Raw genomic sequence first — 54,868 nt, 5'->3', positions numbered from 1 at the left:
CCGGTCCATGGCGCGCAGGATCCGCTCGGTCTGCTTTTCTTGAGGAAGCGAGAAATGGCTGTGCACGGCGCCGATGACCAGATCCAGCCGGCCCAGGACCTCGTCGGGGAGGTCGAGGCGGCCGTCCTCCAGGATGTCCACCTCGATGCCCTTGAGCAACGTGAGACCCTTGAGCTCCCCGTTGAGCCGGTCGATCTCGTCGAGCTGCGCCAGCAGGTGCTTCTGGTCGAGCCCGTGGGTCATGGCCAGGCGCTGGGAATGGTCGGTGATGGCCAGGTACTCGAAGCCGCGGGTTCGGGCGGCGAGCGCCATCTCCTTGAGGCTGCTCCGGCCGTCCGTCGCCTTCGTGTGGGCGTGGAGGTCGCCCTTCAGGTCGCGCAACTCGACCAGCTTGGGGAGCCGCCCCTCCCTGGCTGCCTCGAACTCGCCCCGGTTCTCCCGAAGCTCCGGCGGTACCCAGGGCAGGCCGACGGCGGCATAGACGGATTCCTCGGTTTCGCCGGCCAGGCGCCGGTCGTTTCGAAAGACCCCATACTCGTTGATCTTGAGGCCGCGCTGCTGCGCGAGCTGCCGGAGGACGATGTTGTGGGCCTTGCTGCCGGTGAAATACTGCAGTGCCGCGCCGTAGCTCTCCTCGGCCACGACCCGCAGGTCCACCTGGAGCTTGCAGGCCAGTCGCACCGTGGCGCGGGTGCCGCCGTGGGCCAGTACCTCCTCGACCTCGCCGTAGGCGACGAACCGGTCCATGACCGGACTCCCTCGGCTGGCCGTCGCCAGAATGTCCAGGTCGCCGATCGTCTCTCTGGCGCGCCGATAGCTGCCCGCGACCGTGACCTGTTTGACGCCCGGCGCGGCCTTGAGGTAGGCCACGAGGGCCTCGGCATACTGGGTCGCAATAGCCAGCTTGAGCCGCGCCTCGGTGCCGGCCCTGGCGGCCAGCCGCTCCAGGATCTGCCGCTCGGTCTTCTCCCCGAAGCCCGGCAACGACCGGATGCGGCCCTCCTTGGCGGCCAGCCGGAGCGCGTCGAGGGTCTGGATGCCCAGGTGCCGATGGAGGGCCTGGACCCGCTTGGGACCCAGGCCGGGAATCTTGAGCAGCTCGGCGAGCGTGGGCGGCAGGGCCTGCCGGTGCTCTTCGAGGACGGGAGTGGTGCCCGTCTCGACGATTTCCCGGATCTTGCCGGCCAGGTCCTCGCCGATCCCGGGCAGCTCGGTCAGGTCGGCGCCTTCCTTCAGCATCTCCGCCACTTCCCGGCTCAAGTCGCGGAGGGTCCGGGCCGCATTGCGGTAGGCGCGCACGCGGAAGCGGTTCGCCCCCTCGATCTCCAGCAGGTCGGCGACCTCGTCCAGCTTCGCGGCGACGTCGGCGTTATGCACCGGCATGGATCAAGAGCTCCGTGGCCTTGATCGCCTGAGCAGCTCGCGCGCGAGCATCCGCTCGACACGCTGTCTGGTGGCGGCGCGTCTCAGCCGGGCGAATTTCTTCGCCTGCCGCTTCGGCATGTTCTTGAAAGGCGCCTTCTTCATCGCGTCGTCCCCCCGGACCTATTATGGACGGGGGAACATCGGACGACAAGGACGAACCGGAGTGGACAGACGGGTGCATGGGACCGGGGCTTGTCCCGAAGAGGCAGCAAAAAAACGGGAGCGCGTCGTTCGCGGAGGGAGGTCTCTCTCTGTCAGTTCAGCGACGCGGCGGCGGAGAACAGCTTTTCGGCCTCGGCGCGAGCCGCTCTCTGGCGCCGGTGGGCCAGGATCACCGGGTCCACCCGCTCCCCGCAGATCACACACCGCCGTTCCACGCAGTTCGTCTCACCGACCAACTCGGACACCATCAGGCCGCTACAGCGGTGACAGGGATCCAGGTTGATCATCTGGTCGTTCAACACGACATTGAACATCGAATCTCCTCCTGTGTGCAAAACGAGAACAGGGCAGGGGCGTAGCGCTGACGAGATGGTCAGATCCGCGCCCCGGCCCTCGATGATTTAGGCAGCTTTCTTGGCAACCGGCCGGTTCTCGCTGAAAGCCGGCGCGCCCGCGGTCCCGGCCTCCTCCCCGGCCTTGATCGCCCAGACGAACGTCACCAGTCCGGCGAACAAACCGAACAGGGCGATGGCCCCGTCTACGATCGAGCTCAGATTGTTCATATCCCCGTCACCTCCTTCTGGTCTTCCTGGTCATTTTAGAGGCACGGTCGGGGGAAAGGATTCGCCGACGGGCGGGGCCGTCTGCGGCCAGGGACGTGCCGGTCCGCCCCTCCAGGGCGTCCACCGCCTTCTCCGGCCTGGTGACGATGAAGCGCCGGCCCCCGTGATCGAGGAACCGGAGCGCTGCCTCGATCTTGGAGCCCATGCTGCCCGGGGCGAAGTGGCCCTGGGCCAGGTAGGTTCTGGCCTCTGCAACCGTCAAGGTGGGGAGGTCGCGCTCGTCGGGCCCGCCAAAGTTGAGCTTGACGTGCTCCACCGCCGTGAGGTTGAGGATCGTCTCGATCCCGATGGCCTCGGCCAGGACCGACGAGGCCAGGTCCTTGTCCACCACGGCTTCGATTCCGGCCAGGGTTCCGTCTTCCGCGACCCGGACCGGCACCCCGCCGCCGCCGCAGGCGATCACGACGGTCCCCTGGTCGCACAGCCGCCCGATGACGTCGGCCTCGACGATCCGCACCGGCATGGGCGAAGGGACCACCCGCCGGTACCCCCGGTGCGCGTCCTCGATCATCGTCCAGCCCGACTCCCGCAGCCGGTCCGCCTGGTCCTTCGTGTAGAAGGGGCCGATGGGCTTGGTCGGGTGGCCCATCCGGGGGTCCGCTTCGTCCACGACGGCCCTGGTGATCACCGTCGCGACTGGGCGGTGACCGAGCCCGTTCCGGAGGAGCAGGTTCTGGAGGGTCTGCTGGATCAGGTAGCCGATCTCCCCCTGGGACTGGGCCACGCAGACGTCCAAGGGCAGGTCGTAGGCCCGGCCGCGCGCCGCCTCCGCCCGCAGCAGGATGTGCCCGACCTGCGGGCCGTTGCCGTGGGTGAAGACGACCTTGTACCCGCGCCGGATCAGCTCCACGACCCCGGCCAGGGCCTCGCGCAGGGTCTCGACTTGGTCGGCGATCGTGTCACGCTGGCCGCCCTGCACGAGCGCGTTGCCGCCCAGGGCGATCAGGAGCGTCTCAGACATGGTCGTTCGCCTTCGTGATCGTGCGCCGGAGCACGTCGCGGAGGGTCGGCCGGCCGATTTCTTCGACCTCGTACGTCACCCGGCAGGTCGGCTGCTCGATCCGGATCACGCGCCGCAGGTCCACCGGCGTGCCGATCAGCACGAGGTCGCAGGGGATGCGGCGGATGGTCTCTTCGAGTTCGTGGATCTGCTGCGTCCCGTACCCCATGGCCGGGAGCGCCGGGCCGATGTGGGGATAGTCGGCGAAGGTCTGCTTGAGGCTCCCGACGGCAAAGGGACGGGGGTCCGCAAGCTCGCCGGCGCCGAACTTCCGCGCCGCCAGCGCTCCGGCCCCCAAGTCCATGCCCCCGTGAGTGAGCGTGGGTCCATCCTCGACGACGAGCACGCGCTTGCCCTTGATCTTCTCCGGCTCCGCAACCGAGACCGGCATGGCGGTCTGGATCACGATCGCCCCGGGGTTCCAGCCCCGGATGTTCTCGCGCACGGCTTCCACCTGTTCGGCCTCGGCCGTGTCCAGCTTGGTCAGGACCAGGACGTCGGCGCGGAGGAAGTTGGTTTCGCCGGGGAAGTAGCGACGCTCGTGGCCGGCCCGGAGCGGGTCCACGAGCACGATTTCGAGATCGGGCGCGAAGAAGGGCAGGTCGTTGTTGCCGCCGTCCCAAAGAATGACGTCGCACTCCCGCTCCGCCTGGCCCAGGATGAGCTGGTAATCGACGCCTGCGTATACGACATCCCCGTTCGCGAGGTGCGGCTCGTACTCCTCCATTTCCTCGATCGTGCAGTCGGCGAGGCGCAGGTCCTCGAGGGTCGCGAACCGCTGGACCTGCTGTCTGGCGAGATCGCCGTAGGGCATCGGATGGCGGACGACCCCGACCTTCAGGCCTTCGGCCCGCAGGAGACGGGCGATCTTGCGGGCCACCGGGCTCTTCCCGCACCCCGTCCGGACCGCGCAGACGGAGACGACCGGCTTGCCGGCCGGCAGCATCGTGGCCCGTGGCCCCAGCAGCCGGAAGTCCGCGCCGCGGGCGAGGACCAGCGAGGCCTTGTGCATCACGTCCTCATGCGAGACGTCGCTGTAGGAGAAGACGACCTGGTCGATCCCGTGCCGGGCGATCAGCGCCTCCAGATCGGCTTCGGCGAGAATCGGGATGCCGTCGGGATAGAGCGGGCCGGCCAGCTCCGGAGGATAGCATCGGCCTTCGATGTTGGGAATCTGCGCGGCGGTGAAGGCGATGACCTCGTACAGCGAGTTGTCGCGGAAGACCACATTGAAGTTGTGGAAGTCGCGTCCCGCCGCCCCCATGATCAGGAGCTTCGTGCGTGCCATGGCTCCTCCTTGGCCTCTCGAAGCGGTCGCAAGAACCATGCTTGGAGCGGCCCTTCCGGCGAACCCGCTTGGAGCCGGATTCCGCACCCGTACCGCCGGGCTTGGCGCGATTCTCCCCCGGCCGCAAGGGCGGATTGGCGAATATTGCTACAGCCTCAGTCCACTTCCTCCTTCAAGAAGAGGATTTCAGGCCCTTTTCCCGAAAACCGGCCCTGGTCTGGCCATTGCACAGTGACGGGGCTGAAACGTGGGCGGTCATCGCGTTGCTGCGAATGGGAGAGCCAAGGTGCCCGGAGAACCGATCATCAAGTCGCGGCGGGATTGGACGATCGTGCCCCACCTCTCCGATTACTGGAAGGACCGTGCGGCCTTTTCCTGGGAGAAGGCCCGGCGCGAGCTGGACGGCCTGCCCGGCGGCCTCGGCCTCAACATCGCCCATGAGGCGGTGGACCGCCACGCCGCCGGGTCGCGGCGCGATCATCTGGCCATCCGCTGGCTCGGGAAAAACGGCGAAGAGCGAGAGTACACCTACGGGCGGCTGCAGGAGCAGACCAACCGGTTCGCCAACGTGCTGCAGAGACTGGGAGTGGGCAAGGGGGACCGGGTCTATGCTCTGGCCGGGCGGATCCCGGAACTGTACATCGCCGCGCTCGGCACGCTGAAGAACCGGAGCGTCTTCTGCCCGCTCTTCTCGGCATTCGGCCCGGAGCCGCTCCGCGCGCGTCTGGCGATCGGACAGGCGAGGGTGCTCGTCACGACCGAAGCCCTCTATCAACGGAAGGTGGCCGGGATTCGCGCCTCGCTGCCGCACCTCGAACACGTGCTCCTGGTCGGGGAGGAGCACAGGCCGACCGATGTGCCGGAAACCCAGGACTATTACTGGCTGATGGCGGAGGTCGGCGATCGGTTCGTGATCGAGCCGACCGACCCGGAGGATCTGGCGCTCCTGCACTTCACCAGCGGGACGACCGGCACGCCGAAGGGGGCGGTGCACGTGCACGGGGCGGTGGTCGCCCACCACGCGACCGGCAAGCTCGCCCTGGATTTCCACAAAGAGGATGTGTTCTGGTGCACGGCCGACCCCGGCTGGGTCACCGGCACCTCCTACGGCATTATCGCCCCGCTGACGAACGGAATCACGAGCATCGTGGACGAGGCGGAGTTCGACGCCGAACGGTGGTATCGCATCCTCCAGGAGCAGCGCGTCACGGTCTGGTACACGGCGCCGACCGCGATCCGCATGATGATGAAGACGGGCGTCGAGCCGATCCGCAAGCACGACCTCCGCGCCCTCCGCTTTCTCGCCAGCGTCGGGGAGCCGCTCAATCCCGAAGCGGTCCTCTGGGGCCGGGAGGCCTTCGGCCTGCCCTTCCACGACAATTGGTGGCAGACCGAGACGGGCGGCATCATGATCGCCAACTATGCGTCCATGGACATCCGGCCCGGGTCCATGGGACGGCCCCTGCCGGGGATCGAGGCCGCGATCGTTCGCAAGACCGAGGACGGCGGGATCGAAGTGGTCGAAGAGCCGGGCGTGCAGGGCGAGCTGGCGCTGCGTCCCGGCTGGCCCTCCATGTTCCGTGGTTATTGGAACGAGCCGGAGCGGTACAAGAAGTGTTTCGCCGGCGGGTTCTATCTGACCGGCGACCTGGCCAGACGGGACAAGGACGGGTACTTCTGGTTCGTGGGGCGGGCCGACGACGTGATCAAGACCTCCGGCCACCTGATCGGGCCGTTCGAGGTGGAGAGCGTGTTGATCGAGCACAAGGCGGTGGCCGAGGCGGGGGTGATCGGGAAACCGGACCCGGTCGCGATGGAGGTCGTGAAAGCCTTCGTGTCGCTCAAGGACGGCTATCAGCCGAGCCACGAGCTGCAACGGGAGATTCTCGGGTTTGCGCGGGCGCGGCTCGGCGCCGTGGTCGCGCCGAAGGAGATCGAGTTCCTCCCCTCGCTCCCCAAGACCCGGAGCGGCAAGATCATGCGCCGGCTGCTCAAGGCCCGGGAGCTGGGGCTGCCGGAGGGAGATACGTCGACGCTGGAAGCGTAAACACGTGAGACGTAAGGCGTGAGACGTCGGAGCAGCGATCAGCACGAGATGCTCATGGGGGCGGATTTGCCTTTCCCGTCTGACGTCCTGCGTCTCACGTTTCACCTCTCACGTCTCACGGGTGCACGATGACCGAGCCCGTTGACCGAGATCACGCATTGCACCTGCTGCGGGAGATGCTCCGCATCCGCCGCTTCGAGGAGAAGGCCGCGGAGCTGTACAGCGCCGGAAAGATCCGCGGCTTCCTCCACCTCTACATCGGCGAAGAGGCGGTGGCGGTGGGATCCCTGCAGGCGCTCACGCCGGACGACGGGATCGTCGCCACCTACCGCGAACACGGCCATGCGCTCGTGCGCGGCACGCCGGCCGGCCCCCTGATGGCGGAGCTCTACGGCAAGGCGACCGGGTGCGCCCGCGGGCGGGGCGGCTCCATGCACTTCTTCGACGCCTCCCGCCGGTTCTACGGCGGGCTCGCGATCGTCGGGGGCGGGCTCCCGGTCGCGGTCGGGCTCGCGCTGGCCGACAAGATGCAGGCGAAGGCCCGCGTGACCGCCTGTTTCTTCGGCGACGGCGCCGTGGCCGAGGGAGAGTTCCACGAGTCGCTCAACCTGGCGGCCCTCTGGAAGCTGCCGGTGCTGTTCTGCTGCGAGAACAACCTCTACGCGATGGGCACCGCGCTGGCCCGCCACCAGGCCCAGACCGACGTCGTCCTCAAGGCGAAGGGCCAGGGTGTCCCGGGTGAGGCCGTGGACGGCATGGACGTGCTGGCTTGTGAAGAGGCCGCGCGCCACGCCGCCGACCGCGTCCGGCGGGGTGAAGGGCCCTACCTTTTGGAGTTCCGGACCTATCGGTTCCGGGCCCATTCGATGTACGACGCAGAGCTCTACCGGACGAAAGAGGAAGTCGAGCGGTGGAAGGAACGGGACCCGATCGCGGGATTCCTCGGGCTTCTCCGGGAGTGGAAATGCCTCACGGCGGAGGATCTCGCGAAGATCGAGGCGGAGGTGGCGGCGGAGATCGCCGAAGCTGTGGCCTTCGCCGAAGCCGGCCCCTGGGAGCCGGTCGAGGATCTGGCGAAGGACGTCTACACGCCGCCGCAGGCGGCAGGTTAGGGGCACGAGGCGCGGGGCCAGAGGTCGGAACTAGAATCTTCCCTCTCGCCACTAGCCCCTTGCCTCTCGCCAATGCTTTTTCTATGAAGATCACGTACCGAGAAGCCGTCAGAGCCGGGCTGCGGGAGGCCTTGCGGAGCGACCCGCGCGTGTTCCTCATGGGGGAGGACGTGGGGAAGTACGGCGGCACCTACGCCTGCAGCAAGGGCTTCCTGGAGGAGTTCGGGCCGGAGCGCATCCGCGATACGCCCCTCTCGGAGTCCACCTTCGTCGGAGCGGGCATCGGGGCGGCGCTGGGGGGGATGAGGCCGATCGTGGAGGTCATGACGGTCAACTTCAGCCTGCTGGCCCTGGATCAGATCGTCAACAACGCCGCCACCATCCGGCACATGTCGGGCGGGCAGTTCAGCGTCCCGCTGATCGTCCGGATGGCCACGGGCGGGGGCCGTCAGGTGGCCGCACAGCATTCGCACAGCCTGGAGGGCTGGTACGCCCACATCCCGGGCATCAAGGTTCTCACGCCCGCGACGGTGACCGATGCGAAGGGGATGCTGCTGGCGGCGCTCCGCGAGCCGGATCCGGTCTTCATCTTCGAACATGCCTACCTCTACCCGATGGAGGGAGGATTGGACGAGCAGGCTGGGCCGGTGGATCTCAGCAAGGCGGCCGTCCGCCGGCCTGGCCGGGACCTGTCCCTCATCACGTTCGGCGGCTCCCTGTGGAAGGCGATGGAGGCGGCTGAGCGGTTGGCGGCGAACGGCATCGAGGCCGAGGTGGTTGATCTGCGCTTGCTCCGGCCGCTGGACCGGGCTACGATCCTCGAATCGGTCCGCAGGACCCATCGCGCCCTGGTCGTGGATGAGGCGTGGCGCACGGGGAGCTTCGCCGCCGAGGTCAGCGCGCAGATCATGGAAGGGGGCTTCTACGACCTTGACGGCCCGGTTCAGCGGGTCTGCAGCGCCGAGGTCCCCGTTCCCTACCCGAAGCACCTGGAGGACGCGGCTCTGCCGAACGTTGAGACGATCGTAAGGGCCGTTCATCGTTTACTGGGTAAGTGATGACAGGGAACAGGACCGCTTTCGTCTCACGTCTTACGTCTCACGGTTCACGCTGGGTCGGCCGTGGCTGAATTCGTAATGCCCACGCTCGGGGCGGACATGAGCGCCGGCACGCTGGTGGCCTGGAGGAAGCGGCCGGGGGATCGCGTGGCCAAGGGGGAGATCATCGCGGAGGTGGAGACCGACAAGGCGGTGATCGAGGTCGAGGTCTTCACGACCGGCGTGATCGAAAAGCTGATCGTGCAGCCGGGAGAAAAGGTCCCGGTCGGGACCGTGCTGGCGATCATCAGAGAAGAAGGGGGACCCCGAGGCGCGGGGCCCGAGGCGCGAGGGGGAGAGGCGGCTGCCGAGCCGGGCCGTCTGCGGATCTCTCCTTCGGCCAGGCAATTGGCGACCGAGCTCGGCATTGACCCCTCGGCGGTTCAGGGCACCGGGCCGGACGGGGCGGTCACGCGGCGCGACATCGAGGTCGCTGCCGCGCGGGCACGGGGCGCGAGGCCCGAGGCCCGAGGGGAGGCACGGGGTGAAGAACCTCTCGCCTCTCGCCCCTTGCCCCTCGCCCCCGCCGCCGAAGCGGCGGCCGATAGGCTGCTTCGCATGAGGCAGGCCATCGCCGCCGCCATGGCCCGCTCCAAGCGGGAGATTCCCCACTATTACCTCGGCACGACGATCGACCTGGGCAAAGCCATGGCATGGCTGGCCGAGGAGAACCGCAAACGGCCGGTTCCGGATCGGCTGCTCTACGGGGTCCTGCTGATCAAGGCCGTGGCCTTGGCGTTGCGCGAGGTCCCGGAGCTGAACGCGCTCTGGAGGGAGGGGCAGGCCGTCCCGGCTCAGGCAGTCCACGTGGGAGTCGCGATCTCGCTCCGGCAGGGCGGGCTGGTGGCCCCGGCCCTGCACGACGCGGACAAGCAGAGTCTGGACGACCTGATGCGCAACTTCCGCGATCTCGTGAAGCGGGCCCGCGCCGGCACCCTCCGCAGCTCGGAGCTCGCCGATCCCACGATCACGGTCACGAGCCTGGGCGAGCAGGGGGTCGAGACCGTGTTCGGCGTCATCTACCCGCCGCAGACCGCGCTGGTCGGGTTCGGCAAGATCGTGGAACGACCCTGGGTGGCTGGAGGCCAGGTGGTTTCCCGGCCGGTCATGACCGCGACCCTCTCGGCCGATCACCGGGTCACCGACGGCCACCGAGGCGGCCTCTTCCTGGCGGCCGTGGATCGCCTGCTGCAGGAGCCCCAGCGCCTATGAGGCCCGAGCCGACGGCCGAGGGGATCAAGAGCACGGTTTTACGCGTCCTGGGGGAGATCGCGCCGGAGGCCGATCTCTCCTCGCTCAAGCCCGACGTGAGCTTCCGCGACCAGTTGGACATCGATTCGATGGACTTCCTGAATTTCGTGATCGCGCTGCACGAGACGCTGCGCGTCGAGATTCCCGAGGCGGACTACCCCAAGCTCGCCACGCTCAACGGCTGCGTCGAGTACCTCCTCTCGCCCGGCAAAGCCGAGGGGAAACCAACCTCGTAGGAGCCGGAGCCCAAGCCGGAGAGCCCATGCTGGAGACCGTCGACCTGACCCGCTCGCTGACCAAGGAGGCGTACAAGAAGCAGATCCCCGCGCTGCGCGAGCAGCTCAGGCTGTTGCAGTACCGGTGCAAGGAGGCGGAGATCCCCGCCGTCATCGTGTTCGAAGGGTGGGATGCGGCCGGGAAGGGGCTGATGATCTCCCGGCTGCTGGAGCGGATCGATCCGCGCGGATTCAAGGTCCATCCGGCCCGGCCGCCCACGGGCGAGGAGGAGGCCAAGCCGTTTCTCTGGCGGTACTGGGTCCGGCTGCCGCAGGACGGGGAGATCGCCCTCTTCGACCGGTCCTGGTACGGCCGCGTGCTCGTCGAGCGCGTGGCCAAGTTGGTCCCCAAGAAGGTCTGGCGGAGGGCCTTCGAAGAGATCAGCCAGTTCGAGCGGCAACTGGCCGAGGATGGCACGGTGCTCGTCAAGTTCTTCCTGCACATCTCGAAGAAGGAGCAGCGCCGCCGGCTGGAAAAGCTGGAAGGGGACAAGTACGAGCGCTGGCGGGTGACCAAGTGGGACTGGCAGCACCACAAGGACTATGACAAGTACGTGGCCGCGATCGAAGAGATGCTGGCCAAGACCGACACCCCGTACGCGCCCTGGACGATCGTCGAGGCGACCGACCGGCGATGGGCCGAGGTCAAGGTCTTCGAGACCCTGGTCAAGGCGATGGACGAGGCGCTGGCCTGGCGCAGGGCACACGGCGCGGAGATCGGCCGGAGCCAGCAAGCGCGCGAAGCTCGCCGCGCGCGGGCGTCGGCGTCGAGGAGCCAATCCGGGAGGAAGGGCGATGCTCGAAAAGGTGGACCTCGGCAAATCGTTGCCTGAGAAGCAGTACTGGAAGGAGATCAAGAAATGGCAGGTGCGGCTCCGCGCCGAGTCCATGCGGCTCTACAGCGAGAAGCGGACCGCCCTGGTCGTCTTCGAAGGGTGGGACGCGGCGGGGAAGGGCGGCAGCATCAAGCGGGTCACCGAGACGCTCGATCCCCGGGGATTCAACGTCCAGACCTTCGCGGCTCCCACCGGAGCGGAGGCCCGGCACCACTACCTCTGGCGGTTCTGGCGTGCGCTGCCCCAGGAGGGCCAGTTGATGATCTTCGACCGGTCGCACTACGGCCGCGTGATGGTCGAGCGGGTGGAAGGGTTCTGCCGGGAACAGGAGTGGAAGCGGGCCTATCGCGAGATCAACGAGTTCGAATGGCAGCTCACCAACTTCGGGACCGTCATCGTCAAGTTCTGGCTGCACATCGATCAGGACGAACAGTTGCGCCGGTTCCGGGAACGCGAGTTGGACCCCTTCCGGTCCTACAAGCTGACCGAGGAGGACTGGCGGAACCGAGCCAAGTGGGGCCAGTATCTGGAAGCCGTCGAGGAGATGCTCGAAAAAACCAGCACGACTTGGGCGCCCTGGACGGTGATCGAAGCCAACGACAAGTTCCACGCGCGGGTCAAGATCGTCCAGACCCTCACGAAGGCCCTGGAGGCGGGGACCTGAAGACGAACCGACCCGCCCTCATGTGGACATCGGGCCTGTCGACTGGCCGGGACCGATCCGACGACCCAGCAGGTCCCTGACTGGCTGGCCGTCCCGCACCCCTCTTCATCCGGCCCCCACGGCGGGGCGTGCCTCTCCTGGCACCGAGAAGGTGGCGCGTCTGGCGGATCACGATCCCGCGACTGGCGCAGGAGCGATGCCCTCTGCACGCTGGCGGCATGAGGGCGGATCCCCACTGCAAGGCTGCCGACCTGTTACGGCCTGACATCACCTCCCGGTTTCTCAAGTAACCACGGCCTTGCGTAAATCAACGGCGGTGCGCGGTCTCGGTGCAGCGGTCATCGCTTCCGACCTCGCGCCGGGGGCAGCAGATCAGCCATGGTCAGGAGCCGGCGGCGGAGCGCCGCCCGGAGGAGCTGCGCCACGTTCTTGGTGTCGAGTTTGGTCATGATGTGGTACCGGTGCACTTCGGTCGTCCGCACGCTGATGTTCAGACGCGCGGCGATCTCCCGATTCGAGTAGCCCCTGGCGATTTCCCGCAGCACCTGTTGCTCTCGTCCCGTCAACCGTGCTGCTCGGCTCATTCGCCGCCTCCTGGGGCTCTGCGCCTCGCGTGCTGGGATCGAACGACGGCGGAACATGGCGGCGCAGGATACCCAAACCGGCCGCACGCGGGTATCAGGGTTTGTCCTACAGGCGATCCCAGAGCCGTAGATCCCGACGAGGGACGGCACCCCCGCTCCCCGAATCGTCCACCGAACCGATATGCGCTACTTTTCGGAACCGATGTCAGACAGGGAACGGCGCTCCGTGGAATACACCGTCAGGAGGCGTAGCCGGCGGCTTCCTCGTGCGGCCTGGGGCATTTGGCAACAAACGTTCATTTCTGCTCAGGCCTGAAAGTCCCCACCCTCGACATGCTTCAAACGAGATCAGGGGAAATGGAGCGCAAGTGGTTGATTGTCAAAGCTGTTTTTGTGAGGCCGCTTTGCGATCCCGTGGCACTCTCCGTGCAATTCCTCCAAGGCGTCCCCGCCGGTTTCGGGGTCGAAGAAAAGGAGAGCAGGCCATGGACGGGAAATCCTCGGTCATTGAGCGGATCCTGGGGGTGATCAACCAGAACCCCTGGTGCTCGCTGGAAGATGTCATGCGTGCGTGCGAGGACCTGAGTTGGAGCCAGGTCTTTCTCGAAGTGGACCGGTTGAGCCGGGCCGGGGAGATCCGGCTGGTGCTGGACGGCCCCGGCGTCTATCGGGCCCGACGGACGAACGGCCATCGAACGTTGGCCCTGCGGTGAGAATGGGAGGACGCCATGAAGGGCGCGATGGTCGAAGTCAAGCAGCTCTGCCCGGGTCGTTGCGACCGGTGCGGCTACATGATGGTCCTGGTCCGGCTGGATGATCGGGTACGGGAGAGCGCGCGGGACCGGTTCGGATGGCGCTGCCTCGTCTGCGAGCAGGTCGTGAGCCTCGATGCCCCGCCCGTGCCGGTGCCGGGGGGCGTTTGCGGACAGGAGCGGCAGCCTTTGCACAGGGGAGCGATCCTCCAACATGGGTAGAGTACGGGCGGAGACCCCGGGCGAGCCCCGCGTGGAGGTCAGGCCGAAGTGGACGACGATCGCGGTCTCCCCGTTGTTGTACGGGATGATCGTCCCGCTGGTCGTGTTGGACCTCTGCCTGGAGCTCTATCACCGGCTGGTCTTTCCGCTGCTCGGGGTCCCGCTGGTTCCGCGGAACGAGTACATACGGATTGACCGACACAAGCTTCCATACTTGCCGACGGTCCTGAAGATCGCCTGCGCCTACTGCGGCTATGCGAACGGCCTGCTCCAGTATGCGGTGAAAATCGCGGGTGAGACGGAGGCCTACTTCTGCCCGATCAAGCACCAGGCTGCGGCCGGGTTTCATCAACCGGCGCATCACGAGGATTTTGTCGAGTACGGCGACGCAGGAGGCTTCCGGCGCCGCTGGGAAGAAAGCGGACAGCCGCCGCGGTAACTCGCCGAGGCGGCCCGCACAACGCGTTCGATCCATTCAATCAAGGAGGAGCAACGATGGGCGCCATTACACGTTGGGATCCATTCCGGGAGACTCGTTGGGACCTGTTCAAGGATCTGGAGGACATGCAGCGCCGGCTGTCCTCCGTCTTCGGCCGGGCTCCGGTCCGCAAGGACGGAGGGAAGGAAGAGTTGACGGTGGCCGAATGGGCCCCGCTCGTGGACATCTCCGAAGACGAGAAGGAGTACCTCATCAAGGCCGAGCTGCCGGAGGTGAAGAAGGAGGAGGTCAAGGTGACGGTGCAGGACGACGTGCTCACGATCTCCGGGGAGCGGAAATACGAGAAGGAGGAGAAGGGCAAGAAGTACCATCGGGTGGAGCGGGCCTACGGGAGCTTCGCGCGCAGCTTCACGTTGCCGGAGGACGCGGATGCGACCAAGGTCTCGGCCGAGTTCAAGGACGGGGTGTTGAAGGTGCACCTGCCGAAGTCAGAGAAGGCGAAGCCCAAGAGCGTCGAGGTGAAGGTCGGCTGAGCATCGAGCTGCGTGCGAAGCTGCCGCGCGGGCGAAGGTCGGATACAATGGGGCGCGCACCGAGGTCGTGGGGACTTGATCGGCTGATGAGCGGATGGGCACCGTGGCGGGAGGCGCTCTTCGCGGACCGCGAGGAGGCCGGCCGGCTCCTGGCCGACCGGCTGCGCGCGTACCGGGGGGCCTCCGACGGGCTCATTCTGGCCCTGCCCCGCGGGGGCGTGGCCGTGGGATATACGTTGAGCCTGGCGCTGCGCCTGCCGCTGGACGTCTTCCTGGTGCGCAAACTCGGCGCGCCGGGAAATCCGGAGTTCGCGATCGGAGCGATGACCGAGACGGGGTCGGTTCATCTGAATCCGGGCGCGCCGGAGGTCCTGGAGACGCTCTCCGCCCCGGCCGGGTATCTGGAGCATGCCGTGCGCATTCAGAAGGAAGAGATCGCCCGCCGGCAGGCTCTGTACCGGAAGGGCCGCCCCCTGCCCTCGCTCGCGGATCGGACGGTCTTGCTGGTAGACGACGGGATCGCCACCGGCGCCACCTTTCTGGCCTCGGTCGAGGCGCTGAAAGGGCTGGGCGTGAAACGGCTGGTCGCGGCCATTCCGGTCGGACCGGCGGACACCTTGCGGGAAGTCGGCCGGCGGGTGGACGAGCTGGTGGTCCTGATGGCTCCAGAACCGTTCTTCGCGGTCGGCAACCACTATGCGGATTTCAGCCAAGTCGAGGACGAGAAAGTCATCCGATACATGGCCGAGGCGGCGGCCGCCTTGCGGGAAGGGGGGGCCGCGCCGGAGCGGAAAGGAGAAGCGTCATGAAAGTCAGGGACGTGATGACGAGCCCCGTCCAGTACTGCGCCCCCGAGACGAATCCGGCCGAAGCGGCGACGAAAATGTGGGACAGCGACTGCGGAATCCTGCCGGTGGTCGATTCCACGGGCAGGGTCGTCGGCCTGATCACCGACCGCGACATTTGCATGGCGGCGGCCACGAGGCGCAAACCCGTCTCTGCATGAACGATCTCGTGCTGCAAGCCGAGGAGACCGGGGGCAAGCGGGTCCCGGACCTCTCCTGCGAAGACGTCATGCGTGCGCTGAAGGCGATCAGCGCCCACCGGGCTCTCGTCTCGGCCTGAGGTCGGCCCGCAGGTCCCGTCGGCGCGACGGGGCGGTCGCTCTTCCGGGGATAGGAGGCGGGCGTGTATCGCCGAGTGATGGCATTCGATTTCGACGGGACGCTCGCGGAGGACGGGACCATCCCCCCGGAGCTGGAATCCGCGCTCGATCAATGTCGCGCGTCCGGCCACTCGCTGTTCCTCGTCACCGGCCGGCGCTTCGAGACGGTGTCCCTGGGCCGGGCCGGCAGGCTGTTCTCCGGCATCGTCTGGGAAAACGGGGCGGTCCTGGCGCACCCGGCGAGCGGGGAAGTTTACCTTCCGTTCGGCCAGCTCAGCGGGCGGTTGTTGAAGGCGCTGGAGGAGACGGAGATCCCGTTTGAGCGGGGGCTGGCGATCGCCGCGACCTGGACGCCCTACAACCAGCAGGTCTGGCAGGTGGTCGGCTCGCACGGAGGCAGCGCCTCGATCGAGTACAACAAGGGGAACGTGATGATCATCCCGCCGGGAGCCGCCAAGGGGGCGGGCCTGGAACGGCTGCTCACGATCTGCGGGTTCTCGGCCAGGAATCTGGCTGCGTTCGGCGATGCGGAGAACGATCTCTCGATGATGACGCTGGCGGAAGTCGGGGTCGCGGTCGGCGACGCGGTCCCAGCCGTCCGTGACGCCGCGGACGTGGTGGCGAACGAGCCGGGCCCGGCCGGCGTGCTGGAGGTGTTGCGTCGCTATCCGCTGGCCGGCCAGTTCCTGGACATCCCGTTGAAGCGCGAGCGGCCGGTTCTGCTGGGACAGGATGAGGCCGGCCGGCCGGTGTCCCTGCCGGCTTCTCGTCTGGCCGGTCGGAACCTGGGCGTGTTCGGGGACTCGGGGACTGGCAAGTCCTGGATGGTCGGGTTGCTGGCCGAGGGCCTGCACCACGAGGAGTATCAGGTGCTGCTCATTGATCCGGAGGGGGATTTCCGGGGCCTCCGGATCCTGCCGCGCTTTCTGGCGCTGGAGGGCGACCGAGACTCCATGCCGTCGCCCTCCGCGGTGGCGGCTTTGCTGGAATCCGCCGGGGTGTCGGTGGTCCTGGACCTCAGCCGCTATCCCGTTGCGCTGCGGGGCGCCTATCTGGCCGATCTGGTCCGCGTGCTGCACCCGCTGCGGGGACGCAAGTACCGGCCGCACTGGATCGTCCTGGAGGAAGCTCAGCAATTTTTGGGGGAGGGGAGCGAGATCACCGACCTGGTCGCTCCGCTGCTCGGGGAGGGCGGGTGGGCGTTCGTCTCCTACCGGCCGGACCGGCTGGCTCCCGCGGTTCTGCACGCGCTGCACCATTGCCTGTTCACCCGGCTGACCGAGCCGGAAGCGTTGCGAAGGGTCAAGGAGCATTGCGGGGCCTGCGGGGTGGACAGCATCGACGTCGGCGCGACTCCCGCCGGTTCCGTGCTGCTGTGCGGGGGGCCGGTCGTGCAACTGCGTCCGGCCATCCGGCGGGTTCCGCACGCGCGGCACGTCTACAAGTACCTGGACGTTCCGCTTCCACCGGGCAAGCGCTTCTGGTTTCGTGACGAGGCCGGGGGGATCGGCCGGGAAGCCGCCAGCCTGTATGAGTTCCTGCAGATGATCCCGTCGCTGCCGATTGGGAGCCTGGAGTACCACGACCGTCGGCAGGACTTCGTGCGGTGGGCGGAAGAGGCCCTCGGCGACGCGGACTTGGCGGCGCGCCTGCGCAAGCTGTCCAACCGACGGCTCGCGCGAGAGGAGCTGCGGGAGGCGCTCAGACAGACCGTGGCGGCCTACTATGAAGGATTGACCGCGCTGCGGTAGCGCAGCCGGTATCAGACCGGGAAAGGAGAGAAAGCATGCGGAAGAACCTTGTCGGCGTGGCGGGCTTGCTGCTGATCGTCCTGGCAGGCTCCTGGGTCTCGGCCCAAGGAGACGGAAGGGTGCGGAGCGGGCAGGCCCTCTACGACGAGTATTGCTTCCGGTGCCACGGGATGAACGGGGAAGGCAACGGTCCCGAGGCCGAGAAGCTGATCGTGCGCCCGGCCAACCTGCAATCCATCCGGTCCCGCTCCAAGTCGGACTTCGAGATGCTGACGATCATCTCCTACGGGATCGCGTTCAGCCCCATGCACGGGTGGCGCGGCCGGATGAGCGACGAAGAGCTGCTGGAGGTGATCCGGTACGTCCGGCAGATCGCGCCGTTCAACCCCGCCCTATGACCATCTGCGGCCGGTCGCCTCGCGGTCCGAAACTCCCCCGCGCTCCGACCGTGGCCCGGCCCCCCGGCACGAAACGACTGCCGCCGAGCCTGGGTTCCTGCCTGTTCTGTCTCGCCTGCCTGGTCGGCGCGGCGGCCGCCGGTCCCCTCCCCATCACGCCCGACATCGAAGTGTTCGTCAGGGCCGGATGTCCCCGCTGCGCCGAGGCGGAAGTCTTTCTGGAGGCGTTGCAACGGGAACGCCCGACGCTCCGGATCCTGCTCCGCGACGTGGCGCAGGAGCCGGGCGCCCTCGCGCGATTGAACGAGCTCGCCGCCAGCCACGGGATCGCCACGATCGGCGTGCCGGCCTTCTCACTGCGCGGGGAACTGCTCATCGGCTACGCCGGCCCCGAGACCACCGGGGCCCGGCTCAGGACGCTGCTGGACCGGCCGCCAGCGCGGTCCGTGGAGCCGGCTCCGGAGGGGGCCTGCGTGCCGGAGGCGGCCAAGCCGCGCCTCTACGCGCAAGTCCGTCGCATCCTCCGGGCCGACAACCTGACCGGCGCCCTCGTGGCCGTTGTCGTCTTGGCGGTCCTGGTCAACTTGGTCGAGCTGCTCTGCACGGCCGGATTCCCGGCGGTCTACACGCAGATCCTCACCCTCCATAAGTTGCCTTGGTGGGAATACTATGCTTATCTAGGGCTGTACAACGTGGCCTACATCCTGGACGACGGCGTGATGGTCGCGATCGCGGTCGTCACGCTGAGCCGGTGCAAGCTCCAGGAGCGGGCGGGACGCTGGTTGAAGCTGGTCAGCTGGGCGGTCATGGTCGGGTTGGGGCTCGTGCTGATCTTCGAGCCGGGATGGCTGGCGTGGTGACGGCGACCGTGAGGCCAGGGGACGAGCCGTCTGCGTGAGGTGAAGGGGATGGCCATCAAGGAAACGACGCAAGCCCGCGAGCACGCTCTGCCCACCACGGTCTACACGCTCACGCCCGAAACCTCGGTCGATCAGGCCGCCTACCTGATGGCTTCGCGGGGAGTGGGAAACGTCGTCGTGGTCCAGGGGGGCAGGCCCGTGGGGATCCTGACCGACCGGGACATCGTGGTGCGCGTCACGGGGGCGGGCCTGGATGCCAGGGACCTGACCGTGGCGGACGTCATGTCCCAGCCCGTGATTACGATCCGGCACGACGTCGACATCAGCCACGCCGTGGCGCTCATGAGCCGGCACGGGATCAGGCGGCTGCCGATCGTGGACGACGAAGGGGCGCTCGTGTCCATCCTCACGCTGGACGATCTCCAGATGATGGGCCTCTCGGACCGGCCGGAGCTCAGCGGGCTCATCGAGCGGCAGCTTCACTCCGAGCAGGGACCGCCCAGGCGAGGCCGGCGGCGTCGGGCTCCGCCGCCGGTCACGGTGGGCTCCGCCGCGGAGCCGCCACCGTCGCTCTCCGGCCCCGTGACGCGGATCGCCCGGCCCTCGGCGGTCGCGCCCCTCGCCAAGGGCGCGCCGGTCCCCCAGGGCCAGGTCAAGCCACTGGGCCGGTTAACGGAGGCCCTCATCAACTGGTTCGATCTGCACCTGTTTTGGTTCGTCTGGCTGCTGCTCCTGCTCGTCGTCACGCTGGCCGTGTGGGTTCTCAGCCAGTTCTTGGGCGGGCCGGGCAGACACTAGACGCGGTAGACGATCGGATGGAGCCGGACGGGGAGAAGAGGACCGGTATGTCGGGCGCGGCTGCGGCGAAGACCGAGACCCAACCGGAGGCCGATCAGTGGCTCCCGGCGACGGTCTATACGGTCGCACCGGACAGCCAGGTGAGCGAGGTGGCGCGCCAGATGGCCGGCAAGGGCGTGGGGACGGTCGTGGTCGTCCAGGACCAAAAGCCGGTCGGCGTGCTGACCGACCGGGACATCGTGGTGCGCGTCACGGGAGCGGGGCTGGATCCGAAGAGCGTGCGAGTGCGGGACGTCATGTCCAAACCCCCGATCACGGTGACCAGGAATGCGGAGATCAGTCAGGCGGTCGGGTTGATGAGACTCTACGGAATCCGCCGCCTGCCGATCGTGGACGAGGAAGGCCGGCTGGTTTCGATCGTCACGATGGACGACGTCATCCTGCTCGGGTTCGATCAATGGCCGGACCTCAGACACGTCCTCGAGCGACAACTCAGGCCGAGCAGCCGGAAACCGGAGATCCTGCCGGTGCTCCCGGCGATGCCGAGCCCTCAGCCGTCCGAGCGGGGCGCGCAGCCCGGGCCGGCCATGCGCGGCCTCAAAGGCCCCGTGTCCGCCGTCGCCCGTGCCTCGGTGACGGCGCCGGCGGAAGCATTCCACCGCCGACCCTGGTACGACGTCGTGCGGACCTGGTGGCGCCGAAACCGAATCTGGCTGCTCCTCGTGCTGTTCCTTTCCCTGCTCGGGGCAGCCTCGGCCATGATCATGGATCTCTTCGTGCGAGCCGACCTGACCGGCTATCAACCCGATGAAGAACGCCGGCTCTTCCTGGAGGAGCGGCGGCTGTTCTTCGAGAAGCAGGCGCGCGAGCAGGAGGAGCGGGAAGAGCAGGCTACCAAATCACGCGAGCCGTAGGTCAACGCCCTCCCGAGGCCGGCGATGTCCTTTGAAGAGATCTTCCTGAGCGTTCTTGTCGCCCTCGCGGCCGGCTCGCTGATCGGGCTCGAGCGCGAGCAGTCCCGCGCACTGGACAAACGGTTCAGCATCGGCGGCGTCCGCACGTTCCCGCTGATCGCGCTCGCCGGAGCCCTCTCCGCCCTCGTCTCCCACACCATGGGCATCTGGCCGGTCCTCGGGGCACTGCTCGTCGTGGGCGCGTTCCTGGCCGTGTCCTACTTCCAGGAATGGAGCCGGGACGTCGTGCCCGGCATCACCACGCAGGTCGCGGCTCTGATCACGTTCCTCCTCGGCGTCATCGCCCTGCTCCCCGACCTGCCGCTGGCCACCGGCCAGCGCTACCTGCTGATCGTGGCCAGCGCGGCGGTCGTGATGGCGCTGCTGTCGTTCAAGGAGCCGCTGCACCACGCGGTGGCGCGCGTGTCCGAAGACGATCTCTACGCCACGGTCAAGTTCGTCATCCTCGCGCTCGTCGTGCTGCCGCTGCTGCCCGACCGGACGTTCGGCCCGTACGACGTGCTCAATCCGTTTCACATCGGCCTCATGATCGTCTTGATCGCGGGCATCAGCTTCCTCGGCTACGTCGCGGCGCGCATCGTAGGGGAAACGCAGAGCTTGGCGCTCACGGGCGTCCTGGGCGGGCTCGTGTCCTCGACGGCCGTGACCGTCAGCGTGGCCGCGCGGGTCAAGCAGGCGCCCGCCACCACGACGCTCGCCGCCGTGGCCATCCTGACGGCGTCCAGCACGATGTTCGCCCGGATCCTCACGATCGTCGGCATCGTGGACGTCGGGCTCCTGCCGGCCCTCCTCTGGCCGCTCGGGGTCATGACGGTCGTCGGGTACGGCTCGGCGCTGGTCTGGTACCTCCGGTCGCGCCAGGCCCTGCCGGAGACGGAACCGGTTTCCCATCGCAACCCGTTCGAGTTGCGTGCGGCCCTCCAGTTCGGGGCCTACTATGCGGCGGTCATCTTCGTCGCCAAGGCGGCCCAAAGCCTGTTCGGCGACGCGGGACTGTACCTTTCCAGCCTGCTGGCCGGCACGACCGATGTGGACGCCATCAGCCTGTCGATGGCCCGGTTTCACCTTGAGGGGTTGGCGGACCGCACCGCCGCCGTCGCGATCACGCTCGCGGCCGTCACCAACACGGCGGTCAAGACCGGGTTGGCCTTCTGGCTCGGGGGGGGCAAGCTGGCGGTCCGGGTGGCGTCGGGAATGGGCGCGGCGATGGGCGCCGGCTGGCTGGCGCTGCTGCTGATCCGGTAGCGAGCCGGCCACCGCGACGCAGGATTAGCTCCGCGCCAAGGCTGCGGCGGCCAACAGCACTGCGAGCCCCAACACCAGCCCGGCACGGGCGAGCCAAGGGGCCGATCGGATCATGAACGAATCCAGCCCGGCCCGCGGCTTCTGCGGGGCGCCCAACAGCCGTCCGACCCTCGGTCCGAGCCAGAAGTCGTGGAGCCCGGTCAAGACGATGAGGACTCCCACCAGCAACAGTTTTGCCTTGGCCGCCGGAGGCCAGGCGGCCGGATCGAGGAGCGAGGGCACTCGCTGGCTGAGGAGGACCGGTCCGGTGGCGACCAGGAGAGCGATAGCGGTCCAGACCACCGCGCGGAACCGGCGTCCGACTGCTCGGAAAAGCGGCCCCCGCTGCGCGGCGAGAGGCGGGTGCTTCAAAACCGGCGCAACGACCAGGGACAGGAAGACCATCCCGCCGATCCAGGCGACCGCAGCCAGCAGGTGGACCCAGATCAGGAGGAGCAGCATGGTGGAGAGCTGAAACGCCGTCGGCGGTCAGCTCTCGGCTCGGAGCTGGCTGCCGATGGCTGATTGTTGACGACTGACCGCGGGAGGCTGGGACGGGCGGTTCGGCTTGATGAGGGGCGGAGAGGCCGGCATCCGGCCGGCCTGGGTCTGCATCTCTTCGAACATCAAGCAGCACTTGAGCCGGCCGCAGATGCCGATCAAGCGGCTCTCGCTCAGAGAGCCCTCCTGCATCTGGCTGCGGGCTTTCTTGACGCTCACCGGTCTGAATTCGGTCATGAAGGCGGAGCAGCAGAGCGTAAGCCCGCAGGAGTCCACGCCGCCGATCCGCTTGGCCTCCTCCCGCGCGCCGATGTGCCGCATCTCGATGCGCCCCCCGAATCGGCGGGCCAGGTCCCGCACCAGTTGCCGGAAGTCTACCCGCTCCTCGGCCGCATAGACGAACGTGGTTTCCCGCCGCTGAAAGGAGCAGTAGACCTCCACCATTTTCATCCGGAGGCCCAGCGCCGCCGCCCGTTCGCGGCAGTAAACCATGCCTTCCTTGGCGATCCGCTCGTGCCGGACGATCTCGGTCCGGTCCGCGTCGGTGGCCGGCCGCAGGATCGTCGTCATGACCCGCATCGGCGGAATGAAGGGCATCGGGGCCGGCTCCGAATACACCACGCCGTAGGTCAGGTCGCCGCCCAGCTCGAGCATCACGCGGTCGCCGGCCCGGAGCGAAGCGTCGCCGACCGCCATCTTTTTGACGTCTCCCCTGTTCCGGACCTTGATCCCTGCGATCCGGATCGTGGCGGGAAACGTTTCCTGCATCTCTGCGAGAGACATGGGCTTCAGCGCTCGGTTCTCAAGGTCCCCCGAAAACGGGTCATCATACACAACTCGCCGGCGTTTGTGAATGGACAGGTTCAGGAACACGTCGGGGGCGCTGTTCAACCAGCCTGATGAGCGCGACCAGCCGGCACCGCGAAGATCCGGAGCGCGAGCGCCCAGCGCTCCTTCGCGCTTCACTCGGTTGGCGGAGGCGTTGCTTGGCGCGGTCTAGGATGCTTTGAAAAACGTGTCGTACACCCCGTATACCAGGATCAGGCCGATCACGGTGAACCACACGTAATCGCCTGCCGCGTACCCTCCCGAAGGTGCCTTGACCGCTTCTTCAGCCAGCGCCGCCGTGGGCCAGAAGGCGCCTGCGGTCATGATCGAGAACGTGGATTCTTTCGGCTGCTTCATGCAATCCTCCCTTTCCTTCACGCAGAAGAACTCGCTGTGTCGCTGCCGCGTCTGTCCCTCCGCCGTTCGGAAATGAGCCGATCGGAAGAGGAAGCGTGACACAGCCTACTATGGTCGGCCGAGCCGGCCCCATGATTGATGTCAAGCGCTCGAATAGGCCATTAGACCTATAGGAAGAAGAACCCGCAGCGGGTGCATCGGCTGGATCAGGCTCTCGCGGAACGTCTGACAGGTGGCAGGGTGGGAGCGCCGGGAATCCTGAAGACGTGGGTCGCCGAGATCGAACAACGGTGCAGGAGAATGAAGCACCAACTTCCGGTGTTCCGGCGGGCGGTTCCGCGAGCGGTTGGCATTACGGCTTGGCCAGGTGATGGCGAAGCGCGAACCGAACGAGCCCGACACGTCCGGAGACCCCGAGCTTCTCGCGCAGACGGGCACCGTGGTTTTCGACGGTCCGAACGCTCAAATTCAAGGCCGCCGCGATCTCCTTGTCGGTCAGACCCTCTCCGACCAGCCTGAGCAGCCCGCACTCGCGCGACGAAAGCGGCGGGAGAGCCCCTTGGCGCGCAGGCGTCTCGGCCCAATCCCCGGCCGCGGTCACGGCCTCCGGATACACGGTGCCTTCCGCTGCCATGCTTTCGTCGGTCTTCCGGATGTAAACCGTGACGCAGCAGTTCCGGGGGGGCGTGCCGTGGCCCTGCGTGAGACAGACTTTGGCGTAGCCGAACTGGTCCGCCGCGATTCCGCCGAAGACTCCGGACGTGAGCCGGCAGAAATCAGAGTTGCCGGCGACGCTGCGTCCGAACGGGCAAGACGGAATATTGAAGCGGAGCCGGTCCGCAGTCTCTTCGAGGAGAGAGCACGGCCACCCCATGCGCTCCGGGAGACTCTGCGAGAGGCAGCGGCCATACTCCTTCCGGGAGAAGGGAAGGCTCAGTCCGAGGGTCAACCGATGCTGTTCGCTGACCTGCCGGCCGATCTGAACCCCGATGCGCTGCAGCATACATTGCAGCACCGAGGGATGAACGAGCGCCCGTGTGGAGTCGAGGAAGGCGCTCAGGATCGTCTGGAGCATTTCGCGCTCTGGGACCACCCGCTCACCAGTAGAAATTGAGTAGATTTCCCCGGCTCATCGCGGGGCCAGCCCTCTCATGCGCTCCCGCCGGCTCCCCGATACGTACTGCAAGTAGGCGGGGAGAAAAGTACGCACCCAATACCACCCACAATCAACCAAGAGGGGGCCATCATGCAACCGACATTGCAAGCGGATCATCTTTCGGCACTGTCCAACGTCGGCCTGGACGACACCAAGGCGATTCCGCTCTATCAGACGCCCGAGCACCAGGTCTATTGGGTCGGCACCGTCACCGGCGGAGAGGAGGTGGAGTGCAACGCCTACCTCCTGGTGGACCGGGGCGAGGGCTACCTGCTGGAGCCGGGCGGGTACGACCGGTTTGTCCCCGTCCAGGAAAAGATCAACTCGGTGTTCTCCGCCCAGTCCTTGACCCATCTCCTCTTCAGCCACCAGGATCCCGACGTGTGCGCCTCGATCTCCTCCTGGCTGGAGTTCAACCCCCAGATCGCAGTGATCTGCCCGTCCCTCTGGCAGCGGTTCATGCCGCACTACATGGCGTACAACGTCAACTACCGGCTCATGAAGGACGACGGGCTGGCCCTGCCGCTGAAGAGCGGGGGGCAGCTCAGGTGTCTCTCGGCCCCCTACCTGCACTCTCCGGGGAACATGGTGATCTTCGACAGCGTGAGCGGCTTCCTCTTCACCGGCGACATCGGGGCGGCCGTGTACGCGGACGGCAAGCCGCGGCTGGTGATCGAGGACTGGGATCAGCAGGTCAAGGCCATGCGGGGCTTTCACCAGCGCTACATGAGCTCCAATCGCGCGGTCTCGGCCTTCATCCGCAGCGTCGCGGGACTCCCGATCACGGCCCTCGTCCCGCAGCATGGCGCGATCTTCCGAGGCGAGGAGGTCCAGAAATTTCTCCAGTGGCTCGGCGCGCTGCCCTGCGGAGTGGACTACCTGTTTCCGAACCAGTAGCGGCGGCCGGCCGCTCGCAGATGATGAGGAGCGAGGTGACGAATGGCCGACTACTCTGACGCGATTAGGGAACATACCAAGATGGCGGCGCAGCTCTACAAAACCAGACTGCCCGAGATCGAGAAACTGGCCGGATTCAGCATCTTCCCGGACGGGTCGAATACGGCCTCCAAGGCGGAGGACGTCAAACGGTACCTCCTGGCGATTCAGACCGTCGGGGGAGCCGTCTCGTTCACGAGCGCCAAGATGGTGGTCACGAACGCGATCCACAGGCTGGGCCTGGCCCCTGTGCCGGTCTGATCGGCGCGCGCCCCTCCGCAGGCTTCTTGCGGAGGGGCGCCCCGATGGGATTCGGTGTCTGTCGGACTGTCAGTCACCTGCGGCCGTCGCATGTGACGCCTGATCGTGCCTGATGAGGTTTCTGGCCAGCCCCGTCCGCGACAGGGTGAAGATCATCCACTTGGACGGGTCGAAGTTGTACCACCGGGGCCCGTTACGGTAATCCCGTGGAAAGGCGTGGTGGTAGTTGTGATACCCCTCCCCGAACGTGACCAGTGAGACCCACCAACTGTCCCGGCTGGTGTTGGTTTGGTCGTAAGGTTGGCGGCCCCATAGGTGGCAGACGGAATTGATGCAAAACGTGGAGTTGAGGACCAAAAACACCCGCGCGACTCCGGCCAGCAGGAAGCAGCCGAGTCCGCGCAAGCTGCCCCCCGCGAGCCAGCCGGCGATGAACGGCAGGGCCAATCCGGAGAGGACGATCAGAGGGTACCAACGGTGCTGCCAGAGCACGACGCGATCCTTCCGTAGCCAGGGAGCGTACTGCTCGCTGTAGCGTGTGTCTTTCAAGAAGACCCACCCGCAGTGGCTGTGCCAGAACCCTTTTCTCGCGTTGTACGGATCGTCCTCCGTATCCACACGGGCATGATGGCGCGCGTGGTCAGCGGCCCATTTCAACGCCGAATTTTCCATGGTCCATCCTCCCGCAACGAGCAGCAGAGCCTTGACCCAGTCTGGGCACTGAAAGCTCCCGTGCGCGATGAGACGGTGGTAGCCCACGGTGATGCCGAGGCCACTGATTGCGTAAAGCATCCCACAGAGCGTCCAGTCCAGCCAAGTGTACCCGTACAGGGAGCCGAACAAGGGTACCCCAACCAGGGCGGTCACGGTCACGAGGATAAACAGTGCGCTTGCCGGAACATCCAACCGGTTCAGATTGATCCGAGAGTTTTGTTGTCGAACTGTCTTCTCGCTGGCCATTGGACCTGTCGTGAAGGCGCGAGACGCACGGCATAGGGAACGGTCACCAACCGGACACCAGCCAAAACGCAGATTCCCCCCCGAGCACCGCACCCCGATCCGTGTGCCGAGCTCCCCTTGGCAACTGCACAGGAGTCCCGGGAATTGGGGCCGACTCTTACTCCAGTTCGCCCGCCCGGCCTATGACGGAGATCAACGTTTTGAGTGGACCGTTGGACCTATGCGGGAACGACGCCGAAACGAGGAGCGGGCAGGCAATGGCTTAGCGCTAACAGCGAATAGCTGACGGTTTCGTGCTGTTCGCTGATTCTACCGCTGGGCAATCTTGGTCAGACGATCCGGGTTCAGCAGGGTGATGGAACGGCCGTCAAGGGAGATCAAGCCTTCGTCCCGAAAGGCTCCGAGGAGCCGGATGACGGTTTCGACCGTGACGCCGGCCATTTCGGCGACCTCCTCGCGCTTGAGGGTGATGCCGACCCGGACTCCCTGGCGAGCCTCGCTGCCGAACCGCTCGCCCAGCTCCAACAGCAGGCTCGCCAGCCGCTCGCGGGCGAGCTTGAAGGTGAACTGGTCGAGCTGGTTGATATGCATGCCGAGCTCGCGGCTCAAGAGTTGGATCAGCCTGAGGGCGAGGTCGCTGTGGCGCCTCACCAGCGCCAGGTATAGCTCCTTCTCAATCAGGCAGATCTGGGACACTTCCAGGGTCTCGCAGGTGACCTCATGAATCGCCCCATCCCGGAACGCATGCTTCTCGATCAATTCGCCGGACTCCAGGATCCGCACGATCTGCCGCTGCCCACGGCTCGAGGACCGGGTGAGCTTGACCTTGCCCGCGCATAACAGGTACAGGCCCAGGCAGGCGTGGCCTTCGTAGAAGACCACTTGATGGGGCTCGTACTGGAGAGAGCGCTTGATTTTCTGGAACGCGGCGAGTGCGTCTCCCTCGAGGTCGCACACCACGGATTTGGCCCGGAAGGTGCAAGTTCCGCAATCCTCGATGAGACAGGGTTTCCGTTTCATCCGCGTTGGCGCCCCGCGCCCGGGCGTCTTAGATGGTTGAGGACAGGCGGCTCGCCGCTGACCGTGAACTCATTCGGATCACCGTGATTTTCAACAGGATGGCCCTTGCGCGGCGGAGCAGGTGGTCGTATGCGGCCTCATGACCGGCGGGCTGCCATGGTCCAGCCGGTAAAGCTGGTCGGGTGCGGGAGCTGCGGCAGGCCAGACCGCTGGGCTTCCGTCTGGCTCCTGTCGGACCACGTCGAGCGCGCAACTCTGATGAAGATGGCAGCCCTGCGCGCGCAAGGGTTCTTCCAGTGCCTCCAATGGCCACCAGTGGGCGGTGACCAGGTCGCGCAACGCCCGGTTCCTTCCGCTGAAGACGAACACCGGGTGGTCGGGCAGCCAGTCGGCTCCGCCGTTAGCGTAGGCGACGAGCAGACGCGCCCGTGCGCTCGCCACCAGCTGTGACAGATAGTCCGGTGCCACGCAGCAATTTTCCCCGACCTCCAGCCACCGGCCTGGGGGCGAGAGGCACGCATAGGCGGCGAAAGCCCGCAGCTCCAGCAGTTGACCAGGCTGGGCGTAGACCGTGCTGATCGGCCCGTGCCGCCGGACGAGTTCGTCAATGACTCCGTCTTGGACCACGTTGTCGCCGGCGTTCGTGGGCCCGCTGTCCACGTGGATCAGGCTGTTGCACCCCCGGTCCACGATCAGATAGCAGTTGCGGGGCATGCCCAGTTCGCACGCGCATTCTCCGTAGAACGGGACCGCGACGACGGCCCCGCCATCGAATGGCCACGCATCGCCGTGAGCCAGTTCGACGATGTTCGTAAAGCCGAGCCCGCTTAGCAGCGCCCGGTAGTCGTAGAACAGGGCGCGGCGATTGACCCGGCTGGGTACGATCACCGGGGTTTCCTTCGGAAAGGCGAGCAACGTGCGGGGATCCACATGGTCGTCATGGTCGTGCGTGAGGAAAATCGCGGCCGGCTTCGGCAGCAGGGTCGTCCAGAGGGATGGCACCGGAGCTTCGGCGAACCAAGGAATGAGCCAGGGATCGAAGAGCAGGAATCGGTCACGCTGCCGATACAGCAGGGCGGCGTGGCCGAGGTGCACCATGTCGCGATCCTGGGTCGCCCGCAGCCATTGCTCCCGGATCGAAGAATCCGAGGAGGGGGCGAGCCCGCCGAGGCTGTCAAGCCGCTCCGTGAGGCGGGTCAGGTAGGCTGCCAACTGGGGACCGAACACCATGCCCAGCCGCCGCAACTCCGCCTGGAGGTCCCCGACCGTTTGGGTTCCGTCCAGACAGCCGATCCATCGTCCGACCGCGTGGGCCGGATGCTGATCCAGGCCGACCGAGACGGTTTGCCTGGTTGCCGCGTTGAAGAGGCGCAGGCCGGAATAGCGGATAGGGGCGGACTGCCCGGCGTCCAACGGGTACTCCCAGTAAAAGGCGCCGTCCGGGCTGCGCCCGCATCGAATCATCCGGCGCAAACGGGGCCGCGAGCGAACCACCTCGGCATAGGCGTCTTCCAGCCGCGTTCGGATCAACGGATCGTCGGCTCGGGCGCGGCCGGCGAACACGTCGCCGATCACGATGTCAATGGCGCCCGAGAGGTGCTGATGGACTTCATGGAGCCCGGCCGCGACACGAGGCGCGATCCCGCCGAGAAACGGGAACGGGCCAGGCGGCTCGGAACTCTCGAACTCAATCCACACCCAGGGAGCCAAGCCGAAGTACTGGCGGCCGGAAAAGTTGCTCCAGAAAGTATCCACGAGATCAAACCCTTAGCAAATACTAATGCCAGAAGACGGCGTTCCACCTTATGACAATCATCAATATTATTATTGATCGTGGTCATCCAGGGTGGTCTTCCTTTATGGTCTGGTTGGAATGGCCCATGCCAGCGAACGTGTTTTCTCTTCTGCCGTCGCCGATTGACCGGCTGGTCTTTCCCGCGACCGATCAGGCTCTTGAGTGCTTGACGGTGCGGCGGGCGGATCTCTTGCCGGCCGACTTCGACGGAGGCGTGTGTTACCGTCTGGGCGGGGATGGGCCGGGCTTCGTGATCTGGGCCACCGGTCACCGGATCGTCTACGGTGCGCATGGGCGGCGGGTGCTCTGCACCGACCCTTCCGGGACTGTGTTGCACGAGTGTGAATGGCAGCCGGACGGCTCTGGAGGGTTCAAACTGGCTCGCGCTCGTATTCGTCTGGACTCGCTCCTGTGGATCGGCTTGCTGCCGGAAGCGGTCGTCCACAGGACCACCCTGGACCTCGGTCGGCGGCCCACCGTGATGTTCGAGGCGCCTGAATGCCTACGCCGCATGGCCGCTCGGGCTTGGCGTGTGCCGCTCGAGGATGTGCGGTACTTTTTCCCGGACGAGAGCTTCGAGCAAGACGGCGATGATCGGGTCACGATCCACCTCAAGAAGGATGGGCTCTACCTACTGGAGGACGGAACCTTCGACAGCCGAACCTTCCTCAGCTACATGGGGGCCATGCCTTGGCATAGGCTTAACCTCCTCAACGTGGTGGAGTTGTTCCAATCCACCCTCCCCGGAACCGGCAGCGCAGTTTTCGAGTTGATTTGGGGATTGTGTGACGATCAGCGCCGGACCGATGGCACCGTACCCCTGCACTATCGCGGTCTCCCAACTTATCCTTCGGAGCCGGCCTACGGGCTGTTCTCGTCATTCTTCCGGCCGGAGGCACCCGATGGAGCCGATCCCCACGACTGGTTCGTGGATCCGTCGCGGGCGAGTCAGATCGCCTGGTGGCCGAGGTCCGACCCGCCATGGCGCTACGTTGATTGGTCCAGGCACCTCGCTGTCACGGTCCAAGGCGGGATGGCCAGGAAGGTCACGGTGATGAACGACCCGGCAGGCGTTCCCTATGTCGCGCCCGGCACGCGGAGCTGGGTCTCGTGCGATCGGGCGGTGGTCGTCGCGGGGAACCGCCTGCGGCTGCGGGATGGCCTCTCGGTCCAGTCCTTTGATCTCGATCCCGCCTGGGGTATCACTGGCGATACGCCTCCGTCCCGACCGGAGAAATATCCCTTCGATTGGCGCGTCTTCTTCTGCGGCCACCCGCCGTCTCTCGATCCCGGCCGCGCGCACTCGCTGGCCCTCTTCTATCCGGATGATGAGACGGAGGTGGAGGAACTATCCACACAGCCCTTCGTCCTGGAGCAAATCTTTGCGAGCTTCAATGCGCTTTCTGACCTTCTCGGGAGGCTCGGCTGGATCAGGCGGGTCTTGATTGATGGGCTGGATGCGGTGATCGCCGGGTGTATTGATCAGGACTACACCCGGCACCATACCGTGCTCTTCCGAAGCGCCGAATGGGCGCAAAAACAGGCCCAGGTGCTCTGGGACCGGGCCGCCCAGGCCGGCCGGTTGTCGGCGGTGCAAGACACGCGCTTCCTCCCGGCCGACCAGGGGCGGCCAGCGGCCTATTGCCGAGAGTATGAGCTGCTCTATTGCTGGATTCCGTTTGCGTGCTTTCGCGATCGGGAACGGTGCAGCGCAATGGTGGCGGACGTCAGCTCGGCCCTGGTCCGCACCGGCCTCGCCGTCGTGGCCGGGCCCAGGGAACTCCGCCCCGCCTTCGCGGCACATGGGCTGCGACTGGTCGACACCGCCGGCGTGGAGGATTTCACGCGGCTTCCATTGCTGCTCGAACACCTACGCTTGCATCCTCGAACGCGCCTGAACCCCGCGCTGGCCGTCTTCGTCGCCGAGAAGGGATAGGGCGGGTCCCATCGGGGCAAATCATGGAGGCTAGTGCGGGACATCCTGGGCACACCGGAAGCCGAGGTCGAAGCGCGCGCTCGTCGGCGCGAGGTAGTTGCGGTTTGTCGAACGGAGGTCATACAGCATGTGATACCACGAGCCGCCGCGGAGCACTTTGCTCCCGCCACGCGCGGGGCCGGTCGGGTTCCGATCCGGGCTGCTCTTGTAATAGTGCACATCATACCAGTCCGCCACCCATTCCCAGACATTGCCAGCCAGGTCGGCGATCTCGTAGGGACTCTTGCCCGCCTCCAGGCTTCCGACGGGAACGAAGGTCTCGTATCCGGTCCAGGCCGCGCCGAAATTCGCGCGGAGGCGGGTCGGCTCTTCGTTGCCCCAGGGGAACAGCCGTCCGTCCGTACCCCGAGCCGCTTTTTCCCATTCCGCTTCGGTCGGGAGGCGCTTTCCATAATGACGGCAGTAGGCGTCCGCATCATACCACGTGACGCCGACCACGGGACGCTCCCCGTCGGTCGCCGGGTTCACGTCTTTCCACTGCGTGGGCGATTCACGACCGGTCTCCTGAAAGAATCTGGCGTACTGCGACGTCGTGGCCTCGTGCCGATCCATGTAAAACGCGTCCAGATACACGCGGTGGACCGGTTGCTCGTCCGCGTCCCACTTGGCATGGCCCATCGTGAACTCTCCGGCTGGGACCAGCCGCATCGGGGCTCCGTCCCGGCCGACGATCTCGGGCGGATGGCTCTGGGCTGAGGCCGTTGAGGCCCACAGCAGGACAGCCACGAGCGGACCGTTCGCAATCAGGAACCGCACAGGCGATCTCCGCGCTACAGGAAAAACTGATCCACCGGCCCCTCGGGCTGTCCTTCTTCGCTAATCGGGCCGCTCCCGGCCACCGTTGTAATCGTCCCGGTCGCCGCCGAGACCTTGCGGATCCGGTGGTTTTGCGCGTCGGCGATATAGAGATTGTCTTCCGCGTCGAACGCGATCCCGGACGGCGCGTTGGTGCTCGTCTCCAATGCCGGGCCGCCGTCTCCAGTGAAGCCGCGCTCGCCGGTGCCCACGACCGTCGTGATCACGCCGGTCTTCGCGTCCACCCGCCGGATGCGCAGGTTATTATGGTCCACGATGTAAAGATTCCCCTGGCTGTCGAAGGCGACGGCTGCCGGGGCCGCAAGCTCAGCCTCCCGCGCCGGGCCGCCGTCGCCGCTGAACCCCGTCGTCTCGCTTCCGGCCACGATCGTGATCCAGCCGCTCTTGGTCTTGGGATCGGTCCGGGTCAGATCGGCCTTCTTGACCCGGTTCAAGGTGGCGTCGGCCCAATAGACCTGCCCATCCGGCCCAACCGCGACCCCCACGGGATGCCACAGGTACCTGGGCGCAGCCCCACGCTCCACCCGGCTCGGGTCCGAGCCGGCGACGGTGGTGATCCGACCCTCCCGATCTACCTTTCTGATGCAGCCGTTCTGCGTGTCGGCGATATAGAGGTTGCCGTCCGGACCAAGCGCGACCCCTCGCGGGGCATTGAGTCTCGCCCGCCCGCCCGGGCCGCCGTCGCCGCTCCACCCGCGTTTCCCGGTTCCGGTCACGGTGTGAATCAGGCCAGTGTGCGCCTCCACCTTCCTGACCCGATGGTTTCCGGCGTCGGCGATATAGAGGTTGCCGGCATCATCCAGCGCGATGCCATGGGGAAAGTACAGTTTGGCCGCGACGGCCGGCCCCCCGTCGCCGGCGAAGCCGCGCTCGCCCGAACCGGCGACGGTGGTAATGAGGCCGGTCTGCCGATCCACGCGCCGAATCCGGTCATTGCTCGAGTCGGCGATATAGAGGTTGCCGGCTCGATCCACGGCCACGCCGCGCGGATTGTTCAGGCGCGCCTCCGCCGCGGGGCCGCCGTCGCCGGCAAACGATCCGCCTCCCGGCCCGACCGCAGAGAGGGGATGAGGACCCAAAAGAAGCCCGCCGCCGAGCGCCAGCAGGACCCCAACCGTGCAGACCCGCATCGTCTCCTCCGCCAAACGGTCGAAACTAGGGAATCTCAACCGTTGTCAGAACGTGATCTCGCGCGCACCGTACCCCAAGCCACTTGTACTGCGCTTGCGGCGGACACCAATGGCGGTGGGCGATCCGGTTCGGTCCGGTCCCATCCACCCATGATCCCCCGCGCAGGACCTTCTCCTGGCCGGATTCGGGACCAGAGGGGCTCGTCTCCGGACTGCGTTCGTAGTACCGCGCCTCGAACCAGTCCGCGACCCATTCCCAGACGTTGCCGCTCATGTCGAAGAGGCCGTAGCCATTGGGGGGAAAGCTTCCGACCGGCATCGTGCCCTGTCCTTCGTAGTTGGCGCGCGTCCGATCTGGTTCATCCCCCCAGGGGAAGGCCAGCCCTTCCCGCCCGCCGCGCGCCGCCTTCTCCCACTCGGCTTCCGTCGGCAGGCGCTTGCCCTGCCACTCGCAGAACGCCTTGGCCTCGAACCAGGAGAGTCCGACCACCGGATAACGCGGGAACTTCTCCCCACTGTGAAAGCGCTCGCTCTTATTCCAGTACCGGGGCTCCGGCGCGCCGGTCGCCCGCAGATAGGCCGCATACTGCTCGTTCGTCGCTTCGAGCCGGTCAATCCAGAAGGCATCCACCGTCACCCGGTGGCGAGGTCGCTCCTCGTCGAAATCGCCGCCCATCGTGAACGGGCCGGCCGGAATCAGGACCATCTCCTCCAGCGATGGGTCTGGCTGGGCCCAGGCCACCGAGGCGCCTCCGATCACTGGCAGGAGGAGCGCCTGGACCAGGCAACCAACTGGCAAAGCCTGCGCGCGCATTTACTCCGTGTACAGAGCAATCTGGACTCCCAACGCCATCAGGACGATGGTCCAGAGCCCGGCCCTGTGGGGCCACCGCACGACCCTCGTGTCCTCGAGCAGCCTGAGCACCGCCAGCAGGAGCCCCTGAATTCCCCAGGACAGGTGCTGCATGTTGGCCAGGTCCATCTGCGGGTGTTCGAGGTGCCGATGCAGGAGCAGGGCCAGGGCCGCGCCGGCCCAGAGGGTCGGTATCACATAGGCCCAGACCGGATGCGCGAGGACCCGGCGCCCCTTGAGCCACTCGAACAGGCCGATGAAGACCGCGACAAGGGTGAGAACCTTGTGCTGGATCACCTGGTGCGCGGTGGGCAGGGTGGTCACGCTCTCCCACAACCCGGGCCCTCCCATGGGCCAGGCGTCGGGGTCGCCGCGCACGAACAGGAAGAGCCCCATGATGATCCACACAGCCGGCCACAGGCCTTGCAGCCAAGCCAGCCAACGAGACTCGAACCCTCCCAGAAAGGCGCAGAGGCTGATGACGACCAGGAATATGCCGGCCGTATCGTGCATGAAGATGGAATACTGAACCTCCTCGTCGGAGAGCGGCGCGGCGGCATGTCCGTGCCCGACATGCCCGTGCGTCGCGGAGCCGGTCGGCTCCGTCTGGGCCGTGGCCGCCGCGCCGTCGCCGGTCCGGGCTTCCAGGCACAGCTTGCCGGAGCACCATTTTCCCCACATCCCCATCGGCGCGGAGGGTTCCGGTTCTCCCGCCCAGGCCGGCGCCGCTTGAGCCGGCGCTGTCATCCAGAGGGCCAGCAGGCCCGCTGCAAGCCATCTTTTCATGATCCCCCCGATCCATTGCGGCCCAAACCGGAGTCCGCTGAGTCGTTGAGCCCTCGAATCGCCAACGGGCTCATGCGCACAACCCCAACGCGCGCAACCGCTCGACGAACGTCAGCGGCCGGGGTTCGAGACCCGCTTCCGTGGCCGCGACCCGATGGAGCAGCGCGGGCCTCTTCCCGATATTCAGAAAGATCCGATCGCGGAGCCGCGTCAGCACGGGGTTGCTGGTTTCCCACAGCCAGGCATACTCGTCGGCCACCCGCTGAAGCCGCTCCACCATTGGTCGCCGTATTCGCTCATACGGCGCCAGCGCGCGAGCCGTAAAGTCCCCGCGCTCAAAGCACCCTTCGAGCACGTCCGTCAGGACTCTGCCGTCCTCCATCGCCTGGGAACTTCCTTGAGCCACATGGGGGTGGCACGCATGGGCCGCATCGCCGAGCAAGGCCGCGCCGTCCGCCACCCACGTGGCCGTGCGGATCTGGACCGGAAAGAGGCGAGAGAACTGTTCCCAGGGCGCGGCTTCTCCAAGGGCATCGCCCAGCCCCGGATCAATGGTGCGGATCCGGTGCTTCAACGCCGCGAGCCTTGGCCCGTCTATCGCCGCGAGATCGCCGGCCGGAACCATAAACAAGAGGCAGCAGGCAACCGGCGAAACCGGAAAGTACCCCAGAATTTCCCCGTGTCCCAGGTAGTAGTGAACCCGGCCGCCCCATTCCCCGGCGAGTCCCTTGGGCCGTTTCGCCCGCAGGCCGAGAAAGGCGTTCCGGTAGCGCTTGGTCCGGCAGACGAGGCCCAGCATGTCTCGGAGACATGACCAGCTCCCGTCCGCTCCGATGGTTACGCGGGCGTAGAAATCCCGCTCGCGTCCGCCTTCCGTCGCCGTGGCTCCGATCACCTGGGCGCTCCCGCTCCGCCGCAGAACGCCGGTCAGGCGCGTGCCCCAGTGCACGTGAACCGTGGGGCAGGTGTGAAGCCCCTCCAGCAACACTCGGCGGGTTTGGCGGGGAAGTGTCACCAGGGCATAGGGGTAGGGGTGATCCAGGGCACGATAATCCACCTGGCACAGCGGTTCTCCCCCTATCCGATGGAAGTGAAACTGCTCGACCCGCGCCACGTTCCGGGCCTTCAGGCGTTCGAGGAGGCCGAGCTCCGCATAGTCCTGGAGCCCAGCCGGTTGCACTAGCTCAGGCCTGTGCGCCAAGAGCCCGGGGCCCTGTTCCTGAAGAATCCTGACCCGATGGCCTTTTGACCCCAGTCGAAGCCCAAGGCTGAGCCCACCCGCCCCCGCCCCTACGATGAGCACATCGCTGGAGTAGGCCATGCTCAGCCCTGCGGCGCGCTGGACGCCGTCCCGGCCGCCTGCGCGGCGCCCCTGATCATGAGCGGAAGGAAGCGGCAATCCTTCGGAAAGCCCGATGCCGACTCCTCGACATACCCGAAGAGGGGGCAGGAGGCGGTCTCCGCCGCCGCTTGCGCCACGTCGTCCGGACTGACCCTCGGGAAGTGAACGTTGTGATACATCGTCAGCCGACCATCGGCGAGATCGTACAAAAGGGCAAGGGTGTTCTGTTGACTCTGCTTCTCGATCAGCAGCAACGCTTGAAGCAGCATGAGCCGGTCATCCACTTTCGAGGCTCCCCCGTCCACAAAGATCACCACCCTCGGTCGCAAGCGCTTCAGAGCCCGAAGACCCTGTTCCAGATCAGCAACCACGGTGGTCGGCAGTCCCGTCCTTCGACCGCCTAACATGAACCGGAACCATTTCCCCATCCGTTCGTTTCGCGAGATGACCAGGATGCGCCTTCTCATTTTCTTAGACTCCGTCACGCGTCACGGCCTTCTTAGTGACGATGCTGCTGGCTCTGTTCCGGCTGCGGGCCCGACCCCGTCGGTTGAGGCGGCTCCGGTCGCTCCAGCTCGTCAATGCGCATGCGAGCGTCTTCCACCAGCATCGCGTGGTCGGGGCCCGCCAGCTCCAGAAACTTCCGGTAGTTCTCGATCGCCTTGTCCTTGACATGGACGCCGTCGTACAGAATGGCCCGGTTGAAATAGGCGCGGGGATAGGTAGGGTCCACCTCGATGGCCTTCTGCCACATTTCCAGCGCCTCCTGGAACTTTTGAAGCCCGTAGTAGCAGTTCCCGATGCTGTTGTAGCCGACCGGCGACCGTGGTGTACGCGCGAGGACTTCCTGGTAGAAGCCCAGCGCTTCCTCCAACCGGCCTTGATCGAAATGCAGATTGCCGAGCCCCTGGTAGGCTTCCACCAGTTCCGGGTCATGCTGGAGCGCCAGCCGGTAGAGCGCCGCCGCCTTATCCGGCCGGCCGGCCTCGTGATTGATCTGGCCGAGCGCCAGGTAGGCCTGCGCGAAATCCGGTTTGACCCTGATCGCTTCCACGTAGGCCTCGGTGGCGGCCCGCAGCCGCCCGTTTTTCGCTGCCGCCTGTCCCTTGGCGAACAGCGCGGCCGCCTCGTCGGCCGTGTCGAGGGGCGGCGCCGTCGTCGCTGCGATCCCCCAAGTCGGCGTTCCGAGCAGGCAGAGCAGCAGGGCCAAGCGGGCGCTCCGTCTAGGCCCATGTCGCTTACCCACGGTTCGCCTCCAACCGTCTGACCCGGTTGTTGTTCGGTTCCACGACCACCACGCGGCCTTTCGGATCAATGGCCACGCCGGTCGGAAATCCCAGGCTGGCCTTCGTCGCGGGACCGTGATCGCCTGCAAACCCGCGCTCCCCCGTGCCGGCGATCGTGGTCACGATACCGCTCTTGACGTCCACTTTCCGAACGCGATGGTTGCCCGCGTCGGCGATGTACACGTTCCCGGCGGCGTCCAGCGCGACGCCAGCTGGCTGAGCCAGGCACGCCTCCTTGGCCGGTCCGCCGTCCCCGCAATACTGGTTGACTCCCTTGCCGGCGACGATGGTCACCTTGCGGGTGGCGATCTCGACCTTCTTGACCCGATTCAGAAAGGAGTCCGCGACGTATAGGTTGCCCTTGCCGTCGTACGTCAGTCCCACCGGCGCCACGAAGAGGCCCCGGATGGTCGGCGTGCCCGCGGCGTCTGTCTTGGCGCCCGGCGTGCCCTCGCCCACGATGCTCGAGATGATCCCGGTTTTCCTGTCCACCCGCCGGATGCCGCCGTTCTCGGAGTCGGCGATGTACAGGTTGCCTTCCTCATCCAACGCGACTGAGGTCGGGTATGACAGGAGGGCGCTCAATGCTGGGCCGTTGTCTCCGGCCAGCCCTCTGATGCCTTGCCCGGCGACGGTGGTGATGATCCCGGTCTTGGCGTCCACCCGGCGGATCCGGTGGTTGCGTGCGTCGGCGATGAACAGCGTCCCCTCGGGGTCCACCGCGAGCCCCATCGGGAACGCCAGGCAGGCCTTCACGGCCGGTCCGCCGTCCCCGCAGAAGTCGCGGGTGCCGTTCCCCGCCACGGTCCTAATGACGCCGGTGGCGGCATCCACCTTTCTGATTCGGTTGTTGGTGGAGTCGGAGATGTAGAGATTCCCGGCCGCGTCCACCGTCACGGCCCGCGGGTTGCTCAAGCTCGCCGCCAGCGCCGCGCCCCCATCGCCTTTGGAATCGGCCGACCCGTTCCCCGCCACGGTGGAGATCACGACCTTCCCGCCGTGATGGCCGGGCTTCTCGGCGGCGCCCGTCCCGGGCGCGGCCGCCATCAGCGCGATCACCACGACGCCACCGAGCAGGATTCCTGTTCCTCCGTTCATCTTGGCCTCCTCAACGAATCGCCTCGTGCATCTCGCCCCTTGCCCGTCTAGTGCAGATGCGCGAAACTCACCTTGAACGTGTTCGCCTCCGTCGGCGTGAGCGATGACTGTCCGGACGGGGTCCGCACCACCACGAGCCTCGGCCCCAGCGGCGCGTGCATCAGGATGGTCACTTTTACCGTGGCCACGGTCCCCTCGCTGTTAACGACCGGGGCGTCCTCAACCACGATCCCGGTCGAAGGGACGAACTGCACCTCCGAGACCTCGGCCAGATTATGGCCCACGAGTGTGAGCGAGAAGACCCAGCCGGACGGCCCCCAACGCGGCGTGATCGCGGTGATCTCGGGCGCGTTGTTCGATAGGGACTCTCCGGCCTGCTGAGTGTTCTCCTGCGCCCGGGCGTCAATTCCCGCCCACAACAGGCTGATCGCGAGCATCGGCCAGACGATTTGACGGACCCTTCTCAACCGGTCACTCATCGCTCACTTCCCATCATTGCCCTCAATGCGCGCCCTCCTTCTGGGTCACGCTCTCAATCTTATCGGCCAGTTTCTCCGCCAGGGCCGGGTCGAGCTTCGCCAGGATCTCCAAATGCTCGCGGGCGCGCTTGACGTCGCCGGGTCCCTGATAGAGATAGGCAATGGCCAGGTTATAGCGGGCTCCGGTGTGGTTGGGATTCCAGGACAGGGTCTTCTGGAACGCCTCCAGCGCCAGCGCGTTGTAGTCCGTCAGATCGGGCGTCGGCAGGTCCGCCAGGCCGACCATGCTTTTGCGGCCGTAGGCGAGCCCGAGGTTGTAATAACCTTCGGGGTTCTGGGGATCCACGATCGTGACCTCGCGGAACTGCCGGATGACCTCGTCCAGATCCCCTCTCTTGTCCGCGAGAAATCCGAGCGCGAACCGCGCCAGCACGTGCTGGGGGTTGGCCTGGACGGTCGCGCGGTATTCGCCCACCGCCATGTCGTCGAGCTTGCGCTTCTGGTAGACCAGGCCGAGTCGGAAGTGCGCCTCGGCCGAGTCGGGCTGACGGGTGATCGCCTCGATGAACTCGTGGATGGCCAGGTCGTCGTCGCCGGCCTGGCTCGCCACGATGCCCATCGCCAGATGCGGTTCGGCGTCCTTCGGCCGGAACTCGGCCGATTTCGCGAGCGCCGCCATCGCGGCCTCCCACCGTCCGCGCTCGCCGTACAAGAGTCCCAGGTTGTAATGGGCATCGGCGTGGCTCGGGTCGTTCTGCACGGCTGCCTCGAATTCCTGGATGGCCAGATCGAGCTGCCCGCGCTCGGTCGCCAGCACGCCTTGGACAAAATGGTCGCGCGGGCGCTCGGCGACCGGCTCGGCCGCCGTTGCGACCGCTGGGAGCGCCAACAGGATCAGACCGCCGCCCACACGGAACAGAGCGTTCATGGCACACACCTTCCTTTCATGGCCGGGAAAGGAGGGGAGGCGAAGGCCCGGAGGCCGTGACGAAGGACCTTCCCTCCCCCGAGAAGAGGTGGCACATTCGCCCCTTCCCACTCTCCAACGCTGAACGCGGAACGCTGAATGCAAGAGTGCTCCGATTGTCATGGTCTTTTCGCGTTCATCGTTCCGCTGTCATCATGCGTCTTGCTTTAGACGCGGCTGCCCTGACGGGACCCACGCCGCCGCAGCTCCTCGCGAATCAAATGGACGACTTGCAGCTTGGTGACTCCCCAATGCGGGGCGAGCACATAAGAGTCGGCGATTTCGCCCGTCAGACGCTGCACGACGACTTCCGGGGGAGTGCGCTCCAGGAAATCGCACGCGAGGCCAACGTACTCACGCAGCGTGAGCAACCGCACGGTCGAGCGCCGGTAGAGGCGCTCCATGGCGGTGCCCTTCGCCACGTAGAAATGGTGCAACTTCAATCCGTCCAAGCCGAGCTGGGCCAAGCGATCCGCGGTCTGGAGCATCATTGCGCGCGTCTCGCCTGGAATTCCTAGGATTACATGGGCGCAGACCCGCAGGGCTCGATCCCGGGCCCGCCGCACCGCGTCTACGAAATTGGTATAGGTATGACGACGGTTGAGCCATCGCAACGTCACCTCGTGGCTGCTCTGAAGCCCGAGTTCGAGCCAGAGGTGGGTCCGCCCGGCATACTCCGCTAGGAGGTCCAGTACGGAGTCGGGTACGCAATCGGGGCGGGTCCCGATCGAAAGCCCCACCACATCCGGGACTCCCAGGGCCTCCTCATAGAGCCGACGCAGGCCGGCCACCGGCCCGTGCGTGTTCGTGTAGGCTTGAAAATAGACGATGAACTTCTCCCCCTGAAGCCGTTCCCGGTAAAACCGCATCCCGTCGGCGATCTGCTGTTGGATCGGCGCACGGGCCGTGCGGGAGTTCGGGCTGAAGCTGGCGTTGCTGCAGAAGGTGCAACCTCCGTATCCCAGGGTGCCGTCGCGGTTGGGGCAATTGAACCCCGCGTCAATGGCGATCTTGAAGACCCGAAAGGGGAACTGCTCCCGGAGATACTCCCCCCCGGAGTAAAACGGGATCACTGTGGTCGCCGGTGTCGCCATCGTACGTGCACCTCAGCTATCAGCGAACAGGGTTCAGCTATTCGCTTCTCATCGCGGCTCGTCTTTGCGGTCCCCGTTGGCTCTTCCCACGAGGATCTGCCAGGCCAGTAGGGCAATGAGTGTGCCAACGGCCGAGAGATACAGCCCGCCGAAAGGGATAAAGAACCACCGCTCGGCCAAGGCGTACGCCGCGACTTTGCCCTGACCGGGTAAGGTCAGGGCGATACACAGCCAGCCGAACGGATAGACCAGCCCGAGCAACGTCCACGCGACGAGCGCGGCCCTAACCCGATCGCCCACCGCCAAGTTTGAGGCAACCGTGACCAGCACCAGGGTCACGAGGGCCACGCCGTGCGTATGGACGTGGAACGCGTGGACCCGAGCCAGCACTTCCTGCGCGACCCCCTCAACGATGTTTTGGTCAACGTCGCTGAGCCCTGTGAGCTGATGTGTGGCGGGGTGTTCCTTGGCCGCCTCGGCCGCGGCGGCCAGGATCTGGATTCGAAAGCCCCCTTGCAGCGCGCCGGTCAGTTCGCCCCATCCGAAGAGGAGCAGACAGGCGAGGACCGACGCGGCCGGCGGGGCCTTGACAGTGGACGCCATCACGGTCCCACCTCCCTGGTGGACGCCAACGTCGGTCGGAGCTGCCCGCTGACGAGTTGCTCCTGGAATCCCTGGAACAGGCCGCCGACGAACTGCCTCCGCAGGGCCTCAAGGCTTGGGGCGTCCCCCCGCTTGACTGCGACCGCCATGCGGTCCAGCAACAGGTCGAGGGCCTGAATCTGCTCCGCGGCCCGGAAGCGCAGGAGCCGCTCGAACATGTGCGAGAAGTAGTCGTGCGCCACGGCGAGGACCGCCGCCTTGGTGTCCGGGCGGGCCTGGGGATCGGCCATCAGTTGTGCGAGGCGGTCGAGCTTTTCGAGGATCAGGAGAAACGAGAGCGAGTACAGAGCTTTCTGAAGACGCGGCATGTCTTTCTGTTCGAGAGCCTGAGCCGTTTCCTCCGCGAGCGAGGTCTTATAGACTCCGTCAAGCCGCTGGGCGGTGCGGCGCAGCCCGACCTCCTGAATCAAGCGCCCCCGACTGCTGTCCGGAAAGTCCTCCTGGATCGAGACGGCTTTGGTATAGGCGTGATCCAGCTTTCCGCGGTTGATGAGCAAGAGCGCGTCGTGCATCCGTTCCAACAGGATCGGAACAGGCTGACTCAGCTCATGGGCCCAGCCGAAACAGGGGAACAGGAGAACGGTCAAGGGCAGGAGGGAGAGAGCCAGGAGATGTCTGGAGCTGCCAACGCACATTGTCGGCCTCCTTGATGAACCGAACCGGCCAGGACTGAGGGCTGAGGACCGAGGGCGAACAACGTCGCGCAAGGTTCCCGCAGTCCTCGTTGCCCAGTCGTGAATCTGGAATTCACGGCGTCTTGAAGAACGTGTCGTATGCTCCGTACACCAGAATGAGACCGATCACCGTGAACCAGATGTAATCCCCGCCGCTATATCCCGCCGCCTTGGCGGATTCCTCCGCGAAGAGCGCGGTCGGCCACAACGAACCGGCGGCCAGGATGACAAACGCGGATTCCTTGCCTCGTGGCATAGACGCTTCCTCCTTTCAGGCAGGGGCCTTATTTCAACTCGAATGCGACCTTGACCTCGCCCCCGTCCTTTACCTCGATTTCCTTGGTCAGCACGATATGGTCTTCATAAATCGGGCGCTCGAGCTGTGCGTCTTCCGGCTTGATCTGCCCCGCTTTGATCTTGGCGTCCGCTTCCTTGATGGACTTGTCAACTTCCTCCCAGTTCTTCGCCTTCCAGTTTTCGTGCCAGGCCGTCAGTTTGTATTTGCCCGGCGGCACACCTTCGATCTTGAAGTTCCCGTCGCCGTCGGTCACGGCGAAGTACCCATGATCGAGGACCATGATCCATCCGTTCATGTGCACGTGCGAATCGCACACCAACTTCACGAGGCCGCCCGCACGAACCTTCCGATCCACGGTCTGTCCCTTCTCGGACAGCGCGACGTTGAACTGAGTCGCATGCTTGTCGTTGAAGGTGTGCGGGTTGTGCAGGATCGGATCGGTGTTCTTCATCGAGATGTCCTTGTTCTTCACCATCGCCGTGACGTGCTGGACGAAGTCGCATTTCTTTCCTGGATCACCCATTTCCAGCGTATACTTCGGCTGGGTCGGCCCGCCGCTGCCCCCTTCCAGATAGACGACCGTCCAGCGCACGCCCTTGTTCTTGGGATTCACGACCAAGACCGGAATCTCCACCTCGCTTCCGCAATAGTCCGCGTTTTTCGCCACCCGCATTTTCGGATTGGCCGGCGCGTTTCCGGAGAACGAGACCGTGCCGGTGATTGTCCCGTCGGCGTAGGCCTCGGGCACCGACACGCCCAGCCAGGCCGCTGCCGTCATCCCGCAGATTCCCATCCCGATCAATTTCCAGCCATGTCCCTTGTCCATGTCGTCTTCTCCTCCTAGCTCGAATGACCAATGGACCATCAACTTCCTGCGCTCACCGGCTCTATCCGCCGCTCTCCAACAGGCGCTTGACGCTTTCGTCAATGGTCGGGCCGCCTTTAAACTCACGGGAAGGGATGCCGCGGCGCTGCGACGTCACCATATAAAATTTGCCGTCGGCGCCCACCCGCACGCGCGTATCTAGCTCCATCCCGACTTTCACCCGTCGCTTGAAATGCTTAACCGCCTCCTCTGTCTCGATGACTACTTCGATGTTCTGCCCCAGCCGCTCCAGAGCCCCCTCGATCACCTTCATCGTGATGGTCACCGGACTGGCCTCGTAGTTGGTTTGGGTCACAATCCCCATCAGGAAGATATCGAAGCCTGCGCGCTGGCCGGCCGAGGATTCTTGGCTCCGGTTGCCCGTTTCCGTCGAGGGGGCGCCGGCCCATGCCTGCCCGTTCCCTATGGTCAGCAGCACCGCCGCGGCCAGCATCGCGCCTCGCACGTCGCTCACCTCCTTTCCGCTCGATCGTCCGTCTCCACCACGACTTCTCCGATCATGCCGGCCATGCCGGTAATGGACTGAAGAGACCAGTGGATCACGCACATGTACGGGTACACGCCGGGCGTGGAGAATGTGTAGGAGAACGTTTGCTTGGGCAACAGCGTGCCGGAGTCCAGCGGCTTGCCCTTGGCGGGATCGTTCAAGTCCTTGCCGCTGATCACAAGGTGCACGTCCTCGTCGTCGTTGATCCACTGGACCGTATCCCCGACCTTGATCGGGAGCTGGGCCGGGTTGAACGCGCGATTTTTCATGAAGACCGTATAGGTCTCCGCTTTCACCTGTGCGCCGCTCCATAGGATGAGGAGCAGCGCGACGATCACGCCCGAGATCTTCATAGGATGTCCGTCACCTCGGTTTCGCCTCGCCCCTGATGCCTCGCGGCTCTGGTTACGGTCCCGTCCCCACCGCCACCGTTTCCACCACGTCCTTGGCCGAGAGGCGGAGTTCCACCCGTTCGCCTTTCTTGCCCACACGGTGAAGCTGCTCCATGGCTGCCTTGTCCACTTTCAGCGTGACCGTTTGCCCCGGTACGATCTCCACAGTGACGCTGCCGGCTTTTTCGTCAACCGCTTTGATCGTCCCTTGCACGATCTTCACCGGAGCGTGAAGAGCCCCTTTTTGCGCTGGGATTTGCGCAAGGGCCGTGGTGGCCAGCACCGAGCCGCCCAGCAGCAGAACGCCCAACGCTCGAGCCGCATCATGTCTGCCATTCATGTTCTTCATGTTCTTCTCCGAATTCCTTCCGACGGGTCCGCGCCCGCGCGGAGACGCGGAGATTGGGGAGCCCAGTCCCATTCCAGGCTCCCGGACTCGTGTGAGCCGACGCGCGCGTCATTTCGTCGGCGCCGCTGCGGTCTCCGGCGGCCGGATCGTGACCGGAAGGTTTCGGCGGAGCACCGTCAACACTTTGTCTCCGTCCACCTTGAGGTCAACGCCGTCGCCAACGTTCAGCCGTTTTTTCCAGACCGGGCTGGCAAGAATGTCCTTGTCGGTTATCGTAAAGGACTTCTTGCCTCCGTTCCGCAATTCAATCTCAAGCGTCCCGGCGGCCTTGTCGATCTTCAGCACGTTTCCCGACTCGACGACGACATCGGCCCAGCCGGTGGTCGCCAGGAGCATCAGGCCCACCGCCAAGCCGAGGACCGCCCACAATCTCGGTGTCCCGGTTCTCATGAGTCATCCCTCCTTCGGCAGGAGGCCGCCTCGGTTCCCGAGGCGGCTCCCGCCTGCGTCACTCAACCCAGCGGGCCTCCTCGCTGTGTCGCTATTCGCCAAGGACCTGCTTCCTCACCGCCTTATGCGACAGCGACATGTTCATGGTCTTCGGATCGTCCATCGTCTTGAAGCCCGGCAGCGGCAACGGCGGAATCACCGGGAGGTACGGGTTGTTCTCATACTCGACGATGGTCAACAGGCCCCCCGGATAGGCGCCGTCGTTGGTCGCATGCGGCACCCGGTGACAGTGAAACACCCACCGGCCTGGGTTGTTGGCTTTGAAGACGACGTCGGTCCGCTGTGCCGCATTGAGGTTCATGGCGTCGCGGAATTCCCATATCCTGGGGCACCGATCGCACTCCGCGCTGGCCTGCGCGAACGCATGGCCGTGCAGGTGCATCGCGTGCGACCAGTAGCCGAAATTCAGGAACCGGACCCGGACGATGTCGCCTTCCCGCACAAAGATCATCGGGCTCTCGGGGAACGACTTCCCGTTGATCGTGAAGTAATTGAAATTGGCGATCTTGCGCGGATGGCCGAGCTCCATGCCGCCGCTCTCGCCGTCGTCAATGCGGGTGTCCACTTCATCCAGGATCATCACATAGTCGCGATCAATCTTGAGCGCAGGATCCGCAGCCTGTTTGTCCGTGGTGCCCACCGCCACTTCGGGTCCCGGATACACGACGAAGGACCCGTACAGCCCCATGTCCATGTGCGTGGCCGCGTTCACGTGGCAGTGATAGAAGTGATGTCCGGACGGCTTCGCCATGAACTCGTACACGAACGTCTCGCCCGGCTGGATCGAGAGCTGGGTGACGTTCGGCACCCCGTCCATGTTGACCGGGACCCACTGTCCGTGCGGGTGGATCGTATGGTCAATCGTGGTATTGTTCTTGACGGTGATCCGCACGATGTCGCCTTCCGTCGCCGTGAGCAGCGGGCCCGGCACCTGGCCGTTGAATGCCCATTGCGTCACATACACGTCGCCCACGATGTTCCACTTGATCTGCTCGATGGTCAGGTAATACTCGACGATTTTGCCCGTTGCCCGGAACGACATGTTCTCGGCCGACCAGATATCGGGCGGGTAGGAGAACTTGTTGACCGGGGGGTTCTTGATCGAGTTCCACCGATCCGGATACGGCTGCTTATGCGTCTTGACTTCCGGGTCCGCGGCCAGCGCGATCCCGGCCGTGGACGCGCACAGCGCGAGCGCCATGATGACCGCGACCAATCCTCTTGTCCGTCTCATACTCGTTCCTCCTCTCTCTACGGTCCCGCGTTGATGCTACTGCCCGTGTTGCCGTGCTTCCGTTCCGTCTACGGGTGTTCCGTCACCTCCTTCCTCAATCCTTTTCGCTTCGTGTCGCAAGCCCCGAGCCTCTTGTTTCTTGACGCTTCAGACATGCAGCATCCGTTGGCTGATCCATTGCTTCTGTTGGGCGGTCAATCGCATCTCGGCTAGCACGTAGAGGATGCGTTCCTCGCATGCGAGGTGCCCGCGGTACCGTTTCACGAAGGTCAGAATGCCAAAGGGGTCCGCACCGCCGTCATCGGCCGCATGTGCCGGCTTCTGATTCAGCTTTCTGAGTATCCCGGCTGCGCCGGCCTTCAGCGCCCGGTGCTCGAGCAGCAGGGTGTCAAATTGCTCCCGTTCTCCGCGCTTCTGCCCACGTGTCCGAGTGAGGGCGGCGATCAGCAACGACTCACGCTTGAAGTGGACTCCGACTCGGCTGGTAAAGAACCGGAAGAGCTGGCGGAGCGTATCCCGGTCCGACTCCGCGAGCCCGTGCATGCCGGATCCATGCGGATTAGCGCCCCGTGGGCCAACGATCGCTTCAATCATGCGGAGCTGCTCCCGGATCATCTCGTGCTCACGCGTCAAGAGGGCGATAGGATCAAGCAGGAGGCCTGTCCGTCCGTTTCCTCGATGCGCCGGTACCCACTTCTGATCGGAACGAGCGACCATGCGGAAAAATGGCCCCCCATGGCACGTACGCAACCCTAGCGCGGGGGCCTGGGGAGCCGCCCTGTAATCAACCAGCCCGGCCTATGATGCATCTCAACGGAGCGGCATAGGTCTTCAGGCCTATGCGGATTTCGGCAGGCGGACGACCACGATCCGCACACGGGCGGCACCAGAGACCAAGCGGGCCCTGCGCGGAAGTGCTCGGAAGGCTGGGAAAAGTCTGGAGGGAGTCTGTTAGAGCCTGGCGATACGGGCCAGGCGATCCGGCTTCAACACCGTGATTGAGCGTCCATTGAGGCAGACCAGTCCTTCGTTCTGAAACGCACTAAGGAGACGGCAGACGGTTTCGGCCGTGACGCCGGCCATTTCGGCGACTTCCTCGCGTTTCAGGGCGAGGTCAACCTGGACGCCGCGCTCCGCCGTCCGGCCGAACCGATCCACCAGTTCCAGGAGCAGGCTCGCCAGCCGCTCGCGGGCGGACTTGAAGGTGAACTCATCAAGCTGGTCCATAGTTTTCCCGATTTCTTCGCTCAAGAGGTGAATCAGCTTGATGGCCACGCGAGGGTTGCGCTGGATGAGCGCATGGTACGCGTCCCGCTCAATCAGGCAGATCTGGGACGGCTCCATGGTCTCGCACGTGACTTCGTGGACGGCACCCGGTCGGAAGGCATGCTTCTCGATCAGTTGGCCAGCGTCCAGGATATGCACGATCTGCCGCTGGCCGCGCGCCGAGGAGCGGGTCAGCTTCACCTTCCCGGTGCAGAGCAAGTAGAGGCCGAGGCAGGCATGGCCTTCATAGAAGACGGTTCGTCGGGGCTCGTAGAAAAAGGAGTGTTTGATCCGTTGGAAGGCACACAGTTCGTCGCCCTCGAAGTCGCAGACGACGGATTGAGCCCGGAGCGTGCAGGTATCGCAGTTCAGGAGGGGACCGGATTTCTGTTTCATCGCGCCTCAGTGGGTTAAATGAAACCAAGGGATATTCTCGAAACCTTGATGTTTTATGCAAGCCATGCACCACCGATTTGCTCGTGATAGACATCCAATTATAAATCATAACAATTTGATTTTTCAGCATAAATCATTTCATGTCCTAGGCGAAGGGGTGCATGAGTGAGTCATTGCGCTACAGAGCCAGGGTTGACCGTAGCCGATTGCTACAAGAGAGGAATGGCCTGGTTCCAGGCTGCAGGACTTGAAGCGGAAACGGGATGGGTGTCAAAGCCTGGCTACCGGCTGAGTCACCGGGGTAGGAGCCGCGGTTTTGGGTAATGCGGCAGGGTCTTCCACGAGCGCGTCGCCGACCTTGTCTGCCAGTGCGTCGAGCGAGAATGGCTTGCGGACGAATGACATCCCTGTCTTGAGGCGGGTCTCGGCGAGAGGGACGTCGCCCGTGTCGCCGCACATGAAGAGCACCCCTGTCTGCGGGCGCAGGGCAATCACGCGCTCAGCGAGTTGGAACCCGCTCATGTCCGGCATGAGAACTTCGGTCAGGAGAAGGTGAATCGGGCTCTCGTGGCACGCACACACGCGCAAGGCATCCCGCCCATCACTGGCGCTCAGCACGGTATAGCCTTGCGCGTTCAGGATTTCGCCGACCAGATCCCGAACCTGCCGCTCGTCGTCCACGACCAGCACGGTCTTCGCCTCCTCTGTTGGAAAATCCGGGGGAGGCGCTTTGTGCGCAGCGGTTGACTGAATGGGCGTCATCGCGGTCCAGAAGGTTTGGGAAGGTAGGTGCAGAATGGTTCTTCGTCGAGGTATCGTCCTGTGGACCCGTACGCGCGGGCCCGACACCCTCCGCAGACGATCCGGTACTCGCACGCGCCGCATTTCCCCGCCAGGCGGTCGGCATTCCGGAGCGCGGCGAACACCTCCGCCGATTCCCAGACATCGGCGAAGCTCCGCGTTCTGATGTCGCCAGCTTTCACCGGCAGATACCCGCATGGGAACACTTCGCCGCGATGAGAGACGAAGGCGATGCCCGTTCCCGCCAGGCACCCGCGACGAGTCTGCGGATCAGGCTTAGGCTGAGGTTGAGCGAACAACTGCTTCTTCAAATCCTCGTCCTCCTCAACCTTGGCCTTTGCCTCAGCCTCAGCGTATCCGCCTGCAAGCACTTGCTTTTGAAGGCGAACCCGCTGAATGTGCGGCGCGCAAGTGGCGCGGATCTCCATCGTCCCGCTCTGGCTCAGCTCGTCAATCCAGTAGAGGACGGCTTCATATTCGCGGGGCGTGAGCTGAGCGTCCGGGGCGATGTCCAACCCGCACCCGACCGGCACGAGGAGAAAGAGGTGCCAGGCATCGGCCCCCAACTTCCGCACCAACTCGTGGATGGCTTCGAGCTGGTCGCGGTTGTGGGCGGTCACGGTCGTATTGACCTGCATGGACATCCCCAGCTCTTTTAGATGGATAAACCCGTCCACTGCGCCGTCGAACGCCCCGGGAACCCGGCGAAAGCTGTCATGGGGCTCCGCGTCAGGGCCGTCGAGGCTGATGGAGATTCGCTTGAACGGGACGTCGGCGATGAGCCGGGCCGTCTCGCGCGTGACCAACGTTCCGTTCGTCGCGAGCGCCAGCGGCAGCCCACGCCACGTCGCATAGGCGGTCAGGTCGAACAGGTCGCGGCGGAGTAAAGGCTCTCCGCCGGTGAGCACGAGGATCGGCCGGCCAACCTCCGCGATGGCATCTATCAGCCTAAATCCCTCAGCCAGTGACAACTCGTTCTCTGGCACGCAGGTCTGGGGAACGGCGCGACAGTGCGCGCACCGAAGGTTGCAGCGTTTGGTGGTTTCCCAATAGACCAATCGTGGCGGGGGGAACATCACCACCGTCCCGGCTAGGGGCGCGAGAGGCGCGTGGCTAAGGGGTGGGTTCGTCTCTAACCTCTTCGCCACACGCCACTTGCCTATGTTGACAGGGAGGGACGGGCGAGGTAGTGGGAGGTGGCACCACCTCGCCCCGAGGGCGGCACAACCCCCCGTCCCGTGGTCCAGCCCACTCGGCTGACAGCCGCCAGCGAATGGCGCGCCGCCGGTTCTTGCCCATTACGCCGTCAGTACAGGATGCCGACGTACATGCCGACTGAGCCGTAGTTGTTCACGGTGTTGGTCATGTTCGCGGTGAAGTGATAGCGTCCGTCAACACCGAGGTTGACCGGCCCCCAGATGTTGTACTCGACGCCGGCGCCCATCTGCGCGCCGATGTCCAAATACCCGGCCTGGTTCGAGGGAGGGCTGATCACGTGGAAGTCCAGCCCGATCGGAATGACCCAGGGACGGAGCCTCTCCCCCTCCCGGAATTTCAGCTTCGGCGCCACGTCCACGGTCAACATCGTGATCTGGACGGTCGCCGGCGTAGTCCTGCTGACCGGGGTCAGGGCCGTTGCAGAGGTCACGGTGTTGGAGGCGAACCGTTTGAATTCGATCCCGATCTCGCCCATGAGGGACATGCCCTGGAACCCGAGGAAGTTCTTGTGCATTCCCTGGTCCAAGCCAGCGCCGATGTACCAGCCTGTCTGTCCGGCGTTGTTCCCGCGCCCCAGAATGTTGAACGTGTCGGTGAAAAGCTCGTTCTGCCGGTCGCTGGCCGCCGCTGCGAAGCCGCCCCGGAAGAACACCTGGTTCTCTTCGGCCGTTGCCGGTGACGGTTGGACGGTTCCCACTATCGCCGCCGCGAGCAAAAGCGCCGCTGCCCCCAAACCCGCGTTTCTTGTTCGATGACCGCTCATGATGCCCCCCTTCAAGGCGAGTGAAAGATTGATGGGGGCACTGTAGCGGGGGGCGGCGTCAGACACCTTGACGGGATTCGGTCGTCAACGTGATTGTAGTCAAGGATCGGGATAGGGCCTTTGGCCTATCTAAAGACGTGAGAGGGGAGACGTTAGACGTGAGACGCCGTTCAAGAGGACACGAGGACGCGGGGACACGGAGACGCGGAGATCGCCGCGTCGGTCACTTCACGGGCGGCAGGTTGAGATTGGGGCACCACTCCACTTCGGCTTGGACCGCGATCGCCCGGAGCTGGGCTGCGAGCGGCGGCGCGCCGGTTTCCCGGGCCACGCCGAGGCAGCGGGTGCAGATGAATTGGCAGTGGGAGACGCAGGTCCGGTCCGGGCAGCCGGAAAGACCGCTCAGCCGGGACGAGAGGCGGGCACAGAAGGCCCCCGGGTCGGGCTCTCTGAGGCTGTCGCGATAGCAGAGCAGGGCGCTCCAGAACTTGGACAGGCTGACGACGGGCCGCGAGTTGACCGCGACCTGGACACCCGGAAGATTGATCGCTTCCCCGATGAGCCGCACTGCCGGATCCAGATCATCGGGCAGGTTGGCAAAGGTGGCCACGTGGGCCAGCGCCGGTCCCTTGCCTTCGGTGTGGAATTCAGGGGCGAGCCGGGCCAGGATGCGTGCAGTGGAGATCTCAGCGGCATCGGACTCCGGAATCCTGACGGTCAGATGCATGCCTCACCCCGTTGCGAGCGGGTCGTCAACAGCGGTCACTTATCAAGTCGTAGGGGGGCCAGCTACGGCGCCGGGGCCGCCAACGAGACCTGCTGGCCTGCCGGCTCCTGCGCGTCGCGGGCGCAGCGGAACCCGAGCCAGTTCATCTTCGTGGTCGGGTCGGTCCCGTTCCGCATCGCCGCCCGCATCGTGGTGGTGCTGTCGATCCAACCCCCGCCGCGGAAGGCCCGCTGTGTCCCCTGTTCGGGCCCTTTCGGATTGCGGTCTGGCGCCGTCTTGTAATAATCCTTGTCGTACCAGTCGGCTACCCACTCCGCGACGTTGCCCATCATCTGATAGACTCCGTACGGGCTGACGGCGTTCTCATACTTGTCCACGGAAATGATCGGGGGATAGAGCATCAGCCGCTCGGGCCGGTCCCGCACGGGTCCGGACAGTCCCGAACGGCCGAAATTCGCCCGGCTCAGACCGGCCGTCTGGTTGCCCCACGGATTGATCCGTCCGTCCTCACCTCGCGCTGCCTTCTCCCACTCGGCCTCCGTCGGCAGCCGCTTCCCGGCCCACTTACAGTAGGCGTCGGCGTCGTACCAGGACACGTGCATGATCGGGTGATGCGCCATCGTCTCCTGGAAATTGCCGCCGTCGTAGCGCCAGTCCACCAGAGGCAAACGGTCGGTCGCCAGCACGAATCGTAGGTATTGCAGGGCCGACACCTCGTACTTGTCGATCTCAAAGGCGTCGAGATAGACCCTCCGCCGCGGGCGCTCGGACTCATATGCGTTGCGATCCACTTTTTTGTCGCTGCCCATGAGAAACCAGCCGGCCGGCACGCGGACCATCTCGTCCTTCACGGGCCAGGTCTTGGCACGCTCCATCGCGAGTTGTTTGCCCGCCGGCGTCCACTCCGACGTGATCACGTCCGCCACGTCCAGGCCCCACACCGTGCTGGCCAGGGCCAGCGCGATCGCGCCGGCCAGCAGGATATCTACCAGCCTGTTGAGCTTCGTTGTCCCATTCACCTGCCGGGGTTCCATGTCCGACCTCCTTCGTGGGGATCTCGTCGCTCGTGAAACGTCGCGCGCGGGCGCCAGAGTCACCGCGATTCGGCTCGCGCTTCACGCGTTACCGGGACCCATTGCTCTGCAGAATGCAATGGGTGCCCCGCTTCACGCGCATCGCTCGCGCAACGGAATCCGATCAAATAACTTCGGTGATCTGGCGCGTGCGCGCCGCGCCCGGCGGAACGGGCGACCTCCGGGTCTTCGTTCCAGGAGCCGCCGCGAAAGACCCGATCTTCTCCCCGGGCGGGGCCCGGCGGGTTCACGGCCGGCCCCTGCCGGTAGTATTCCGGATCAAACCAGTCGGCCACCCACTCGGCCGCGTTCCCGGCCATCTGGTAGACGCCGTAGGGGCTGACCCCTCGGTCGTAGCGGTTCACGTTGGCGAGCGGCGGATACTTCGTGCCCCGCTTGGAGCCGGAATGCGCGATGTTGCTCTTGAGCCACCCGGCCGGCTCGTTGCCCCAGGGAAAGATCCGGCTGTCCGCGCCGCGCGCCGCCTTTTCCCATTCCGCCTCGGTCGGCAGGCGCTTGCCCGCCCAACGGCAGTACGCGTCCGCTTCCAGCCAGCTCACTCCGATGACCGGATGCCAGGCCATCTTCTCCGGGAAGGGATCGGCCCGCCAGTAGGGCGGCCAGGACGCCCCGGTCGCCAGGACGAAACGCAGGTAGTGGACGTTGCTGACCTCATAGCGGTCCAGCGCGAAGGCATCCAGGTAGACCCAGCGCTGGGGCTGCTCCTGCGGACCGGCGTCCGGGTCCTGGTGCGGGTCGCTTCCCATCAGGAACCGGCCAGCCGGGATCGGCACCATTCCCTCGGGCGCTTCCATGGCGGCCAGCCGCTCGGCCTCAAGCGTCGGGGCCCAGGGCTCGCGGACGATCTTCTCGTGGTCGGCCCGCGCCTCGCCCGCCGCCGCACAGATGAGCAGGAGCCCCAGCGCAAGGCGGCCGACGATGCGCCGCCCCCTCCGTCTTCCGGTCCCCGCGTCGCCCCGTCTCGTCGGAGGGCGCCTCACATGTCCCCCATCGCGCAATCAATTGGAGCCGGATGCTTCGCACCCTTGTCATTCCGTGTTCAGCGATCCTGTTTTTGGATCATCGGCTCGATTTCCCTCTTCGTTTCCTCGAGCACGTTGTAGCGAACGTAGTCATGCTCCAACACCTCGTTCGCGTAGAGCCGCCCGGTCGGGGCCGGGACCGCGACATTGGCCTTCACTGCGCCCTTCGGGCCGATCGTGACCGTTTGCTCGATTCTCGTTCGGATGTAGGGATGCCAGACGACCAGCTTGTAGGTGCCAGGCGGCACGTCGGTGATGGTGAACCGGCCCTGCCCATCCGTCTTGGCAAAGTAGGGACTGGTGACGGCCACGCCCCAGCTCTCCATGTAGGCGTGGAAGCCGCATTGCATGACGAAGACCCGGCGGCCCTTGCTGAGATTGACCAATTGCTTCGACGGCGCCCCGGCCATGTGCTTGTGGTACAGCGCGGCCTCGCTGCGATCCTTGAAGTTCCGGGGGTGCTGCGGATTCATCGGCAGCGGCACGTTGAACAGCACGCGCGCACCCAGCTCGGAGGTTTCATAGGCCTGAATGTCGTGCATGACGGGGTCCATGTTGACCACCGTCACCGATTGATCGTCCCGCACGACGGTCGTGAACGGGATGAAGAGGCAATCTTTCGCTTCGATTTGCGGGACGCTCTTTTCCTCGAAGGGTTTGCCTTTGGCAACGCCTTCCAGATAGACCACCACCTCGCGAAACTCGCCGGCCGGCCCGACCTGGAACGGTTGGAGGATGCGCCAGCCTTGCCCGTCAGAAATGCGCCCGCAATACACCGGGTCCGGCAACGTCGTGAGGTTGTAGCCCTTGGGCTTCGGGACCTGGCCGACCAATGTGACCGTACCCGTCAGCGTGCCGCCGTCCGTCACCGTGACTTCCTCGTAGGC

At 65.6% G+C, this 54,868-nt stretch carries 65 protein-coding genes (1 of these 65 cut by a window edge); 23 read left to right on the top strand and 42 right to left on the bottom strand.

Annotation, left to right across the window (positions count from 1 at the left end):
- The 5 genes from polX to AB1411_14960 all read right to left on the bottom strand — a co-directional run.
- Positions 1-1,383 carry the 5' portion of a DNA polymerase/3'-5' exonuclease PolX gene (polX, locus tag AB1411_14980; GenBank protein ID MEW6544900.1) on the bottom strand. Its footprint begins 342 nt before the window's first position, so the window shows 1,383 of its 1,725 coding nt (coding positions 1-1,383); its start codon is at positions 1,381-1,383; its stop codon lies off the left edge, out of view.
- Positions 1,384-1,679: 296 nt separating this feature from the next.
- The gene (locus AB1411_14975; protein ID MEW6544899.1) at positions 1,680-1,901 is read right to left on the bottom strand and encodes a hypothetical protein; all 222 of its coding nucleotides are present in this window, start codon (positions 1,899-1,901) and stop codon (positions 1,680-1,682) included.
- An 87-nt stretch (positions 1,902-1,988) separates the two neighbouring features.
- Positions 1,989-2,150 carry a hypothetical protein gene (locus AB1411_14970; GenBank protein ID MEW6544898.1) on the bottom strand — a complete coding sequence of 54 codons (162 nt, stop codon included), beginning with the start codon at positions 2,148-2,150 and terminating at the stop codon, positions 1,989-1,991.
- Positions 2,151-2,157: 7 nt separating this feature from the next.
- A complete protein-coding gene (gene arcC, locus AB1411_14965; protein ID MEW6544897.1) occupies positions 2,158-3,171 on the bottom strand; it encodes a carbamate kinase in 1,014 nt (337 codons plus the stop codon).
- Positions 3,164-4,498 (bottom strand): cyclic 2,3-diphosphoglycerate synthase, encoded by a 1,335-nt coding sequence (locus AB1411_14960; GenBank protein MEW6544896.1) that lies wholly within the window; start codon positions 4,496-4,498, stop codon positions 3,164-3,166. Before AB1411_14960 ends, arcC begins: the two co-directional genes overlap by 8 nt.
- A gap of 286 nt (positions 4,499-4,784) precedes the next feature.
- Between AB1411_14960 and acsA the strand changes: the two genes are divergently transcribed.
- From acsA to AB1411_14925, 7 genes are all read left to right on the top strand, one after another.
- Positions 4,785-6,545 (top strand): acetate--CoA ligase, encoded by a 1,761-nt coding sequence (gene acsA, locus AB1411_14955; protein ID MEW6544895.1) that lies wholly within the window; start codon positions 4,785-4,787, stop codon positions 6,543-6,545.
- Between the two features lie 128 nt (positions 6,546-6,673).
- Complete coding sequence (pdhA, locus tag AB1411_14950; protein ID MEW6544894.1) at positions 6,674-7,657, top strand: pyruvate dehydrogenase (acetyl-transferring) E1 component subunit alpha; 984 nt, start codon at positions 6,674-6,676, stop codon at positions 7,655-7,657.
- An 83-nt stretch (positions 7,658-7,740) separates the two neighbouring features.
- Positions 7,741-8,715, top strand: a complete 975-nt coding sequence (locus AB1411_14945) for an alpha-ketoacid dehydrogenase subunit beta (protein ID MEW6544893.1) — start codon at positions 7,741-7,743, stop codon at positions 8,713-8,715.
- A 63-nt stretch (positions 8,716-8,778) separates the two neighbouring features.
- On the top strand, positions 8,779-9,966 hold the full coding sequence (locus tag AB1411_14940; GenBank protein ID MEW6544892.1) for a dihydrolipoamide acetyltransferase family protein: 1,188 nt from the start codon (positions 8,779-8,781) through the stop codon (positions 9,964-9,966).
- Complete coding sequence (locus AB1411_14935; protein ID MEW6544891.1) at positions 9,963-10,241, top strand: phosphopantetheine-binding protein; 279 nt, start codon at positions 9,963-9,965, stop codon at positions 10,239-10,241. Before AB1411_14940 ends, AB1411_14935 begins: the two co-directional genes overlap by 4 nt.
- A gap of 26 nt (positions 10,242-10,267) precedes the next feature.
- Positions 10,268-11,113: a hypothetical protein gene (locus tag AB1411_14930; protein ID MEW6544890.1), complete on the top strand. Its 846-nt coding sequence runs from the start codon at positions 10,268-10,270 to the stop codon at positions 11,111-11,113.
- Complete coding sequence (locus AB1411_14925) at positions 11,076-11,780, top strand: polyphosphate kinase 2 family protein (protein MEW6544889.1); 705 nt, start codon at positions 11,076-11,078, stop codon at positions 11,778-11,780. The genes AB1411_14930 and AB1411_14925 overlap by 38 nt, the downstream gene beginning before the upstream one ends.
- 338 nt (positions 11,781-12,118) lie before the next feature.
- Here AB1411_14925 and AB1411_14920 read toward each other — a convergent pair whose 3' ends face one another.
- Positions 12,119-12,364, bottom strand: a complete 246-nt coding sequence (locus AB1411_14920) for a helix-turn-helix transcriptional regulator (GenBank protein ID MEW6544888.1) — start codon at positions 12,362-12,364, stop codon at positions 12,119-12,121.
- 485 nt (positions 12,365-12,849) lie between these two features.
- Here AB1411_14920 and AB1411_14915 point away from each other — a divergent pair, with 485 nt between their 5' ends.
- From AB1411_14915 to AB1411_14855, 13 genes are all read left to right on the top strand, one after another.
- Complete coding sequence (locus AB1411_14915; GenBank protein ID MEW6544887.1) at positions 12,850-13,077, top strand: hypothetical protein; 228 nt, start codon at positions 12,850-12,852, stop codon at positions 13,075-13,077.
- A 15-nt stretch (positions 13,078-13,092) separates the two neighbouring features.
- Positions 13,093-13,338: a hypothetical protein gene (locus AB1411_14910; protein ID MEW6544886.1), complete on the top strand. Its 246-nt coding sequence runs from the start codon at positions 13,093-13,095 to the stop codon at positions 13,336-13,338.
- Entirely contained in the window at positions 13,331-13,777 is a 447-nt protein-coding gene (locus AB1411_14905; protein ID MEW6544885.1) for a hypothetical protein, read from the top strand. Before AB1411_14910 ends, AB1411_14905 begins: the two co-directional genes overlap by 8 nt.
- Positions 13,778-13,833: 56 nt before the next feature.
- A complete protein-coding gene (locus tag AB1411_14900) occupies positions 13,834-14,310 on the top strand; it encodes an Hsp20/alpha crystallin family protein (protein ID MEW6544884.1) in 477 nt (158 codons plus the stop codon).
- Between the two features lie 86 nt (positions 14,311-14,396).
- Complete coding sequence (locus tag AB1411_14895; GenBank protein MEW6544883.1) at positions 14,397-15,119, top strand: phosphoribosyltransferase family protein; 723 nt, start codon at positions 14,397-14,399, stop codon at positions 15,117-15,119.
- Entirely contained in the window at positions 15,116-15,316 is a 201-nt protein-coding gene (locus AB1411_14890; GenBank protein ID MEW6544882.1) for a CBS domain-containing protein, read from the top strand. The genes AB1411_14895 and AB1411_14890 overlap by 4 nt, the downstream gene beginning before the upstream one ends.
- Positions 15,313-15,435, top strand: coding sequence for a hypothetical protein (locus AB1411_14885; protein MEW6544881.1), 123 nt, complete (start codon positions 15,313-15,315; stop codon positions 15,433-15,435). The genes AB1411_14890 and AB1411_14885 overlap by 4 nt, the downstream gene beginning before the upstream one ends.
- A 63-nt stretch (positions 15,436-15,498) precedes the next feature.
- Positions 15,499-17,226 (top strand): HAD hydrolase family protein, encoded by a 1,728-nt coding sequence (locus AB1411_14880; protein ID MEW6544880.1) that lies wholly within the window; start codon positions 15,499-15,501, stop codon positions 17,224-17,226.
- Between the two features lie 35 nt (positions 17,227-17,261).
- Positions 17,262-17,624: a cytochrome c gene (locus AB1411_14875; protein MEW6544879.1), complete on the top strand. Its 363-nt coding sequence runs from the start codon at positions 17,262-17,264 to the stop codon at positions 17,622-17,624.
- Positions 17,621-18,484 carry a hypothetical protein gene (locus tag AB1411_14870; protein ID MEW6544878.1) on the top strand — a complete coding sequence of 288 codons (864 nt, stop codon included), beginning with the start codon at positions 17,621-17,623 and terminating at the stop codon, positions 18,482-18,484. The genes AB1411_14875 and AB1411_14870 overlap by 4 nt, the downstream gene beginning before the upstream one ends.
- A 48-nt stretch (positions 18,485-18,532) precedes the next feature.
- Positions 18,533-19,282: a CBS domain-containing protein gene (locus AB1411_14865; GenBank protein ID MEW6544877.1), complete on the top strand. Its 750-nt coding sequence runs from the start codon at positions 18,533-18,535 to the stop codon at positions 19,280-19,282.
- A gap of 47 nt (positions 19,283-19,329) precedes the next feature.
- Positions 19,330-20,196: a CBS domain-containing protein gene (locus AB1411_14860; GenBank protein ID MEW6544876.1), complete on the top strand. Its 867-nt coding sequence runs from the start codon at positions 19,330-19,332 to the stop codon at positions 20,194-20,196.
- A gap of 24 nt (positions 20,197-20,220) precedes the next feature.
- The gene (locus AB1411_14855) at positions 20,221-21,501 is read left to right on the top strand and encodes an MgtC/SapB family protein (protein MEW6544875.1); all 1,281 of its coding nucleotides are present in this window, start codon (positions 20,221-20,223) and stop codon (positions 21,499-21,501) included.
- Between the two features lie 24 nt (positions 21,502-21,525).
- Here the strand turns inward: AB1411_14855 and AB1411_14850 are convergent, their stop codons facing one another.
- The 4 genes from AB1411_14850 to AB1411_14835 all read right to left on the bottom strand — a co-directional run bounded on the left by AB1411_14850 (position 21,526) and on the right by AB1411_14835 (position 24,301).
- The gene (locus AB1411_14850; protein ID MEW6544874.1) at positions 21,526-22,002 is read right to left on the bottom strand and encodes a DUF4149 domain-containing protein; all 477 of its coding nucleotides are present in this window, start codon (positions 22,000-22,002) and stop codon (positions 21,526-21,528) included.
- A gap of 27 nt (positions 22,003-22,029) precedes the next feature.
- Complete coding sequence (ricT, locus tag AB1411_14845; protein MEW6544873.1) at positions 22,030-22,824, bottom strand: regulatory iron-sulfur-containing complex subunit RicT; 795 nt, start codon at positions 22,822-22,824, stop codon at positions 22,030-22,032.
- Between the two features lie 213 nt (positions 22,825-23,037).
- Positions 23,038-23,226, bottom strand: coding sequence for a hypothetical protein (locus AB1411_14840; GenBank protein ID MEW6544872.1), 189 nt, complete (start codon positions 23,224-23,226; stop codon positions 23,038-23,040).
- A gap of 352 nt (positions 23,227-23,578) precedes the next feature.
- Entirely contained in the window at positions 23,579-24,301 is a 723-nt protein-coding gene (locus AB1411_14835; GenBank protein MEW6544871.1) for a LuxR C-terminal-related transcriptional regulator, read from the bottom strand.
- Positions 24,302-24,472: 171 nt separating this feature from the next.
- On the opposite strand from AB1411_14835, the gene AB1411_14830 reads away from it, so the two are divergent.
- Positions 24,473-25,279 (top strand): MBL fold metallo-hydrolase, encoded by an 807-nt coding sequence (locus AB1411_14830; protein MEW6544870.1) that lies wholly within the window; start codon positions 24,473-24,475, stop codon positions 25,277-25,279.
- Positions 25,280-25,321: 42 nt separating this feature from the next.
- Positions 25,322-25,579, top strand: coding sequence for a hypothetical protein (locus AB1411_14825; protein MEW6544869.1), 258 nt, complete (start codon positions 25,322-25,324; stop codon positions 25,577-25,579).
- Between the two features lie 69 nt (positions 25,580-25,648).
- On the opposite strand, the gene AB1411_14820 is transcribed toward AB1411_14825, so the two are convergent.
- From AB1411_14820 to AB1411_14810, 3 genes are all read right to left on the bottom strand, one after another.
- Positions 25,649-26,446: a fatty acid desaturase gene (locus AB1411_14820; protein MEW6544868.1), complete on the bottom strand. Its 798-nt coding sequence runs from the start codon at positions 26,444-26,446 to the stop codon at positions 25,649-25,651.
- Between the two features lie 402 nt (positions 26,447-26,848).
- A complete protein-coding gene (locus AB1411_14815) occupies positions 26,849-27,559 on the bottom strand; it encodes a Crp/Fnr family transcriptional regulator (GenBank protein MEW6544867.1) in 711 nt (236 codons plus the stop codon).
- Positions 27,560-27,649: 90 nt separating this feature from the next.
- Positions 27,650-29,314: a hypothetical protein gene (locus AB1411_14810; protein ID MEW6544866.1), complete on the bottom strand. Its 1,665-nt coding sequence runs from the start codon at positions 29,312-29,314 to the stop codon at positions 27,650-27,652.
- A gap of 125 nt (positions 29,315-29,439) precedes the next feature.
- Between AB1411_14810 and AB1411_14805 the strand changes: the two genes are divergently transcribed.
- Positions 29,440-31,290, top strand: coding sequence for a hypothetical protein (locus tag AB1411_14805; GenBank protein MEW6544865.1), 1,851 nt, complete (start codon positions 29,440-29,442; stop codon positions 31,288-31,290).
- Between the two features lie 30 nt (positions 31,291-31,320).
- Here AB1411_14805 and AB1411_14800 read toward each other — a convergent pair whose 3' ends face one another.
- The 29 genes from AB1411_14800 to AB1411_14660 form a co-directional block, all read right to left on the bottom strand.
- The gene (locus tag AB1411_14800) at positions 31,321-32,106 is read right to left on the bottom strand and encodes an SUMF1/EgtB/PvdO family nonheme iron enzyme (GenBank protein ID MEW6544864.1); all 786 of its coding nucleotides are present in this window, start codon (positions 32,104-32,106) and stop codon (positions 31,321-31,323) included.
- Positions 32,107-32,120: 14 nt separating this feature from the next.
- Positions 32,121-33,296 (bottom strand): hypothetical protein, encoded by a 1,176-nt coding sequence (locus AB1411_14795; GenBank protein MEW6544863.1) that lies wholly within the window; start codon positions 33,294-33,296, stop codon positions 32,121-32,123.
- 25 nt (positions 33,297-33,321) lie between these two features.
- The gene (locus AB1411_14790; GenBank protein ID MEW6544862.1) at positions 33,322-34,110 is read right to left on the bottom strand and encodes a formylglycine-generating enzyme family protein; all 789 of its coding nucleotides are present in this window, start codon (positions 34,108-34,110) and stop codon (positions 33,322-33,324) included.
- On the bottom strand, positions 34,111-34,935 hold the full coding sequence (locus AB1411_14785) for a hypothetical protein (GenBank protein ID MEW6544861.1): 825 nt from the start codon (positions 34,933-34,935) through the stop codon (positions 34,111-34,113).
- Positions 34,936-35,005: 70 nt separating this feature from the next.
- Complete coding sequence (locus AB1411_14780) at positions 35,006-36,256, bottom strand: NAD(P)/FAD-dependent oxidoreductase (GenBank protein ID MEW6544860.1); 1,251 nt, start codon at positions 36,254-36,256, stop codon at positions 35,006-35,008.
- Positions 36,257-36,258: 2 nt separating this feature from the next.
- Positions 36,259-36,744: a hypothetical protein gene (locus tag AB1411_14775; GenBank protein MEW6544859.1), complete on the bottom strand. Its 486-nt coding sequence runs from the start codon at positions 36,742-36,744 to the stop codon at positions 36,259-36,261.
- Between the two features lie 32 nt (positions 36,745-36,776).
- Positions 36,777-37,523, bottom strand: coding sequence for a tetratricopeptide repeat protein (locus AB1411_14770; GenBank protein ID MEW6544858.1), 747 nt, complete (start codon positions 37,521-37,523; stop codon positions 36,777-36,779).
- Positions 37,516-38,661 (bottom strand): NHL repeat-containing protein, encoded by a 1,146-nt coding sequence (locus AB1411_14765; protein MEW6544857.1) that lies wholly within the window; start codon positions 38,659-38,661, stop codon positions 37,516-37,518. The genes AB1411_14770 and AB1411_14765 overlap by 8 nt, the downstream gene beginning before the upstream one ends.
- Before the next feature lie 47 nt (positions 38,662-38,708).
- Positions 38,709-39,140: a hypothetical protein gene (locus AB1411_14760; protein MEW6544856.1), complete on the bottom strand. Its 432-nt coding sequence runs from the start codon at positions 39,138-39,140 to the stop codon at positions 38,709-38,711.
- Positions 39,141-39,162: 22 nt separating this feature from the next.
- A complete protein-coding gene (locus tag AB1411_14755; GenBank protein MEW6544855.1) occupies positions 39,163-40,068 on the bottom strand; it encodes a tetratricopeptide repeat protein in 906 nt (301 codons plus the stop codon).
- 206 nt (positions 40,069-40,274) lie between these two features.
- Positions 40,275-41,201 (bottom strand): TIGR01212 family radical SAM protein, encoded by a 927-nt coding sequence (locus AB1411_14750; protein ID MEW6544854.1) that lies wholly within the window; start codon positions 41,199-41,201, stop codon positions 40,275-40,277.
- 48 nt (positions 41,202-41,249) lie between these two features.
- Entirely contained in the window at positions 41,250-41,804 is a 555-nt protein-coding gene (locus AB1411_14745; GenBank protein MEW6544853.1) for a hypothetical protein, read from the bottom strand.
- On the bottom strand, positions 41,804-42,499 hold the full coding sequence (locus AB1411_14740; protein MEW6544852.1) for a hypothetical protein: 696 nt from the start codon (positions 42,497-42,499) through the stop codon (positions 41,804-41,806). The genes AB1411_14745 and AB1411_14740 overlap by 1 nt, the downstream gene beginning before the upstream one ends.
- 112 nt (positions 42,500-42,611) lie before the next feature.
- Entirely contained in the window at positions 42,612-42,794 is a 183-nt protein-coding gene (locus AB1411_14735) for a hypothetical protein (protein MEW6544851.1), read from the bottom strand.
- 28 nt (positions 42,795-42,822) lie between these two features.
- Entirely contained in the window at positions 42,823-43,662 is an 840-nt protein-coding gene (locus AB1411_14730; GenBank protein ID MEW6544850.1) for a hypothetical protein, read from the bottom strand.
- A gap of 61 nt (positions 43,663-43,723) precedes the next feature.
- Positions 43,724-44,176 (bottom strand): hypothetical protein, encoded by a 453-nt coding sequence (locus AB1411_14725; GenBank protein ID MEW6544849.1) that lies wholly within the window; start codon positions 44,174-44,176, stop codon positions 43,724-43,726.
- Entirely contained in the window at positions 44,173-44,562 is a 390-nt protein-coding gene (locus AB1411_14720; protein MEW6544848.1) for a plastocyanin/azurin family copper-binding protein, read from the bottom strand. The genes AB1411_14725 and AB1411_14720 overlap by 4 nt, the downstream gene beginning before the upstream one ends.
- A gap of 52 nt (positions 44,563-44,614) precedes the next feature.
- On the bottom strand, positions 44,615-44,911 hold the full coding sequence (locus AB1411_14715) for a hypothetical protein (GenBank protein MEW6544847.1): 297 nt from the start codon (positions 44,909-44,911) through the stop codon (positions 44,615-44,617).
- A gap of 147 nt (positions 44,912-45,058) precedes the next feature.
- A complete protein-coding gene (locus AB1411_14710) occupies positions 45,059-45,400 on the bottom strand; it encodes a hypothetical protein (GenBank protein ID MEW6544846.1) in 342 nt (113 codons plus the stop codon).
- A 91-nt stretch (positions 45,401-45,491) separates the two neighbouring features.
- A complete protein-coding gene (locus tag AB1411_14705; protein ID MEW6544845.1) occupies positions 45,492-46,694 on the bottom strand; it encodes a multicopper oxidase domain-containing protein in 1,203 nt (400 codons plus the stop codon).
- A 147-nt stretch (positions 46,695-46,841) separates the two neighbouring features.
- Positions 46,842-47,411, bottom strand: a complete 570-nt coding sequence (locus AB1411_14700; GenBank protein MEW6544844.1) for a hemerythrin domain-containing protein — start codon at positions 47,409-47,411, stop codon at positions 46,842-46,844.
- Positions 47,412-47,645: 234 nt separating this feature from the next.
- Entirely contained in the window at positions 47,646-48,356 is a 711-nt protein-coding gene (locus tag AB1411_14695) for a Crp/Fnr family transcriptional regulator (protein ID MEW6544843.1), read from the bottom strand.
- Positions 48,357-48,626: 270 nt separating this feature from the next.
- On the bottom strand, positions 48,627-49,046 hold the full coding sequence (locus AB1411_14690; GenBank protein MEW6544842.1) for a response regulator: 420 nt from the start codon (positions 49,044-49,046) through the stop codon (positions 48,627-48,629).
- A 68-nt stretch (positions 49,047-49,114) separates the two neighbouring features.
- Positions 49,115-50,233: a radical SAM protein gene (locus AB1411_14685; protein ID MEW6544841.1), complete on the bottom strand. Its 1,119-nt coding sequence runs from the start codon at positions 50,231-50,233 to the stop codon at positions 49,115-49,117.
- Positions 50,234-50,463: 230 nt separating this feature from the next.
- Complete coding sequence (locus tag AB1411_14680; protein ID MEW6544840.1) at positions 50,464-51,072, bottom strand: hypothetical protein; 609 nt, start codon at positions 51,070-51,072, stop codon at positions 50,464-50,466.
- A gap of 289 nt (positions 51,073-51,361) precedes the next feature.
- Complete coding sequence (locus AB1411_14675; GenBank protein ID MEW6544839.1) at positions 51,362-51,865, bottom strand: hypothetical protein; 504 nt, start codon at positions 51,863-51,865, stop codon at positions 51,362-51,364.
- Positions 51,866-51,927: 62 nt separating this feature from the next.
- Complete coding sequence (locus AB1411_14670; GenBank protein ID MEW6544838.1) at positions 51,928-52,899, bottom strand: SUMF1/EgtB/PvdO family nonheme iron enzyme; 972 nt, start codon at positions 52,897-52,899, stop codon at positions 51,928-51,930.
- Positions 52,900-52,958: 59 nt separating this feature from the next.
- Complete coding sequence (locus AB1411_14665) at positions 52,959-53,939, bottom strand: formylglycine-generating enzyme family protein (protein ID MEW6544837.1); 981 nt, start codon at positions 53,937-53,939, stop codon at positions 52,959-52,961.
- A 59-nt stretch (positions 53,940-53,998) separates the two neighbouring features.
- Positions 53,999-54,868, bottom strand: an 870-nt coding sequence (locus AB1411_14660; GenBank protein MEW6544836.1) for a carboxypeptidase regulatory-like domain-containing protein, incomplete at its 5' end; no start/stop codon positions are given.

Source organism: Nitrospirota bacterium (genome assembly GCA_040757595.1).
GTDB lineage: Bacteria > Nitrospirota > Nitrospiria > Nitrospirales > Nitrospiraceae > JBFLWP01.
This window is presented reverse-complemented; position numbering and strand designations above follow the sequence as displayed.

Bases quoted from the DNA above. Each gene is read 5' to 3' on its own strand.
- AB1411_14975 (MEW6544899.1), bottom strand. From the start codon at position 1,901: ATGTTCAATGTCGTGTTGAACGACCAGATGATCAACCTGGATCCCTGT.
- AB1411_14970 (MEW6544898.1), bottom strand. From the start codon at position 2,150: ATGAACAATCTGAGCTCGATCGTAGACGGGGCCATCGCCCTGTTCGGT.
- arcC (MEW6544897.1), bottom strand. From the start codon at position 3,171: ATGTCTGAGACGCTCCTGATCGCCCTGGGCGGCAACGCGCTCGTGCAG.
- AB1411_14960 (MEW6544896.1), bottom strand. From the start codon at position 4,498: ATGGCACGCACGAAGCTCCTGATCATGGGGGCGGCGGGACGCGACTTC.
- pdhA (MEW6544894.1), top strand. From the start codon at position 6,674: ATGACCGAGCCCGTTGACCGAGATCACGCATTGCACCTGCTGCGGGAG.
- AB1411_14945 (MEW6544893.1), top strand. From the start codon at position 7,741: ATGAAGATCACGTACCGAGAAGCCGTCAGAGCCGGGCTGCGGGAGGCC.
- AB1411_14935 (MEW6544891.1), top strand. From the start codon at position 9,963: ATGAGGCCCGAGCCGACGGCCGAGGGGATCAAGAGCACGGTTTTACGC.
- AB1411_14930 (MEW6544890.1), top strand. From the start codon at position 10,268: ATGCTGGAGACCGTCGACCTGACCCGCTCGCTGACCAAGGAGGCGTAC.
- AB1411_14925 (MEW6544889.1), top strand. From the start codon at position 11,076: ATGCTCGAAAAGGTGGACCTCGGCAAATCGTTGCCTGAGAAGCAGTAC.
- AB1411_14920 (MEW6544888.1), bottom strand. From the start codon at position 12,364: ATGAGCCGAGCAGCACGGTTGACGGGACGAGAGCAACAGGTGCTGCGG.
- AB1411_14915 (MEW6544887.1), top strand. From the start codon at position 12,850: ATGGACGGGAAATCCTCGGTCATTGAGCGGATCCTGGGGGTGATCAAC.
- AB1411_14910 (MEW6544886.1), top strand. From the start codon at position 13,093: ATGAAGGGCGCGATGGTCGAAGTCAAGCAGCTCTGCCCGGGTCGTTGC.
- AB1411_14905 (MEW6544885.1), top strand. From the start codon at position 13,331: ATGGGTAGAGTACGGGCGGAGACCCCGGGCGAGCCCCGCGTGGAGGTC.
- AB1411_14900 (MEW6544884.1), top strand. From the start codon at position 13,834: ATGGGCGCCATTACACGTTGGGATCCATTCCGGGAGACTCGTTGGGAC.
- AB1411_14895 (MEW6544883.1), top strand. From the start codon at position 14,397: ATGAGCGGATGGGCACCGTGGCGGGAGGCGCTCTTCGCGGACCGCGAG.
- AB1411_14890 (MEW6544882.1), top strand. From the start codon at position 15,116: ATGAAAGTCAGGGACGTGATGACGAGCCCCGTCCAGTACTGCGCCCCC.
- AB1411_14885 (MEW6544881.1), top strand. From the start codon at position 15,313: ATGAACGATCTCGTGCTGCAAGCCGAGGAGACCGGGGGCAAGCGGGTC.
- AB1411_14875 (MEW6544879.1), top strand. From the start codon at position 17,262: ATGCGGAAGAACCTTGTCGGCGTGGCGGGCTTGCTGCTGATCGTCCTG.
- AB1411_14870 (MEW6544878.1), top strand. From the start codon at position 17,621: ATGACCATCTGCGGCCGGTCGCCTCGCGGTCCGAAACTCCCCCGCGCT.
- AB1411_14865 (MEW6544877.1), top strand. From the start codon at position 18,533: ATGGCCATCAAGGAAACGACGCAAGCCCGCGAGCACGCTCTGCCCACC.
- AB1411_14860 (MEW6544876.1), top strand. From the start codon at position 19,330: ATGTCGGGCGCGGCTGCGGCGAAGACCGAGACCCAACCGGAGGCCGAT.
- AB1411_14855 (MEW6544875.1), top strand. From the start codon at position 20,221: ATGTCCTTTGAAGAGATCTTCCTGAGCGTTCTTGTCGCCCTCGCGGCC.
- AB1411_14850 (MEW6544874.1), bottom strand. From the start codon at position 22,002: ATGCTGCTCCTCCTGATCTGGGTCCACCTGCTGGCTGCGGTCGCCTGG.
- ricT (MEW6544873.1), bottom strand. From the start codon at position 22,824: ATGTCTCTCGCAGAGATGCAGGAAACGTTTCCCGCCACGATCCGGATC.
- AB1411_14840 (MEW6544872.1), bottom strand. From the start codon at position 23,226: ATGAAGCAGCCGAAAGAATCCACGTTCTCGATCATGACCGCAGGCGCC.
- AB1411_14835 (MEW6544871.1), bottom strand. From the start codon at position 24,301: ATGCTCCAGACGATCCTGAGCGCCTTCCTCGACTCCACACGGGCGCTC.
- AB1411_14830 (MEW6544870.1), top strand. From the start codon at position 24,473: ATGCAACCGACATTGCAAGCGGATCATCTTTCGGCACTGTCCAACGTC.
- AB1411_14825 (MEW6544869.1), top strand. From the start codon at position 25,322: ATGGCCGACTACTCTGACGCGATTAGGGAACATACCAAGATGGCGGCG.
- AB1411_14815 (MEW6544867.1), bottom strand. From the start codon at position 27,559: ATGAAACGGAAACCCTGTCTCATCGAGGATTGCGGAACTTGCACCTTC.
- AB1411_14805 (MEW6544865.1), top strand. From the start codon at position 29,440: ATGCCAGCGAACGTGTTTTCTCTTCTGCCGTCGCCGATTGACCGGCTG.
- AB1411_14795 (MEW6544863.1), bottom strand. From the start codon at position 33,296: ATGCGGGTCTGCACGGTTGGGGTCCTGCTGGCGCTCGGCGGCGGGCTT.
- AB1411_14790 (MEW6544862.1), bottom strand. From the start codon at position 34,110: ATGCGCGCGCAGGCTTTGCCAGTTGGTTGCCTGGTCCAGGCGCTCCTC.
- AB1411_14785 (MEW6544861.1), bottom strand. From the start codon at position 34,935: ATGAAAAGATGGCTTGCAGCGGGCCTGCTGGCCCTCTGGATGACAGCG.
- AB1411_14780 (MEW6544860.1), bottom strand. From the start codon at position 36,256: ATGGCCTACTCCAGCGATGTGCTCATCGTAGGGGCGGGGGCGGGTGGG.
- AB1411_14775 (MEW6544859.1), bottom strand. From the start codon at position 36,744: ATGAGAAGGCGCATCCTGGTCATCTCGCGAAACGAACGGATGGGGAAA.
- AB1411_14765 (MEW6544857.1), bottom strand. From the start codon at position 38,661: ATGAACGGAGGAACAGGAATCCTGCTCGGTGGCGTCGTGGTGATCGCG.
- AB1411_14760 (MEW6544856.1), bottom strand. From the start codon at position 39,140: ATGAGTGACCGGTTGAGAAGGGTCCGTCAAATCGTCTGGCCGATGCTC.
- AB1411_14755 (MEW6544855.1), bottom strand. From the start codon at position 40,068: ATGAACGCTCTGTTCCGTGTGGGCGGCGGTCTGATCCTGTTGGCGCTC.
- AB1411_14750 (MEW6544854.1), bottom strand. From the start codon at position 41,201: ATGGCGACACCGGCGACCACAGTGATCCCGTTTTACTCCGGGGGGGAG.
- AB1411_14745 (MEW6544853.1), bottom strand. From the start codon at position 41,804: ATGGCGTCCACTGTCAAGGCCCCGCCGGCCGCGTCGGTCCTCGCCTGT.
- AB1411_14740 (MEW6544852.1), bottom strand. From the start codon at position 42,499: ATGTGCGTTGGCAGCTCCAGACATCTCCTGGCTCTCTCCCTCCTGCCC.
- AB1411_14735 (MEW6544851.1), bottom strand. From the start codon at position 42,794: ATGCCACGAGGCAAGGAATCCGCGTTTGTCATCCTGGCCGCCGGTTCG.
- AB1411_14730 (MEW6544850.1), bottom strand. From the start codon at position 43,662: ATGGACAAGGGACATGGCTGGAAATTGATCGGGATGGGAATCTGCGGG.
- AB1411_14720 (MEW6544848.1), bottom strand. From the start codon at position 44,562: ATGAAGATCTCGGGCGTGATCGTCGCGCTGCTCCTCATCCTATGGAGC.
- AB1411_14710 (MEW6544846.1), bottom strand. From the start codon at position 45,400: ATGAGAACCGGGACACCGAGATTGTGGGCGGTCCTCGGCTTGGCGGTG.
- AB1411_14705 (MEW6544845.1), bottom strand. From the start codon at position 46,694: ATGAGACGGACAAGAGGATTGGTCGCGGTCATCATGGCGCTCGCGCTG.
- AB1411_14700 (MEW6544844.1), bottom strand. From the start codon at position 47,411: ATGGTCGCTCGTTCCGATCAGAAGTGGGTACCGGCGCATCGAGGAAAC.
- AB1411_14695 (MEW6544843.1), bottom strand. From the start codon at position 48,356: ATGAAACAGAAATCCGGTCCCCTCCTGAACTGCGATACCTGCACGCTC.
- AB1411_14685 (MEW6544841.1), bottom strand. From the start codon at position 50,233: ATGTTCCCCCCGCCACGATTGGTCTATTGGGAAACCACCAAACGCTGC.
- AB1411_14675 (MEW6544839.1), bottom strand. From the start codon at position 51,865: ATGCATCTGACCGTCAGGATTCCGGAGTCCGATGCCGCTGAGATCTCC.
- AB1411_14670 (MEW6544838.1), bottom strand. From the start codon at position 52,899: ATGGAACCCCGGCAGGTGAATGGGACAACGAAGCTCAACAGGCTGGTA.